General features: G+C 64.8%; 55 protein-coding genes and 1 pseudogene (1 of these 56 cut by a window edge). 38 read left to right on the top strand and 18 right to left on the bottom strand.

Annotation, left to right across the window (positions count from 1 at the left end; all coding sequences use genetic code 11):
* Positions 1–112, top strand: a pseudogene (locus tag QO034_RS23450) (IS1 family transposase); the annotation flags it as partial.
* Between the two features lie 144 nt (positions 113–256).
* Positions 257–1,591 carry an 8-oxoguanine deaminase gene (locus QO034_RS17575; RefSeq protein ID WP_284486838.1) on the top strand — a complete coding sequence of 445 codons (1,335 nt, stop codon included), beginning with the start codon at positions 257–259 and terminating at the stop codon, positions 1,589–1,591.
* Between the two features lie 150 nt (positions 1,592–1,741).
* Here QO034_RS17575 and guaD read toward each other — a convergent pair whose 3' ends face one another.
* On the bottom strand, positions 1,742–3,025 hold the full coding sequence (gene guaD, locus QO034_RS17580) for a guanine deaminase (protein ID WP_284486839.1): 1,284 nt from the start codon (positions 3,023–3,025) through the stop codon (positions 1,742–1,744).
* A 132-nt stretch (positions 3,026–3,157) separates the two neighbouring features.
* Here guaD and mgtE point away from each other — a divergent pair, with 132 nt between their 5' ends.
* The 5 genes from mgtE to QO034_RS17605 all read left to right on the top strand — a co-directional run bounded on the left by mgtE (position 3,158) and on the right by QO034_RS17605 (position 8,741).
* Positions 3,158–4,549, top strand: coding sequence for a magnesium transporter (mgtE, locus tag QO034_RS17585; RefSeq protein ID WP_284486840.1), 1,392 nt, complete (start codon positions 3,158–3,160; stop codon positions 4,547–4,549).
* On the top strand, positions 4,546–5,109 hold the full coding sequence (locus QO034_RS17590; protein WP_284486841.1) for a 5-formyltetrahydrofolate cyclo-ligase: 564 nt from the start codon (positions 4,546–4,548) through the stop codon (positions 5,107–5,109). Before mgtE ends, QO034_RS17590 begins: the two co-directional genes overlap by 4 nt.
* Before the next feature lie 78 nt (positions 5,110–5,187).
* Positions 5,188–6,000: a TIGR00282 family metallophosphoesterase gene (locus QO034_RS17595; protein ID WP_284486842.1), complete on the top strand. Its 813-nt coding sequence runs from the start codon at positions 5,188–5,190 to the stop codon at positions 5,998–6,000.
* Positions 5,997–6,926, top strand: a complete 930-nt coding sequence (locus QO034_RS17600) for a DMT family transporter (protein WP_284486843.1) — start codon at positions 5,997–5,999, stop codon at positions 6,924–6,926. Before QO034_RS17595 ends, QO034_RS17600 begins: the two co-directional genes overlap by 4 nt.
* 36 nt (positions 6,927–6,962) lie before the next feature.
* A complete protein-coding gene (locus QO034_RS17605; RefSeq protein WP_284486844.1) occupies positions 6,963–8,741 on the top strand; it encodes an SLC13 family permease in 1,779 nt (592 codons plus the stop codon).
* A gap of 101 nt (positions 8,742–8,842) precedes the next feature.
* Here the strand turns inward: QO034_RS17605 and QO034_RS17610 are convergent, their stop codons facing one another.
* The 3 genes from QO034_RS17610 to QO034_RS17620 all read right to left on the bottom strand — a co-directional run bounded on the left by QO034_RS17610 (position 8,843) and on the right by QO034_RS17620 (position 13,106).
* A complete protein-coding gene (locus QO034_RS17610) occupies positions 8,843–10,501 on the bottom strand; it encodes an FAD-binding dehydrogenase (protein ID WP_284486845.1) in 1,659 nt (552 codons plus the stop codon).
* Positions 10,502–10,583: 82 nt separating this feature from the next.
* Positions 10,584–11,318 carry a glutamine amidotransferase gene (locus QO034_RS17615; RefSeq protein WP_284486846.1) on the bottom strand — a complete coding sequence of 245 codons (735 nt, stop codon included), beginning with the start codon at positions 11,316–11,318 and terminating at the stop codon, positions 10,584–10,586.
* 15 nt (positions 11,319–11,333) lie between these two features.
* Positions 11,334–13,106 (bottom strand): SLC13 family permease, encoded by a 1,773-nt coding sequence (locus QO034_RS17620; protein ID WP_284486847.1) that lies wholly within the window; start codon positions 13,104–13,106, stop codon positions 11,334–11,336.
* Between the two features lie 130 nt (positions 13,107–13,236).
* Here QO034_RS17620 and QO034_RS17625 point away from each other — a divergent pair, with 130 nt between their 5' ends.
* A complete protein-coding gene (locus tag QO034_RS17625) occupies positions 13,237–13,977 on the top strand; it encodes a YebC/PmpR family DNA-binding transcriptional regulator (RefSeq protein ID WP_284486848.1) in 741 nt (246 codons plus the stop codon).
* Here QO034_RS17625 and QO034_RS17630 read toward each other — a convergent pair whose 3' ends face one another.
* From QO034_RS17630 to QO034_RS17640, 3 genes are all read right to left on the bottom strand, one after another.
* Entirely contained in the window at positions 13,978–14,241 is a 264-nt protein-coding gene (locus QO034_RS17630; protein WP_284486849.1) for a hypothetical protein, read from the bottom strand.
* Between the two features lie 75 nt (positions 14,242–14,316).
* Complete coding sequence (locus QO034_RS17635) at positions 14,317–15,006, bottom strand: nitroreductase family protein (RefSeq protein WP_284486850.1); 690 nt, start codon at positions 15,004–15,006, stop codon at positions 14,317–14,319.
* A gap of 56 nt (positions 15,007–15,062) precedes the next feature.
* Positions 15,063–15,947, bottom strand: coding sequence for a LysR family transcriptional regulator ArgP (locus QO034_RS17640; protein WP_284486851.1), 885 nt, complete (start codon positions 15,945–15,947; stop codon positions 15,063–15,065).
* 88 nt (positions 15,948–16,035) lie between these two features.
* Between QO034_RS17640 and QO034_RS17645 the strand changes: the two genes are divergently transcribed.
* The 9 genes from QO034_RS17645 to QO034_RS17685 all read left to right on the top strand — a co-directional run bounded on the left by QO034_RS17645 (position 16,036) and on the right by QO034_RS17685 (position 24,176).
* The gene (locus QO034_RS17645; protein ID WP_284486852.1) at positions 16,036–16,635 is read left to right on the top strand and encodes a LysE/ArgO family amino acid transporter; all 600 of its coding nucleotides are present in this window, start codon (positions 16,036–16,038) and stop codon (positions 16,633–16,635) included.
* 39 nt (positions 16,636–16,674) lie between these two features.
* The gene (locus QO034_RS17650) at positions 16,675–17,580 is read left to right on the top strand and encodes a DMT family transporter (protein WP_284486896.1); all 906 of its coding nucleotides are present in this window, start codon (positions 16,675–16,677) and stop codon (positions 17,578–17,580) included.
* A gap of 67 nt (positions 17,581–17,647) precedes the next feature.
* On the top strand, positions 17,648–18,631 hold the full coding sequence (locus QO034_RS17655) for a DUF1036 domain-containing protein (protein ID WP_284486853.1): 984 nt from the start codon (positions 17,648–17,650) through the stop codon (positions 18,629–18,631).
* An 89-nt stretch (positions 18,632–18,720) separates the two neighbouring features.
* A complete protein-coding gene (gene betI / locus QO034_RS17660) occupies positions 18,721–19,293 on the top strand; it encodes a choline-binding transcriptional repressor BetI (RefSeq protein WP_284486854.1) in 573 nt (190 codons plus the stop codon).
* A complete protein-coding gene (gene betC, locus QO034_RS17665) occupies positions 19,290–20,798 on the top strand; it encodes a choline-sulfatase (RefSeq protein ID WP_284486855.1) in 1,509 nt (502 codons plus the stop codon). Before betI ends, betC begins: the two co-directional genes overlap by 4 nt.
* A gap of 4 nt (positions 20,799–20,802) precedes the next feature.
* Positions 20,803–21,450 carry a glutathione S-transferase family protein gene (locus QO034_RS17670; protein ID WP_284486856.1) on the top strand — a complete coding sequence of 216 codons (648 nt, stop codon included), beginning with the start codon at positions 20,803–20,805 and terminating at the stop codon, positions 21,448–21,450.
* Positions 21,450–23,108, top strand: a complete 1,659-nt coding sequence (gene betA, locus QO034_RS17675) for a choline dehydrogenase (protein WP_284486897.1) — start codon at positions 21,450–21,452, stop codon at positions 23,106–23,108. Before QO034_RS17670 ends, betA begins: the two co-directional genes overlap by 1 nt.
* Positions 23,109–23,171: 63 nt before the next feature.
* The gene (locus tag QO034_RS17680) at positions 23,172–23,825 is read left to right on the top strand and encodes a thermonuclease family protein (RefSeq protein ID WP_284486857.1); all 654 of its coding nucleotides are present in this window, start codon (positions 23,172–23,174) and stop codon (positions 23,823–23,825) included.
* A gap of 114 nt (positions 23,826–23,939) precedes the next feature.
* Positions 23,940–24,176 (top strand): YdcH family protein, encoded by a 237-nt coding sequence (locus QO034_RS17685; RefSeq protein WP_284486858.1) that lies wholly within the window; start codon positions 23,940–23,942, stop codon positions 24,174–24,176.
* A 38-nt stretch (positions 24,177–24,214) separates the two neighbouring features.
* Here QO034_RS17685 and QO034_RS17690 read toward each other — a convergent pair whose 3' ends face one another.
* Positions 24,215–25,615 (bottom strand): helix-turn-helix domain-containing protein, encoded by a 1,401-nt coding sequence (locus QO034_RS17690; RefSeq protein WP_284486859.1) that lies wholly within the window; start codon positions 25,613–25,615, stop codon positions 24,215–24,217.
* Positions 25,616–25,678: 63 nt separating this feature from the next.
* On the bottom strand, positions 25,679–26,893 hold the full coding sequence (locus tag QO034_RS17695) for a multidrug effflux MFS transporter (RefSeq protein ID WP_284486860.1): 1,215 nt from the start codon (positions 26,891–26,893) through the stop codon (positions 25,679–25,681).
* A gap of 179 nt (positions 26,894–27,072) precedes the next feature.
* On the opposite strand from QO034_RS17695, the gene QO034_RS17700 reads away from it, so the two are divergent.
* From QO034_RS17700 to QO034_RS17710, 3 genes are all read left to right on the top strand, one after another.
* Positions 27,073–28,605, top strand: coding sequence for an acyl-CoA carboxylase subunit beta (locus tag QO034_RS17700; protein ID WP_284486861.1), 1,533 nt, complete (start codon positions 27,073–27,075; stop codon positions 28,603–28,605).
* An 86-nt stretch (positions 28,606–28,691) separates the two neighbouring features.
* Positions 28,692–28,937: a cupin domain-containing protein gene (locus QO034_RS17705; protein ID WP_284486862.1), complete on the top strand. Its 246-nt coding sequence runs from the start codon at positions 28,692–28,694 to the stop codon at positions 28,935–28,937.
* A complete protein-coding gene (locus tag QO034_RS17710) occupies positions 28,934–29,383 on the top strand; it encodes a DUF6497 family protein (protein ID WP_284486863.1) in 450 nt (149 codons plus the stop codon). The genes QO034_RS17705 and QO034_RS17710 overlap by 4 nt, the downstream gene beginning before the upstream one ends.
* A 201-nt stretch (positions 29,384–29,584) precedes the next feature.
* On the opposite strand, the gene QO034_RS17715 is transcribed toward QO034_RS17710, so the two are convergent.
* Positions 29,585–29,800, bottom strand: coding sequence for a hypothetical protein (locus QO034_RS17715; protein WP_284486864.1), 216 nt, complete (start codon positions 29,798–29,800; stop codon positions 29,585–29,587).
* On the opposite strand from QO034_RS17715, the gene QO034_RS17720 reads away from it, so the two are divergent.
* Both QO034_RS17720 and QO034_RS17730 read left to right on the top strand, forming a co-directional pair.
* A complete protein-coding gene (locus tag QO034_RS17720; protein WP_284486898.1) occupies positions 29,799–30,155 on the top strand; it encodes a hypothetical protein in 357 nt (118 codons plus the stop codon). The genes QO034_RS17715 and QO034_RS17720 overlap by 2 nt on opposite strands.
* Before the next feature lie 709 nt (positions 30,156–30,864).
* On the top strand, positions 30,865–32,910 hold the full coding sequence (locus QO034_RS17730) for an acetyl-CoA carboxylase biotin carboxylase subunit (RefSeq protein WP_284486866.1): 2,046 nt from the start codon (positions 30,865–30,867) through the stop codon (positions 32,908–32,910).
* A 105-nt stretch (positions 32,911–33,015) separates the two neighbouring features.
* Here QO034_RS17730 and QO034_RS17735 read toward each other — a convergent pair whose 3' ends face one another.
* Complete coding sequence (locus QO034_RS17735; RefSeq protein WP_284486867.1) at positions 33,016–33,459, bottom strand: DUF4174 domain-containing protein; 444 nt, start codon at positions 33,457–33,459, stop codon at positions 33,016–33,018.
* Between the two features lie 207 nt (positions 33,460–33,666).
* Here QO034_RS17735 and QO034_RS17740 point away from each other — a divergent pair, with 207 nt between their 5' ends.
* From QO034_RS17740 to QO034_RS17770, 7 genes are all read left to right on the top strand, one after another.
* On the top strand, positions 33,667–34,032 hold the full coding sequence (locus QO034_RS17740) for a hypothetical protein (protein ID WP_284486868.1): 366 nt from the start codon (positions 33,667–33,669) through the stop codon (positions 34,030–34,032).
* The gene (gene scpA, locus QO034_RS17745) at positions 33,995–36,124 is read left to right on the top strand and encodes a methylmalonyl-CoA mutase (protein ID WP_284486869.1); all 2,130 of its coding nucleotides are present in this window, start codon (positions 33,995–33,997) and stop codon (positions 36,122–36,124) included. Before QO034_RS17740 ends, scpA begins: the two co-directional genes overlap by 38 nt.
* A 321-nt stretch (positions 36,125–36,445) precedes the next feature.
* On the top strand, positions 36,446–37,057 hold the full coding sequence (locus tag QO034_RS17750) for a VOC family protein (RefSeq protein WP_284486870.1): 612 nt from the start codon (positions 36,446–36,448) through the stop codon (positions 37,055–37,057).
* A complete protein-coding gene (locus tag QO034_RS17755) occupies positions 37,054–37,578 on the top strand; it encodes a GNAT family N-acetyltransferase (protein WP_284486871.1) in 525 nt (174 codons plus the stop codon). The genes QO034_RS17750 and QO034_RS17755 overlap by 4 nt, the downstream gene beginning before the upstream one ends.
* A 9-nt stretch (positions 37,579–37,587) precedes the next feature.
* The gene (locus tag QO034_RS17760; protein ID WP_284486872.1) at positions 37,588–38,268 is read left to right on the top strand and encodes a molecular chaperone DjiA; all 681 of its coding nucleotides are present in this window, start codon (positions 37,588–37,590) and stop codon (positions 38,266–38,268) included.
* Complete coding sequence (locus QO034_RS17765) at positions 38,268–39,281, top strand: endonuclease/exonuclease/phosphatase family protein (protein ID WP_284486873.1); 1,014 nt, start codon at positions 38,268–38,270, stop codon at positions 39,279–39,281. Before QO034_RS17760 ends, QO034_RS17765 begins: the two co-directional genes overlap by 1 nt.
* Positions 39,282–39,319: 38 nt before the next feature.
* Positions 39,320–39,691, top strand: a complete 372-nt coding sequence (locus QO034_RS17770) for a hypothetical protein (RefSeq protein WP_284486874.1) — start codon at positions 39,320–39,322, stop codon at positions 39,689–39,691.
* Between the two features lie 6 nt (positions 39,692–39,697).
* On the opposite strand, the gene QO034_RS17775 is transcribed toward QO034_RS17770, so the two are convergent.
* Genes QO034_RS17775 through QO034_RS17790 form a run of 4 tightly spaced genes read right to left on the bottom strand, consistent with a single transcriptional unit; the run spans position 39,698 to position 45,271 of the window.
* Positions 39,698–41,242 carry a Ppx/GppA family phosphatase gene (locus QO034_RS17775; RefSeq protein WP_284486875.1) on the bottom strand — a complete coding sequence of 515 codons (1,545 nt, stop codon included), beginning with the start codon at positions 41,240–41,242 and terminating at the stop codon, positions 39,698–39,700.
* A gap of 49 nt (positions 41,243–41,291) precedes the next feature.
* A complete protein-coding gene (locus QO034_RS17780) occupies positions 41,292–43,478 on the bottom strand; it encodes an RNA degradosome polyphosphate kinase (protein WP_284486876.1) in 2,187 nt (728 codons plus the stop codon).
* 43 nt (positions 43,479–43,521) lie between these two features.
* Complete coding sequence (locus QO034_RS17785; RefSeq protein ID WP_284486877.1) at positions 43,522–44,202, bottom strand: P-loop NTPase family protein; 681 nt, start codon at positions 44,200–44,202, stop codon at positions 43,522–43,524.
* Between the two features lies 1 nt (position 44,203).
* Complete coding sequence (locus QO034_RS17790) at positions 44,204–45,271, bottom strand: AI-2E family transporter (protein ID WP_284486878.1); 1,068 nt, start codon at positions 45,269–45,271, stop codon at positions 44,204–44,206.
* 186 nt (positions 45,272–45,457) lie between these two features.
* Between QO034_RS17790 and proS the strand changes: the two genes are divergently transcribed.
* From proS to QO034_RS17830, 8 genes are all read left to right on the top strand, one after another.
* Positions 45,458–46,795 (top strand): proline--tRNA ligase, encoded by a 1,338-nt coding sequence (gene proS, locus QO034_RS17795; protein WP_284486879.1) that lies wholly within the window; start codon positions 45,458–45,460, stop codon positions 46,793–46,795.
* Between the two features lie 55 nt (positions 46,796–46,850).
* Positions 46,851–47,654, top strand: coding sequence for a hypothetical protein (locus QO034_RS17800; protein WP_284486880.1), 804 nt, complete (start codon positions 46,851–46,853; stop codon positions 47,652–47,654).
* Positions 47,651–48,754, top strand: coding sequence for a glycosyltransferase family 8 protein (locus tag QO034_RS17805; RefSeq protein WP_284486881.1), 1,104 nt, complete (start codon positions 47,651–47,653; stop codon positions 48,752–48,754). The genes QO034_RS17800 and QO034_RS17805 overlap by 4 nt, the downstream gene beginning before the upstream one ends.
* Before the next feature lie 55 nt (positions 48,755–48,809).
* Complete coding sequence (locus tag QO034_RS17810; protein WP_284486882.1) at positions 48,810–49,661, top strand: glycosyltransferase family 25 protein; 852 nt, start codon at positions 48,810–48,812, stop codon at positions 49,659–49,661.
* Positions 49,662–49,752: 91 nt separating this feature from the next.
* The gene (locus QO034_RS17815; RefSeq protein ID WP_284486883.1) at positions 49,753–51,039 is read left to right on the top strand and encodes a lipoprotein-releasing ABC transporter permease subunit; all 1,287 of its coding nucleotides are present in this window, start codon (positions 49,753–49,755) and stop codon (positions 51,037–51,039) included.
* Positions 51,032–51,715 carry an ABC transporter ATP-binding protein gene (locus tag QO034_RS17820; RefSeq protein WP_284486884.1) on the top strand — a complete coding sequence of 228 codons (684 nt, stop codon included), beginning with the start codon at positions 51,032–51,034 and terminating at the stop codon, positions 51,713–51,715. The genes QO034_RS17815 and QO034_RS17820 overlap by 8 nt, the downstream gene beginning before the upstream one ends.
* 170 nt (positions 51,716–51,885) lie before the next feature.
* Positions 51,886–52,290 (top strand): c-type cytochrome, encoded by a 405-nt coding sequence (locus QO034_RS17825; RefSeq protein WP_284486885.1) that lies wholly within the window; start codon positions 51,886–51,888, stop codon positions 52,288–52,290.
* Between the two features lie 14 nt (positions 52,291–52,304).
* A complete protein-coding gene (locus QO034_RS17830) occupies positions 52,305–52,706 on the top strand; it encodes a c-type cytochrome (protein ID WP_284486886.1) in 402 nt (133 codons plus the stop codon).
* On the opposite strand, the gene QO034_RS17835 is transcribed toward QO034_RS17830, so the two are convergent.
* The 3 genes from QO034_RS17835 to QO034_RS17845 all read right to left on the bottom strand — a co-directional run bounded on the left by QO034_RS17835 (position 52,703) and on the right by QO034_RS17845 (position 54,471).
* On the bottom strand, positions 52,703–53,386 hold the full coding sequence (locus tag QO034_RS17835; protein WP_284486887.1) for a hypothetical protein: 684 nt from the start codon (positions 53,384–53,386) through the stop codon (positions 52,703–52,705). The two genes, QO034_RS17830 and QO034_RS17835, sit on opposite strands and share 4 nt — an antisense overlap.
* Positions 53,383–53,790 carry a PaaI family thioesterase gene (locus QO034_RS17840; RefSeq protein WP_284486888.1) on the bottom strand — a complete coding sequence of 136 codons (408 nt, stop codon included), beginning with the start codon at positions 53,788–53,790 and terminating at the stop codon, positions 53,383–53,385. The genes QO034_RS17835 and QO034_RS17840 overlap by 4 nt, the downstream gene beginning before the upstream one ends.
* 114 nt (positions 53,791–53,904) lie before the next feature.
* Positions 53,905–54,471, bottom strand: coding sequence for a cupin domain-containing protein (locus QO034_RS17845; RefSeq protein WP_284486889.1), 567 nt, complete (start codon positions 54,469–54,471; stop codon positions 53,905–53,907).
* Positions 54,472–54,621: 150 nt separating this feature from the next.
* On the opposite strand from QO034_RS17845, the gene QO034_RS17850 reads away from it, so the two are divergent.
* Positions 54,622–55,669 carry the 5' portion of a 4-aminobutyrate--2-oxoglutarate transaminase gene (locus tag QO034_RS17850; protein ID WP_284486890.1) on the top strand. It continues 230 nt past the right edge of the window, so the window shows 1,048 of its 1,278 coding nt (coding positions 1–1,048); the start codon lies at positions 54,622–54,624; its stop codon lies off the right edge, out of view.

Here is a 55,669-nt window from a genome sequence, read left to right on the forward strand (position 1 = left end):
GTCAGCCAGCCCGTGGGAAGTTGAAGATATCGTTGCCTTGATTGATGCGGCAGAGCCAGCACCGAAAAAGCGCGGCCCCTACAAGCCTCGCAAAAAAGATAATTCAAACTGACCCACTACCGGAAGACTGAGCGGGGTTGAACCGGCGGCCCGATCAGGCTAGCGTCGCGGCGCCGCCGAGTCCTTGGCCCGTATTCTGTCGGCTGCGGTCACACTTCATTTCCGAACCGGGTGCCCCTGAAGTGTGGAGACCGACATGGCCGAATTCCTGATCCGAAATGCCGATACCGTCCTGACCATGGACGATGCCCGCCGCGAACTCGCCGGCGCCGATATCCTGATCCGCGACGGGGTGATCGCGGAGATCGGCGAAAACCTGGCGACGACCGGGCCGATCCAGTTCGCCACCGGCTGCGTGGTGACGCCGGGGCTGGTGAACACCCATCATCATCTCTACCAGACCCTGACCCGCGCGGTGCCCGGCGGGCAGGACGCGCTGCTGTTCGGCTGGCTGCGGACGCTCTATCCGATCTGGTCGCGGTTCGGCCCCGAGGAGATGTTCGTGTCGGCGCAGGTCGGGCTGGCGGAACTGGCGCTGTCGGGCTGCACCCTGTCGTCGGATCATCTTTACCTCTTTCCGAACGGGTCGCGGCTGGATGATACCATCGCCGCCGCCGCGGGGATCGGCTTGCGCTTTCACCCGACGCGGGGCGCGATGAGCATCGGCGAGAGCGACGGCGGGTTGCCGCCCGATTCGCTGGTGGAGCGGGAGGCCGGTATCCTGAAGGATTGCATCCGGGTGATCGACGCCCATCACGATGCCGGCGAAGGGTCCATGTGCCGGGTCGGAATCGCCCCCTGTTCGCCGTTTTCCGTCAGCCGCGATCTGATGCGCGAGGCGGCGCTGCTGGCGCGGGACAAGGGCGTGATGCTGCACACCCACCTGGCGGAGAACGACGAGGACATCGCCTATAGCCTGGAGAATTTCGGCTGCCGTCCGGGGCAATATGCCGAGGATCTCGGCTGGACCGGGCCGGATGTGTGGCATGCCCATTGCGTGAAACTCGACGGCGGCGAGATCGGCCTGTTCGCGCGGTCGAAAACCGGGGTGGCGCATTGTCCCTGTTCCAACTGCCGTCTGGGCAGCGGCATCGCGCCGGTGCGGGCGATGCGCGATGCGGGGGTGCCGGTGGGGCTGGGCGTGGACGGATCGGCCAGCAACGATTCCGGAAATCTGGTCGCGGAGACGCGGATGGCGATGCTGTTGCAGCGGGTGGCGCGCGGGGCCGACGCGATGAGCGCGCGTGAGGCGCTGGAGATCGCGACGCGCGGCGGGGCGGATGTGCTGGGCCGGCCCGATTGCGGCCGGCTGGAGGTCGGGAAACGCGCCGATATCGCGGTCTGGGATGTTTCGGGCGTGGAAAGCGCCGGAAGCTGGGACCCGGCGGCGCTGCTGCTGGCGGGGCCGACGCGGGTGAAGCACCTGTTCGTGGAGGGGCGGCAGGTGGTGGCCGACGGTCAGATCGCGACGCTGGACCTGAACGCGGTGATCGCTCGGCAGAACCGTCTGGCTTCGGCTTTGGCGGGGTGAACCGATCACGCCCTGGCATGCCGGCGGTCCCGTGGACGCCTACGCATGAACCCTCCGCGTTCCTTCCTCTTGCACGAAATACTCCTGGGAGTTTGAGGGGCAGCGCCCCTCATCCTGATGAAGGGAATGCGCCGTAGGCGCACCTTTGGATCAGGTCCGCCTCCCGCCGATCCAGACCTCTTGGATCGCCCGGTCGTCGCCCATCATGATGGTCGCGAAGAGGGAGTCCCAGATGTCGCCGGCTTCCGCGTGGCGCTGGGCGATGGCGGGGGTGGAGGCGAGGTCCAGCACGATCAGGTCGGCCTCGTGGCCCGCGACCGCGTTGCCGATCCGGTCGCCCAGGTGCAGCGCCTCTGCCGAACCGGCGGTCGCCAGCCACAGGAGCTGCGCGGCGTGCAGCGGGGTTCCGCGCAACTGCCCGATCTCGTAGGCGGCGGCCATGGTGCGCAGCATCGAGAAGCTCGATCCTCCGCCGGTGTCCGTGGCCAGCCCGATCCGGTGACCGCCGGCCATCAGCCCGGCCAGGTCGAACAGCCCCGAGCCGATGAAGGTGTTGGAGGTGGGGCAGTGGATCAGCGCGCCGCCCACCTCGCGCAGCCGCGCGCGTTCGCGGTCTTCCAGGTGGATCGCGTGGCCGTAGAGCCCGCGCGCGCCCAGCAGGCCATGCGCTTCGTAGGTGTCGAGATAGTCGCGCGCAGCGGGGAAGAGGTTCTTCACCCAGGCGATCTCGTCCACCTGTTCGCTGAGATGGGTCTGCATCAGGCAGTCCGGGCGCTCGGCCCAGAGCGCGCCCATGGCGTCCAGTTGTTCGGGCGTCGAGGTGGGCGAGAAACGCGGCGTGATCGCATAGGAGATCCGGTCCACGCCATGCCAGCGGTCGAGCAGCGCCTTGCTGTCGTCATAGGCGCTCTGCGGCGTGTCGCGCAGCCCTTCCGGCGCGTTGCGGTCCATGCAGGTCTTGCCCGCCACGACCCGCTGTCCGCGCGCCTGCGCCTCGGCGAAGAAGGCGTTGACGCTTTCGGGATGGATGGTGGCGAAGCTGCACATGGTGGTGGTGCCATGGGCCGTGGTGAGGTCGAGATAGCGCGCGGCGATCCGCGCGGCATAGGCCGGATCGGCAAATCGCATTTCTTCCGGAAAGGTGTAGCTGTTCAGCCAGTCGATCAGCCGCTTGCCCCAGCTTGCAATGATCGCGGTCTGCGGGAAATGCACGTGGGCATCGACGAAACCGGCCATGATGACATGGCCGCCGTAGTCCAGGATGCGCGCGTCCGGATGGGCCGCGCGCAGCGTGTCGAGCCGGCCGACGGCGGCGATTCTGCCGCCGGTCATGGCCAGAGCGTCGTCGAAACGCGCCGCCCCGGTCGGCTCGGGGCAAAAGGGAGAGGCCGTGAAGGACAGGACCTGGCCTTTCAGGATCACCGTGTCGCCCATTCCGTCGCCCTTTCCGCCGCCAGAGTCCGGAGCAGACCTTACCGCGTCGGAAACTTCGGGTAAATCGCGCTATTGTCATTGTTTTCCGATGGCGGCTTCTTTTAGTTTGCGGTCAACCGCGGGGGGCAGACCATGACGACAGGCAACGACCGGACCGAGGCGGAGCCGACCCGCGAGGACTCCGACTACACGCTGGACCGCAGGGCGGTCGCCGCGATCCTCGATGCGGTGGAGGCGGGCGATCAGGCGCTTCTGACCGAGCTGATGGAGCCGCTGCACCAGGCGGATATCGCCGACCTTCTGGAACAGATCGGACCCTATGACCGGGAACGGCTGATCAGGCTCTATGCCCATGAATTCGATGGTGAAATCCTGTCGGAGCTGGACGAAAGCATCCGCGAGGAGGTGATTTCCTACCTGGCCCCGAACGTGCTGGCCGAGGCGGTCCGGGAACTGGAAAGCGACGATGTCGTCGACCTGATCGAAGATCTGGAGGAGCCGCAGCAGGAAGCCATCCTGGGGGTCCTGGAGGACGCCGACCGGGTCGCGGTCGAACAGGCGATGGCCTATCCCGAAGGCTCTGCCGGGCGCCTGATGCAGCGCGAGGTCGTGATGGCGCCCGAGCACTGGAACGTGGGGCAGGCCATCGACCACCTGCGCGCCAGCGAGGATCTTCCCGACCAGTTCTATCATGTCGTGCTGGTCGATCCGCGGCTGCATCCGATCGGCAACGTGACGCTGGGCAAGCTGATGGGCGCGCGGCGCGAGGTGCCGCTGCGCGACCTGACCGAAGAGATGTTCCGGGTGATCCCGGCCACGCAGGACGAAGAGGACGTGGCCTATGCCTTCAACCAGTATCACCTGATTTCCGCCCCGGTGGTGGATGACGAAGGCCGGCTGGCCGGGGTCATCACCATCGACGACGCGATGGCGGTGCTGGACGAGGAACACGAGGAGGACATCCTGCGTCTCGCCGGGGTGGGGGAAAGCTCGCTGTCCGACAGCGTCGCCGAAACCGCCAAGCGGCGGCTGCCCTGGCTGGGGGTGAACCTGCTGACGGCGATCCTGGCGTCGCTGGTCATCGCCCAGTTCGAAGCGACGATCGCGCAGTTCGTCGCCCTGGCGGTGCTGATGCCGATCGTGGCCTCGATGGGGGGCAACGCGGGCACCCAGTCGCTGACCGTGGCGGTGCGCGCCCTCGCGACCCGCGACCTGACCGGGTCGAACGTGTGGCGGGTGATCCGGCGCGAACTGATCGTGGGGCTGCTCAACGGGCTGGTTTTCGCGGTGGTAATGGGAGTCGTCGGGCTGGTCTGGTTCGGCTCGCCGGTGCTGGGCTACGTGATCGCGGCGGCGATGGTCATCAACCTGGCGATGGCCGGGCTGGCGGGCACCGTGATCCCGATCGCGATGGACAAGATGGGCGTGGACCCGGCGCTGGCCTCGGGCACCTTCGTGACCACCGTGACCGATGTGGTCGGATTTTTCGCCTTTCTCGGGCTGGCCGCCGTGGTGCTGCTGTGACGGATCCGGCGGCGGCGAAAGACGCCGCGCGCAAGGCCGCCTTTGCCCGCCGCAAGGCGGCGCATGCGGCGGCGGACGGCACCGGGTCGGCGCTGCTGTCCGGGGTTCTTGCCGGGTATCGCGGGGTTCCGCTGGCGGGATTCCTGCCGATCCGGACCGAGATCGACCCCTTGCCCGCGATGGCCGAGGCCGCCGCCCATGGCCCGGTCGGAGTCCCGGTCATCTCCGGGGCGGGGCAGCCCCTGCTGTTCAGCCGGTGGACGCCGGACGGTCCCCTGCGCGACGGGCCGTTCGGCGCCCGTGTTCCGGTGGTGGACGATTTCTTCGAGCCCGAGATCCTGATCGTTCCGCTGGTGGCCTTCGACCGGCATGGCGGGCGGCTGGGCTATGGCGGCGGGTTCTACGACCGGACTCTGGAACGCCTGCGGGCGAGGCGGGCGACGCTGGCGATCGGCTTCGCCTATGACGCGCAGGAGGCCGATTCGCTGCCGCTGGAGCCGACCGACCAGACGCTGGACCTGATCGTGACCGAACGCCGGGTGCTGACCGCCGGCCGCTGACCGGGCGCGGCTCCGGCGCGGCGGCGGGCCTCTCAGGGGTGCTTGCCCTCCGCCCCGGCAGTCTCTAACACCGCTGGAATGAGAATACTGTTTCTGGGCGATGTGATGGGCCGCGCGGGGCGCGCCGCCGTCACCGAACACCTGCCGCGCCTGAGGGCGGATTGGCGGCTGGATTTCGTTGTGGTCAACGGCGAGAACGCCACCAACGGGATGGGGCTGTCGGGCGAGCATGCCAAGGCGTTGCTGGATGCCGGGGCCGACTGCCTGACCCTGGGCGACCATGCCTTCGATCAGAAGGACATGTTGCAGTTCATCGAAGGCGAATCTCGGATCATCCGGCCGCTGAATTTCGCGAAGAACGCCCCCGGCAAGGGTTTCAGGCTGTTCACCGCGCGGAACGGGCGCAAGGTGCTGGTTATGCAGGTGCTGGGGCAGGTGTTCATGAAACGCCCCTTTGACGATCCGTTCTCGGCGGTGGAACCGATTTTGAAATCGCATCCGCGCGGCGGCCTGGCCGATGCGGTGATCGTCGATATGCATTGCGAGGCGACATCGGAGAAGATGGCGATGGGGCATTATTGCGACGGGCGCGCCAGCCTCGTCGTGGGCACCCACACCCATGTTCCGACCGCCGATGCGCAGGTGCTGCCGGGGGGCACCGGATACCTGTCGGACGCCGGGATGTGCGGCGACTACAATTCGGTGATCGGCATGGACAAGGCCGAACCGATGCGTCGCTTCATCACCGGCATGCCCAAGGCGCGGTTCACCCCGGCAACGGGCGAGGCGACCCTGTCCGGCCTGTTCGTCGAGACCGAGGACCGCACCGGCGCCGCCAGGGCCGTGCGGATGGTGCGCATCGGGGGGCGGCTGGAGCAGGCCGCGCCATGACCGCGCGGGAGATCGCGTTCTACACCTGCGTTCTGATCGTTCTCGGGGCGTGCTGGGGGCTGACGATTCCGCTCAGCAAGATCGCGGTGAGCACCGGTCACAGGCATTTCGGCCTGATCTTCTGGGACGTGGCGATCGGCGTGGCCTTTCTGGGCGCGGTGCTCGGCCTGCGCGGCAAGCGCCTGCCGGTGACCGGCGCGGCCCTGCGCGCATACGGGGTGATCGCGCTGCTGGGCACGCTGCTGCCGAATGCCGCCTCCTACCAGGCCATCGCGCATCTGCCGGCCGGGGTGATGGCGATCGTTCTGTCGCTGGTGCCGATGCTCGCCTTCCCGGTGGCGCTGGCGCTGGGGCTGGACCGGTTCAGCCTGCGCCGCCTGGCGGGGCTGAGCGTCGGTCTGGCCGGGGTGCTGATCCTGGTGCTGCCGGAGACGAGCCTGCCCGATCCGGCGATGCTGGCCTGGGTGCCGCTGGCGCTGGTCGCGCCGCTCTGCTACGCGTTCGAAGGCAATTACGTGGCGCGCTGGGGCACCGCCGGTCTGGACGCGGTGCAGGTTCTCGCCGGCGGGTCGCTGGTGGCCGCCGCCCTGTCGCTGCCGCTGGCGCTCGCGACCGGGCAGTTCATTTCGCCGTTCCGGTCCTACGGCCCGCCGGAATGGGCGCTGATCGCCAGCGCGCTGATCCACGCGGCGACCTATGCCGGCTATGTCTGGCTGGTCGGGCGGGCGGGGTCGGTCTTTTCGGCCCAGGTCAGCTATCTGGTCACGGGGTTCGGCGTCCTGGCGTCGCTGGCGATCCTGCGGGAAAGCTATTCGCCCTATATCTGGATGGCGCTGTGCCTCGTCCTGGCGGGCGTGTTTCTCGTGCAACCGCGCCGGAAGGAGCCCCTTGCTCCCGGACCGTCAATCGGGGAGACTGCCCGCTAGCCGATTTCCGCAGCGCCCGGGCCAAACCAGACAATCATGCATCTATTCCAGCTTTCCGACACCGGCAGCGCGATTCTGTCGCTGGTCATCGTGGGCGCGATGTTCGTGCTGTTTCTTCGCGAGACCTATCCGACCGAGGTGGTCGCCATCGCCGGCGTGTCGCTGATGCTCGTCACCGGCGTGTTGCCCTATGAGGCGGCGCTGCCGGTGCTGGCCAACCCGGCGCCCTGGACCATCGCCGCCATGTTCATCATCATGGGGGCGCTGGTGCGCACCGGGGCCCTGGACGCCTTTACCTCTGTGGCGCAGCGGCAAGCCTCGATCAATCCGCGGTTCGCGGTGGGGATGCTGATCTGTTTCGTGGTCATGGCTTCTGCCTTCGTGTCCAACACACCGGTGGTGGTGGTGATGATCCCGGTCTTCATCCAGCTGGCCCGGACGCTGGATATCGCGGCCAGCAAGCTCTTGATTCCGCTGAGCTATGCGGCGGTGATGGGCGGCACGCTGACGCTGATCGGCACCTCCACGAACCTGCTGGTGGACGGGGTCGCGCGGGCCAACGGGCTGACACCCTTCACTATTTTCGAGATCACGCCGCTGGGGCTGGCGGTGGTGGGCTGGGGGATGATCTACCTGCGCCTGTTCGGCCCGCGCCTGCTGCCCGAGCGCGACAGCATGGCGATGATGCTGAGCGACCGGTCGCGGATGAAGTTCTTCACCGAGGCGGTGATCCCGCCCGACAGCAACCTGATCGGGCGCGAAGTCACCGGGGTGCAGCTGTTCAAGCGCGAAGGTGTGCGGCTGGTCGACGTGGTCCGGGGCGACGTGTCGCTGCGTCGCAACCTGAAGGGGGTGGAGCTTCAGGTCGGCGACCGGGTGGTTCTGCGCACCCAGATGACCGAGCTTCTCAGCCTTCAGGCCAACAAGGAACTCAAGCGGGTGGACCAGGTGTCGGCGGTCGAAACCTCGACCGTGGAGGTTCTGATCACGCCGGGCTGCAAGATGGTGGGCCGTTCTCTGGGGGCCTTGCGGCTTCGGCGGCGCTATGGCGTCTACGTGCTGGCGGTGCACCGGCGCAACCAGAACATCGGCCGGCAGCTGGACGACTTGGTGGTGCGGGTCGGCGACACGCTGCTGCTGGAGGGCGCGCCGGGTGACATCCAGCGCCTGGCGGTGGACATGGAGATGGTGGATGTGAGCCACCCTTCGGCCCGCGCCTTTCGCCGCAACCACGCGCCGATCGCGGTCCTCGCGCTGTTGGGAATCGTGGTTCTGGCCGCCTTCGGGGTGGCGCCGATCCTGTTCCTGTCGATCCTGGCGGTGGCGCTGGTGCTGATCACCGGCTGCATCGACGCCGAGGAGGCGTTTTCCTTCATCGACGGCCGCCTGCTGGCGCTGATCTTCGCGATGCTGGCCATCGGGGCGGCGCTGGAAAGTTCCGGGGCCGTGCAGCTGATCGTCGACAGCATCGCGCCGTCGCTCGGACTGTTGCCGCCCTTCCTCGTGGTCTGGGCGATCTACCTGCTGACCTCGGTGCTGACGGAACTGGTGTCCAACAACGCGGTGGCGGTGGTGGTGACGCCCATTGCCATCGGTCTGGCCGGCGCCATGGGGTTCGATCCGCGTCCGCTGGTGGTCGCGGTGATGATCGCGGCCTCGGCGTCCTTCGCGACGCCCATCGGCTATCAGACCAACATGCTGGTCTACGGTCCCGGCGGCTACCGGTTCACCGATTTCATGAAGGTCGGAATCCCGCTCAACCTGTCCATGGGGATTCTGGCGTCGGCCCTGATCCCGCTGATCTGGCCCTTGTAGCGCGAGGGCACTGTTCCGCTTTTCCTGGCGCCGGCGATGAGGGGCGCTGCCCCTCAAACTCCCCGGAGTATTTCCGGCAAGAGGAAAACAGGCGCGGCGGTTCAGGCGATGGAGGCGGCGCGGCCCGCGGCGCGGCCGGAAAAGATGCAGCCGCCCAGGAAGGTGCCTTCCAGGGCGTTGTAACCGTGATAGCCGCCGCCGCCGAACCCGGCGGCTTCTCCGGCGGCGAAGAGACCGGGGATCGGGCTGCCGTCGGCGCCGATCATCTGGCTGTCGAGATTGGTCTGCAGCCCGCCCAGCGTCTTGCGGGTGAGAATGTTCAGCCGGACCGCGATCAGCGGGCCGTTGGCCGGGTCGAGGAACCGGTGCGGCTTCGCGGTGCGGAGCAGCCGGTCGCCGCGGTAGTTCCGGGCGGCGTGGATCGCCATCAGCTGCGCATCCTTGGTGAAGGGATTGTCGACCTGCCCGTCGCGGGTCCGGATCAGGGTGGCGAGGTCGGTTTCGTCGATCAGGTCGCTGCCGGTGAGCCGGTTCATGCCCCGCACCAGGCCGGACAGGCTGTCGGCGACGACGAAATCCTCGCCATGCCGCTTGAAGGCTTCGACCGGGGCGGGGGCGCCCTTGCCGGACAGCAGGCGACTTCTGATCACCTCCAGCCAGCGGCCGGAGGTGAGATCCGGGTTCTGTTCGGAACCGGACAAGGCGAATTCCTTTTCGATGATCTTCTGGGTGAGCACGAACCAGCTGTAGTCATGGCCGGTCTTCAGGATCTCGCGCAGGGTCGTCAGGGTGTCGAATCCCGGCAGGCAGGGTGGCGGCAGCCGGTGGCCGCGGGCGCTGAGCCACAGCGACGACGGGCCGGGCAGGATGCGGATGCCGTGGTTCGGCCAGATCGGACTCCAGTTCCGCACCCCTTCGGTGTAGTGCCACATGCGGTCGCCGTTGATCACCTGCCCGCCGGCCTGCTGGCTGATGCCGATCATGCGCCCGTCCACATGCGCGGGCACCCCCGCCACCATGCGGGCCGGCGCGCGGCCGAGCCGGTCCACCGGCCAGGCCTGCCGGACCAGGTCGAGATTGCCGCCGATGCCGCCGGAGCTGACCAGGACGGCGGCGGCGCGGCATTCGAAATCCCCGGTCACGTCGCGGCTGGTGCTGCCGCCCCGTTCCGTCGGGTCCGGCGCGAGGATTTCACCGGCGGCGCCTTTCGCGGCGCCGTTTTCCATCAGGATGCGGCTGACCCGATGGCGGAACCGCATCCGGATCAGCCCGGACTCCGCGTGGGCGCGCACCCGGCGTTCGAAGGGCGCCATCGCGCCGGGGCCGGTGCCCCAGGTGATGTGGAAGCGGGGGACCGAATTGCCGTGCCCGGCGGCGAAGGCGCCGCCGCGTTCCGCCCAGCCGACGACGGGAAACCAGCGCATGCCCATGGCGTGCAGCCAGGGGCGCATCTCGCCGGCGGCGAAGTCGAGATAGGCCTCGGCCCATTTGCGGGGCCAGGCGTCTTCGGGGCGGTCGAACTGCGCGCTGCCCATCCAGTCTGCGGCGGCCAGATCGCGGCTGTCCCTTATGCCCATGCGGCGCTGTTCCGGGGTGTCGACCATGAACAGGCCGCCCAGCGACCAGAAGGCCTGGCCGCCGAGGAAATGTTCCGGTTCCTGATCCAGAAGCAGCACCGATTTTCCGCGATCGCCGAGTTCCGCGGCGGCGGCCAGCCCGGCCAGTCCGCCGCCGACAATGATCACATCCGCGGTGTCCATCGGTTGTTCCCTTCTCCCGTCGCGCCAGCCTAGGCGAGGAGCGGGGACGCGGGCAATGGCGAAGGCGGCGCGGGCCGGCGGTTCATCCGTAGCGGGCGGCGAAACGGCGCAGGATCTCGCCGGGCACCGTGACCGAGGACGCATGGCAGACGGCGATCAGGGCGTCCGCCTCGTCGGGCGGGAAATAGCCGTGATCGCGATAGATCCGGATTCGGCGTTCGAAATCGTGGGCATCGGCTTCGGGATGGAACTGGGTCGCATAGACGTTGCGGCCGAACCGGACCATCTGAAACGGGCAAGGTTCGGAGCGCACCAGATGCACGCAGCCCGGCGGCAGCGCCTGCACCGCTTCCTTGTGGCCGACGAAACTCTGGAAGGCAGCAGGCAGGCCGGCGGTCAGCGGGTCGTTTGCCGCCTCCTCGGTCAGCGTGCAGTCCGACGGACCGACCGGTTCGCCGAAACGCGCCTTGCTGACCTCGCCGCCCAGGTGATGGGCGAGAATGCCGAGCCCGTAGCAGCAGCCCATGAAGGGATGATCCCGGTCGGTGATCTGCGGCATCAGCCCCATGATCTGCGTTTCGATCCGGATGTCCATGGCGGTCTTCCGGTCGGGTGGGTCGCTGACGCAGCCGGGGCCGCCGCCGACGATCACGCCGGCATAGTCCGTCACGTCCAGCCCTGCCGGCAGGTCCTCGCAATCGAGACGAATGCGGCGGGCGCGCCCGGCCGGCAGGGCGCATTTGCGCAGGATCGCGGCGAATTCGTCATCCGCCGCATCGGTTTCCGGGCGTAGTTGCAGGATCAGGAAGGGTTTCATTGCGCGCGCCTGCGGTCAGAGGGGCCAGAAGAGGAGAATGGCGGGGATCGACACCGCGATGACGATGATTTCCAGCGGAAGCCCCATGCGCCAGTAGTCGCCGAACTGGTAGCCGCCGGGACCCAGGATCAGGGTGTTGTTCTTGTGCCCGATCGGCGTCAGGAACGCCGAGGAGGCGGCCACGGCGACGGCCATCAGGAACGGGTCGGGCGACACGTTCAGGCTCTGCGCCATCTGGATGCCGACCGGGGCCGCGACGATGGTGGTGGCGGTGTTGTTCAGCACGTCCGACAGGGTCATCGTGACGACCATCAGCACCGTCAGGATGACCCAGGCCGGCATGCCTGCGGTCAGCCCGGTCAGCCCGTTGGCGATCAGTTGCGTGCCGCCAGAGGTTTCCAACGCCGCGCCGAGCGGGATCATCGAACCCAAGAGCACCACGACCGGCCATTCGATATGGTCGTAGATCTCGCTGACCGGCAGGATCCGGGTCAAGACATAGGCGACCACGACCAGTCCCAGCGCGATCGGCAGGTAGAGCAGCCCCAGGCTGGCGGCCAGGACGGCAGCCCCGAACAGTCCTATCGCCAGCCAGACCTTTTCGTTGGCGGTCACGCTCAGGCCGCGTGCCGCCAGCGGCAGGCATCCGAGCCATTCGGTCACATCGGCGCCGTGGTCGCGCGGGCAGAGCAGGAGCAGGATGTCGCCGGGCAGGACTTCGGTCTGGCGCATGTGCCTGGTGATGCGCTGGCCCTGGCGCGAGATGCCCATCAGGACCGTGCTCTTCCGCCAGGCCAGGCCGATGCCCTGCGCGGTCTTCCCGGCGATCCGGGCGGTTTCCGGAACCACGACCTCGACGACTTCCAGCCCTTCGCCGGCGGCGGTGATCATCTCCTGCCGCTTGGCATCGGAAAAGTCGAGCTTCAGCGCCGAGCGGAATTCGTCGAGCGCGTCGGGGCGGGCTTCCAGAACCAGCGTGTCGCCGGGCTTCAGCAGCGCATTCGCCGCCCGGCCGTAACGGCGCTTGCCGTCACGGATCAGGCCGATGATCGCCACATCGGTCTTTTCCGCGGCTTCGTCCAGTTCCGCGAGCCGCTTGCCGATATGGTCGGATTCTTCGGGGACGGTCAGTTCCGCGATGTATTGCGCGAGGTCGGAGGCGCCGGTCGTGTCGCCCGGCCGTTGCGGGATCAGCCGCCAGCCGATCAGCGCGACAAAGGCGAGACCGGCGATTGCGGCAATGCCGCCGACCGGAGCGAAGTCGAACATGTGGAACGGTTCGCCGAGCGATTCCTGCCGGATGGTCGCGATGATGATGTTGGGCGGCGTGCCGATCAGCGTGACCATGCCGCCGAGGATGGTGGCGAAGCCCAGCGGCATGAGCGACAGGCCCGGATTGCGCCCCGCCTTGCGCGCGGTCTGGATATCGACCGGCATCAGCAGCGCCAGCGCCGCGACGTTGTTCATGAAGGCGGACAGCACCGCGCCTATGCCGCCCATCAGCGCGATATGGCTGCCCAGCGACCGGCTGCTGTCCACCAGCGTCCGGGTGATCAGGAACACCGCCCCCGATCGCACCAGACCCGCTGAAACGATCAGGACCAGCGCTACCACGAGCGTCGCCGGGTGGCCGAACCCGGAGAAGGCGTCTTCGACCGGCACGACGCCGAGAACGACGCCCAGCATCAAGGCGGAGAACGCCACGAGATCATAGCGGAACCGGCCCCAGAGGAGCATTCCGAAGACGGCGGCGAAGAGCGCGAAGAGAATGATCTGGTCCTGGGTCATTGCGACACCCTAGGGCGAGGCGGCGGCCTTGGCCAGATGCCGGAACTGCGGACAGACGGCTTGCTCTCGCACCGCTGTCTGCCCTATAGAGCCGCGCAGACCCGCGAACGTTTCACTGACGGAGAACAACATGGCCGGCCATTCAAAATGGGCAAACATCCAGCACCGCAAGGGACGGCAGGACGCCGCGCGGTCGAAGCTGTTTTCGAAGCTCAGCAAGGAAATCACGGTCGCGGCCAAGATGGGCGATCCGGACCCCGACAAGAACCCGCGCCTGCGCCTCGCGGTGAAGGAAGCGAAATCGCAATCCGTTCCCAAGGACGTGATCGACCGGGCGATCAAGAAATCCCAGGCCGGCGAGGGCGACGATTACGAGGAGATCCGCTATGAGGGCTACGGTCCCAACGGGGTTGCGGTGATCGTCGAGGCGATGACGGACAACCGCAACCGCACCGCGTCCAACGTGCGGTCGACCTTTACCAAGAACGGCGGCAATCTCGGGGAAACCGGCAGCGTCGGGTTCATGTTCGACCGCAAGGGCGAGGTTTCCTATCCCGCCAGCGTGGGCGACGCCGACACGGTCATGATGGCGGCGATCGAGGCCGGGGCCGAGGATGTGGAAAGCTCCGAGGACGGGCATGTGATCTGGTGTGCGGACACCGATCTGAACGAGGTCGCGACCGCGCTGGAAGCCGAACTCGGCGAAAGCGAAAGCACCAAGCTGGTCTGGCGTCCGACGACGACCACGGAACTGGATCTCGAAGGAATGCAGAAGCTGATGAAGCTGATCGACGCGCTGGAAGACGACGACGACGTTCAGCGCGTCACCGCCAACTTCGAAGCCTCCGACGCGGTGATGGAACAGCTCTGATCAGCCGCTGACATAGGGCGCGGGGGCCTTCGCGTCGGGCCTGAAGAACACTTTTTGATTGTGCAGCCGGCCCAGGAGACGGTGGATATCCGCAAGCGTTTCGTCCAGCGCGGCCAGCCTCTCGGAGGTTTCGGCCGATGGCGCGGTATCCGCGAGCAGGCCGAGGCGGATCATCGACAGATCCTTCTTGCGGCTCTGCAGCGCGGTTTCGATCAGTTCGATGTCACGGACGTTCAATTCGAACCGGGTGTTGAACTTGGGCATGCTCGGGGCTCCTGGCGATGTGTCGGTAATATTGTTGCACGAAACGCCGGTCTCCGGGACATTTTTTTACGACCGTCAGAAAAAAGATGAAATCCGATCCAGCGGTTTCTTGATCTTCGCGACGCGGGGGATGGTCGCATCGGCGGCCGGATGACCGGCGGCGATGATCATCGTCGGTTTTTCCGACGCGGGGCGACCAAGGGCGGCATTCAGGAATTTCATCGGGTTCGGCGTGTGCGTCAGGGCGCACAGGCCGGCGTGGTGCAGGGCCGCGAGCAGGAAGCCGGTGGCGATTCCGACGCTTTCCGGCACGTAGTAGTTCTTGTAGCGCGTGCCGTCCTCGAATTCGCCCCAGCGCTGGGCGAAGACCACGATCAGCCAGGGCGCGATGGTCAGGTGCGGCTTGTGGGCGTCGGTGCCGATCGGTTCGAGCGCCTTGATCCATTCGTCGCCCGCGCCCCCGGCGTAGAACCGGCGTTCCTCTTCCTCGGCCTCGTCGCGGATGCGCTGTTTCAGCGCCGGGTCGGCGATGGCCGCGAAATGCCATGGCTGGTGGTTCGCCCCGGACGGCGCGGTGCCCGCCGTGCGGATGCAGCTTTCGATGACCTCCCTGCCGACGGGCCGGTCGGAATAGTCCCGCACCGAATGACGCTTGCGCATCCGGTCGAGAAACCCGGCGGCCGCGCGGGCCATTTCGGCATCCGTCATGTCCGCGCGGTCGGGCAGGGGAATGGCGTCGTAGGTCAGGGTTTCCTTGGCGAACATGGTCGGCTCCAACTGGTTTCGGGCCGTTATCGCCGTGGCCGGGGCGTGACGCAACCTCAACCTGTCCGCAGGATGTTCCGCGCGTTCTTGCGCACCATGCGGGTGAGCGGCGCGAGCGACGGGGCCATGATGCGGTTGACCTGCCAGGTCAGCGCCACGTCGAGCGGCGTGTCGGGGATCAGCGTCACCAGCCTGCCCGCCCGCAGATGCCCTTCGACCAGCGACTGCGGGTTCAGCCCCCACCCCAACCCGGACAGAGCGGCGTCCACGAACGCATGGGTCGAGGGCAGGAAATGGGTGGGAGGCGAGATGCGCAGGCCAAGCGTTTCGGCGATCCAGGTCCGTTGCAGCATGTCCTTGGCATTGAAGGTCAGGCAGGGTGCGCGGGCAAGGCTGTCGGCGGTGATCCCCGCGCCGAACCAGCGCGCGACAAAGGCGGGGCTGGCGGTCGCGATGTATCGCAGGCGTCCCAGCCCGACCGCGTCGCATCCGGTGACGGGCGCGGCCTGCGACGTGATCGCGGCGCTGACCTCGCCGCGTTTCAGCCAGTCGACGCTGTGGTCCTGATCGTCGATCACGAGGTCGAACAGGACGTCCGGCACCCGCGACAGCGCGCCGACGAACCAGGTGGCCAGGCTGTCCGCGTTCACGGCGACGCGCAGGGTCACCGGACCCTCGGGCCGGTCCAGCGACAGGTCGCGGCTGACCAGCGCCTCGAGCATCGACACGTCTTCGGCATGCTTGGCCAGCCGGATCCCGGCCGCGGTGCCGGAGCAGGGCGCGCCGCGCAGCACCAGGGCCGCGCCGACGCGATCTTCCAGCGCCTTGATGCGCTGGGAGATCGCCGAGGGCGTGACCGACAGATCCGCCGCCGCCGCCTCGAAGCTGCCACGGCGCAGAACGGCGGCCAGGGCGGCCAGATGGTGCGGGTCGAACTTCATTAGAGTTTCTTAATCAGGGTATTCGGATTTAATTTGAATAATCCCCGCCCGGCTTCTAGTCAAACCCGGACCCGACAACGGACAACAGATGACCAGTTCTTTCCTGCCCGGCTTCTTTCTGGGCCTGAGCCTTATTCTGGCGATCGGCGCGCAGAATGCCTTTGTGCTGCGGCAGGGTCTGCGGCGCGAACACGTGTTCTGGGTCTCTCTGACCTGCGCCCTGTCCGATGCGGTCCTGATCGGCGCGGGAGTTGCGGGGTTTGGCGCGCTGGCGGCACGACAGCCGGGGTTCGAACTGGCGATGCGCTTTGGCGGCGCCGCGTTCCTTTTTGGCTACGGCCTGCTGAGCTTTCGCCGGGCCTGGCGCGGCGGCAGCGCATTGCAGGCGGCCGCGACCGCCGGGTCCAGGCTGTCTACGGCGCTGCTGACGGTGCTCGCCTTCACCTGGCTGAACCCGCATGTCTACCTGGACACGGTGGTCCTGATCGGTTCGGTTTCGGCGCAATACGACGATCGGTTGGGCTTCGCCTTGGGGGCGATGACCGCCAGCTTCGTCTTTTTCTTCGGCCTCGGTTACGGCGCGCGCCTGCTTGCACCGCTTTTCGCGCGCCCGCGCGCCTGGCAGATCCTGGATGCGCTGATCGGAGCCGTCATGTGGATGATCGCCGTCAAACTTGTTATCATGTGAAGGGTTGAACCCGCGCCGGATTGGGTGTTCAACACCCGCATGGAGAGCGCACGCACTGCCCGCCCGATGGTCGGGATATTCTGGATGCTGGTCACGGGCGTGTGTTTCGTCGCGGTGACGGCGATCGTCAAATACCTGGGGCCGCGGATTCCGCCGGCGGAGCAGGCGTTCCTGCGCTATGCCCTTGGACTGGTGTTCCTGATCCCGATGCTGCGTCCGATGCTGCGCACCCGGATTTCCGGGCGGCTCCTGGCGCTGTTCGGCGCACGCGGCGTGCTGCACGCGATCGGGGTGATGCTGTGGTTCTTTGCCATGACGCGCATTCCGCTGGCCGAGGTGACGGCGATCAACTACCTGGCGCCGGTCTACGTGACCCTGGGGGCGGCCATCTTCCTTGGCGAAAGGCTGGCATTGCGGCGGATTCTCGCGGTTGTCGTGGCGCTGATCGGGGCGGCCATCATCCTGCGGCCCGGATTTCGCGAGATTCTGCCCGGACATCTTGCGATGCTGCTCGCGGCGGTGGTTTTCGGCGGTTCCTACCTGCTGGCCAAGGTGACGGCGGACCGGGTGAACGCCGCGGTGGTGGTCGGGATGCTGTCGATCTGGGTGACACTGGCGCTCGCGCCCTTCGCCGCCGCGGTCTGGGTGACGCCGACGCTGGCGGAACTGGGCATCCTGTTCGGCGTCGCCTGTTTCGCCACTGCGGGGCATTACACGATGACGCTCGCCTTTGCGGCGGCGCCGGTTGCCGTGACCCAGCCGGTCACATTCCTGCAACTGGTCTGGGCGACCGCGCTGGGCGCGCTGGTGTTCGCCGAGCCGGTGGATATCTGGGTGGTGCTGGGCGGCGGGCTGATCCTTGCCTCCGTGACCTTCATCACCTGGCGCGAGGCGATGCTGAACCGCGGCCCGATCACGCCGCCGACCCCGGCAACCAAGGTATGAGGGAGCGCTTGCGCCCTTTGCCCGGTCGCGCCTAGTCTGACGGCGCAGCAACAAAAAGGGCGAACGGATGCAGGGAATCCTGGCGCGTGTCCTGGTTCTGGCGGCTTTGGCCGGGCCGGCACTGGCCGCCGCAGAGGTAAAGGTTTGCAACGACACCTCGGGATTGCAGGTTCTGGCGATCGGATACGGTGCCGAAGGGCAGCGCGTGTCCGAAGGCTGGTGGGCCATCGATCCCGGCATCTGCGCGCCGGTCCCTCCGGACGGGACGGCCGGCGAGCACGTTTACCTCTTCGCTAGGTCGCCGGACTGGCGCGCGCCGGACGACGGCCCCGTGCTCTGCGTCTCTGCCGGACCGTTCAGGCTTGAAGAAACCGACGATTGCGCGTCGCGCGGCCAGGACAGCGCCGCATTCCGGCGCGTTCCCCTTGAAAGCGGCGATGTGGACACGGCCATTCGCCTGTCGGAGGTCTTGTCGCAAGGCCCGGACGTGGCGGCGGGTGGCGAGGGGTTCGGCCTTGACGCGGTGTTTCAGGGCTGCGGTCTGGCCGATGCGGACAACGGTTGCGTGTTTTTCGCCGGCGGGCGCCGCTTTGTCGTGCCGGATGACGGCCGCACGGCGGAGCCGGTCATGTCCTTCCTGCGCGGTCTTGACCCCGCCGCGGCGATTCGCGTTCAGGGGACAGTCGTGGCCACCGAAGGCGATACGGACATGGCGGTGCTGCGCGATGGGGCGGCGCGGTCGGCGACGGATGCGGAAGATGCGATCCGGACCCTGCAAGGGACCTGGGTTTCGGTTGACGATCCGCAGGACCGGTTCGACCTGCGCGGGGTGGAGCGGCAGGGCCGATACGGCGACAGACCGACCGGGGCGGACCGGCTGAGCGTCGCGGACACATGCGGCGGTGCGGATGGCCTGGGACCCTATCTTGTCAGCGTGGACCGGGAAACGGGCGACGAAACCTGCTATGCGATCGAAAGCCTGACCGCGGACGGGCTTGTCCTGACGCATCTGCCGCGCGGCAACCTGCTGGAGTACCGGCGGCCGGAATGACCACGGCCCGAGGGCGGGTGTTTTTATTGATTGACGAGTCAATAAACAGTTTTTAGGCTTCGCGGATCATCAGTCGCGGAACCGATCACATGCCCAAGACAGGAATGGAACCGATCCGGCGCGAGGCGCTGGTCAAGGCGACCATCGCGGAAATCGGAGCCGCCGGATCGCTGGACGTCACGGTCAGCCAGATCGCGCGGCGGGCGGGGATGTCCAGCGCGCTCGCCCATCACTATTTCGGCGGCAAGGACCAGATCTTTCTGGCCGCCATGCGCCGGATCCTCGCGGACTTCGGAACGGAGATCCGCGCCGGGCTGCGCGTCGCGGCACCGGGCGACCGGGCTGCCGCGATCGTCAGGGCGAGCTTTGCACCGTCCTGTTTCACGCCCGATGTGATCAGCGCCTGGATGACCTTCTATGTGATGGCGCAGACCAATCCGGATGCACTGCGCCTGTGGCAGATCTACCAGCGCCGGCTGCGGTCCAACCTGACGCACGCCCTGCGCGGCATTGCGGACGATCCGCGTTCCGCCGCCAACACGATGGCGGCGCTGATCGACGGGCTCTACATCCGCGCGGCGCTGAACGATCCGGATACCCCGGAATCCGCGATCGGCCAGGCCCTGTCCGTTCTCCATCTGCTGAAGGCGCCCCGCCTATGACATGCCCCAACATCCTGATCCTGATGGTGGATCAACTCAACGGCACGCTTTTTCCGGATGGTCCGGCGGACTGGCTGCACGCGCCGAACCTGAAACGGCTGGCGGCGCGGTCCACCCGTTTCGCTAACGCCTATACCGCCAGCCCGCTCTGCGCGCCGGGGCGGGCCAGCTTCATGTCGGGCCAACTGCCGCGCCGCACCGGGGTCTATGACAACGCCGCCGAGTTCCGCAGCGACATCCCGACCTACGCCCACCATCTGCGCCGCGCGGGCTATTACACCTGCCTGTCGGGCAAGATGCATTTCGTCGGTCCCGATCAGTTGCACGGGTTCGAGGACCGGCTGACCACCGATATCTACCCGGCGGATTTCGGCTGGACCCCGGATTACCGCCAGCCGGGCGAGCGCATCGACTGGTGGTATCACAACATGGGCAGCGTCACCGGCGCGGGCGTGGCCGAGATCACCAACCAGATGGAATATGACGACGAGGTGGCCTATCACGCGACCGCCAAGCTCTATGACCTGGCGCGGGGGCGGGACGCTCGGCCCTGGAGCCTGACGGTCAGTTTCACCCATCCGCATGACCCGTATGTGGCGCGGCGGAAATACTGGGATCTCTACGCGGATTGTGCGCATCTGGCCCCAACGGTGCCTGCTATCCCCTACGAGGCGCAGGACAAGCATTCCAGACGCCTGTTCGACGCCAATGACTGGCGCAACTTTGACATCACGGACGAGAACATCGCCCGGTCGCGCCGGGCCTATTTCGCCAATATCTCCTATCTTGACGCGAAGATCGGCACGATCCTGCAGGTGCTCGAGGAGACGCGGCAGGAGGCGATCGTGGTCTTTGTCTCCGATCACGGCGACATGCTGGGCGAGCGCGGGCTGTGGTTCAAGATGTCCTTCTTCGAAGGCTCCAGCCGCGTGCCGCTGATGATCGCCGCACCCGACATGCCCGCCGGGCGCATCGACACGCCGGTCTCGACGCTGGACGTGACCCCGACGCTGGGGGCGCTGGCCGGGGTCGACATGGCTGAGATCGCGCCCTGGACCGACGGGCAGGATCTTGTGCCCTTGGCCAATGGCGAAGAGCGCAGCGCGCCGGTGGCCATCGAATACGCCGCCGAGGGCAGCGACGCGCCCATGGTGTCGCTGCGCCATGGCAGGTGGAAATACAACCGCTGCGCGCTGGACCCGGACCAGTTGTTCGACATTGATGCCGACCCGCACGAGCTGACCAATCTGGCGGATCACCCCGACCATCAGGGCACGCTGCAAACCCTGCGCGCGCAATCCGGGGCGCGATGGGATCTGGCCGCCTATGATGCCGAGGTGCGCGCCAGCCAGGCCCGCCGCTGGGTGGTCTACGAGGCGCTGCGCCAGGGCGGTTATTACCCGTGGGACTACCAGCCGCTGCAGAAGGCTTCGGAACGCTACATGCGCAACCACATGGACCTGAACGTGCTGGAAGAGAGCCAGCGCTTTCCGCGGGGGGAGTAGGGCCATGCTGACCATCTATGGCCGTGCCACATCGTCAAATGTGCAGCTTGTCATGTGGGCCGTGGCCGAACTCGGGCTCGCGCATGAGCGGCTGGATTACGGTCATGTGCATGGCGGTCTCGACACGCCGGGCTACGCGGCGATGAACCCGCATCGGCGCGTGCCGACCCTGCGCGACGGCGACCTGGTGGTCTGGGAAAGCTGCGCGATCCTGCGCTATCTCGCGGCGCGCTACGGCGATGGAGCGGCATTCTGGCCGGCCGATCCCGCCGCGCGCGCGCCTGTCGACATGTGGGCCGAGTGGGGCAAGACCGAACTGGCGCAGGCCTTTACCGTGCCGATCTTCTGGGCGCGGGTGCGCACCGCAGCGAAGGACCGCGATGAAGCCGCGCTGGCCGAGGCCGTGACCCGGTTCAACGGGTATCTCGCGCGGCTTGGCGATCAGCTGTCGGATCGGCCCTATGTCTGTGGCGACACGTTCAGTGCCGCCGATATCGCCATCGGGCACCTGTTGTTCCGCTGGTTCACCATCGACGTGCCGCGCGCTGTGAACCCGGCGGTCGAAGCCTATTACCAGCGCCTGACGACACGGCCGGCCTATCGCGATCACGTGATGGTCGATTATGCGGTCCTGCAGGACCCCGAAGCGTGATGGAGGCCGATTTCGTCATCGTCGGGGCCGGAAGCGCCGGATGCGCCATGGCCTACCGGCTGAGCGAGGCCGGCGCGTCGGTTCTCGTGATCGAGCATGGCGGCACCGATGCCGGCCCGTTCATCCAGATGCCGGCGGCGCTGAGTTACCCGATGAACATGGCGCGCTACGACTGGGGCTACCGGTCGGAACCCGAACCGCGCCTGAACAACCGGCGCCTGGCCTGTCCGCGCGGCAAGGTCGTCGGCGGATCGTCGAGCATCAACGGCATGGTCTATGTGCGCGGGCACGCGATGGATTTCGACCACTGGGCCGACACCGGCGCGACCGGCTGGGGCTATGCCGACGTGCTGCCCTATTTCAAGCGGATGGAACACTGGCATGACGGCGGGCATGGCGGCGATCCGGACTGGCGCGGCAGCGACGGCCCGCTTCACGTGATGCGCGGGCCACGCGACAACCCGCTGTTCGAGGCTTTCGTGAAAGCCGGGGAAGAGGCGGGATACCAGCGCACCGGCGACTACAACGGCCGGAAGCAGGAAGGTTTCGGGCCGATGGATCAAACGGTCTGGAAGGGCCGGCGCTGGTCGGCGGCCAATGCCTATCTGCATCCGGCGCTGAAACGCGGCAATTGCGAACTGCTGCGGGCCTTTGCCCGGCGGGTCGTGATCGAAGACGGCCGCGCTGTCGGCGTCGAGGTCGATCACAAGGGCCGGCGTCGCGTCATCCGCGCCCGGCGCGAGGTCGTCCTGGCGGCGTCCTCGCTGAATTCGCCGAAACTGCTGATGCTGTCCGGGATCGGTCCGGGCGCGCATCTCGCGGAGCACGGACTCCCGGTGGTTGCCGACCGGCCCGGTGTCGGAGCGAACCTTCAGGATCACCTGGAGCTTTACATCCAGATGGCCGCCAGCCAGCCGATTACGCTCTACAAGCACTGGAACCTGGTCAGCAAGGCGATGATCGGGGCGCAGTGGCTGTTCGCCAAACGCGGGCTGGGGGCGTCCAACCAGTTCGAAAGCGCGGCCTTCATCCGCAGCCGCGCCGGGGTGCCCTATCCGGACATCCAGTATCATTTTCTCCCCATCGCGGTGCGCTATGACGGGCAGGCCGCCCCGGAGGGCCACGGCTTTCAGGCCCATGTCGGGCCGATGCGGTCGGCCAGCCGCGGGTCGGTGACGCTGAAGTCGTCCGACCCGTCCGTGGCCCCGGTGATCCGGTTCAACTACATGTCCGACCCGCAGGACTGGGAGGACTTCCGGACCTGCATCCGCCTGACCCGCGAGATCTTTGCGCAGCCGGCGTTTGCACCTTTCGTCAGGCACGAAATCCAGCCGGGGGCGGCGGTTCAGACCGACGCGGAACTGGATGCTTTCGTCGCCGAACATGCGGAAAGCGCCTATCACCCCTGCGGCACCTGCCGCATGGGGCGCACCGACGATGCGCGGGCCGTGGTCGATCCGACCGGCCGCGTGATCGGCGTGGACCGGCTGCGCGTCGCCGACAGCAGCATTTTCCCGCGGATAACCAACGGCAACCTGAACGCGCCGTCGATCATGGTCGGTGAAAAGATGTCCGATCACCTTCTCGGGCGCACGCCGCTTCCCCCGTCCAACGACGCGCCCTGGGTGCATCCGGACTGGCGAACGGCCCAGCGGTAAGCGGGTTAACCTTTCTTAACAAATCCTGTTGCGCGGCGCGTATTGCCTGCACATATGAACGGTATGTTAAGATTTCTTGCCGCCTTTGTTCTCGCCTGCCTGCCTCTTGCTGTTCTCGCGGACCTGTCGGGCCGGATACAGGTCATCGACGGCGACACAATCGACATAGGAAGCGAACGTGTGCGGCTGTTCGGGATCGACGCGCCGGAAGCCGACCAGACCTGCGACCGTGCCTCCGGCGAGACCTGGGCCTGCGGCGCCTGGGTCACGGAACAGGTGCGCTCCAGATACCAGACCCGCGTCGCGACCTGCGTTTCCCTGGATACCGACCGCTATGGCCGCACGGTCGCCCGCTGCGAAGTCGATGGCGCGGACATCGGCCGGGCGCTGGTCTCCGACGGTCTGGCCTTTGCCTACCGCCGCTATTCCATGGACTATGACCTCGATGAAAAAGCCGCCGCCGTCAATGGCCGGGGGCTGCATGCCGGCCGGGTGCAGGCGCCGTCCGACTATCGGGCCGCCCGCGCCAGCGCGGCGCAACCTTCCCGATCGGATTGCGCGATCAAGGGCAATATCTCGTCCAGGGGCGTGCGGATCTATCACATGCCGGGCCAGGAACATTACGAACGCACGCGGATCAGCGCCGCCAAGGGGGAACGCTGGTTCTGCTCCGAACCGCAGGCGCAGGCGGCCGGGTGGCGGCGGGCGCGCCGCTGAGCCCTTTGCCGAGGCGAAATGCGCATTGCATTCGAGGGATTTGATCCGCATCAAGGCGCGGAGCGCCGGCAAAGCCCTAGCTTCCGGCCAACAGGCGACATCAAGGAGAAGTCTATGTCACACACCCCGCACGAACTGTCCGAGGAATTCCCCGACAAGGTGGAAAAGATGCACGAGCTGAAGGGTTCGAACGCGCATTTCGCGAAGCTGGCGGACGAATATCACGAGGTGAACCGCGCCGTGCACCGGGCGGAAACGAATGTCGAACCGATGGAGGATCTGGCCGAGGGGGAGCTGCGCAAGAAGCGCGCGATGCTGAAAGACCAGATCTGGGCGATCCTGTCGGCCTGAAACGAGACCGTCTCCGGCGCGGCCGCCCGCGCCGGAGATCAGCTGACCTGATACGGCAGCACGCCCCGTTCATTTTCGTTGATCGTGAGCTTGCGCTCCAGCGGCGGAACGGACCTCTGGTGGCAGGACTTTCGTTCGCAGATGCGGCAGGAAATGCCGATCGGTTCAAAGGTTCCGGTCCTGGACACATCCAGATCGTCGGCATAGACCAGCGATCCGGCGTGACGCACGTCGCATCCCAGGGCGATGGCGTAGCGCCGGACCGGCGCGCCGAAGGATCCGCCCGGCTTGGACACGTCCCGCGCCAGCGAGATGTATTTCACGCCGTCCGGGGTTTCCGCCAGTTGCCGCAGGAAACGCCCCGGCGTCTCGAAGGCCTGGTGGACGTTCCAGAGCGGGCAGGCGCCTCCGAACCGCGCGAATTGCAGCCGCGTGGCGCTGTGCCGCTTGGTGATCGTCCCGGCCTGATCGACCCGCACGAAAAAGAACGGGATGCCCTTGGCGCCGGGACGCTGCATCGTGGACAGGCGGTGCGCGACCTGTTCGATCGACGCCCCGAACTGAAGGCTGAGCCGTTCGAGGTCATGGCGGCAGTCCTGCGCCGCCGCGAGGAACGCGCCATAGGGCATCAGGGCCGCCCCGGCGAAATAGTTCGCCAGCCCGATCTTGGCGATGTCCCGCGCCGCCGGGGAATGGAACCGGGCGAGGTCGAGCGTCGCCTCGATCAGCTTGTCCTGCGTCAGCAGCGCAAGTTGCAGCAGTAACTGGAACACCTGCGTCTGCGGCGTGGCGCGCGATGACAGGCGCAGGATCTTGCGGTCGGTGTCGAACTGGCGCAACGGCTGCATGTCGACCAGCGCCACGACGATCCCGCGCGAGGTGAGGCTGGCCATCGCCAGCGACCGGATGTCCTGCGTCGCAGCGCCCTTGCCCGCGAAATTCTCGGCCGCCCGGTCCACCGCGTCGATGTAGTTGTCGCAGTAGTGAAAGAAGTCGCGGACCTCGTCCCAGGGGCTCGACTGAAGCCGCGCGTCTTCCCGCCCCAGCGCCTCGTCCAGCGAGGCGAGGCGTTCGTGGGTCTGCCTGTAGCTTCGGTGCAGTTCAAGGAAGGCGCGGGCGAAGGCCGGCGCGTTGGACGCGGTCAGGCGCAGGTCGGCAACCGGCGGCATGATGTCCGAAAACACCGGGTCGGCGAGAGCCTCGCGCATGTCGCTGACCAGCCGTTCGCTGTCGCCGGTGCTCAGTTCGGTCACGTCCAGCCCGAATTCCTGCGCAAGCGCCAGCACGACCGTCGTGCTGACCGGGCGGTTGTTGTTTTCCATCTGGTTGAGATAGGGCAGGGACACGCCGAGCTTGGCGGCGAAATCCTTTTGCGTCAGGCTGAGCCGCGTTCGCATCTCGCGCAGCTTGGCGCCGGCATAGAGTTTCTGGGTCGCCATGAAGCCCCTTTGCAAAATGGGTTTTCCGGAAAGCTAACTTTGCAAAACGGCCCGTGCAAGGGGCTAAAGCCCCAGGTTCCGTTGCCGCCGGATCACCGCGACGATGGCGGCCATGCCGAGCACGGACGTGGTCAGCATCATCAGGAGAAGCGGTAGCGATCCGGTTTCAGGGGTCAGGAGCGCCCCGGCCAGCGCGCTCAGCGCCGCGCCGCCGGCCAGCATGATCGAGCCGCCCAGCCCCGAGGCGGTACCCGCCAGGCGCGGGCGGACGGACAGCAGGCCCGCCGTGGCATTGGGCATCGCGAGGCCGTTGCCCAGGCCCACGAACACCATCAGTCCGAAGAAGCTGTAGGGCGAGTCGGCGCCCGCGAACACGAAGGCCAGCGACAGGGCGACTCCGATGCAGTTGAAGGCGCAGCCCCAGACGATCATCTGATTGATGCCGAAACGGACGGAGAAGCGCGCCGTCAGGAAATTTCCGGTGAAATAGCCGACCGCGGGTGCCCCGAACATGAGTCCCAGAATTCCGGGGTCCATCCCGTAGACTTCTGTTCCGACGAAGGGCGCGCCGCCGAGATAGGCGAAGAACGAGCCCGAGGCGAAAGTTGCGGCAAGCGAATAGCCCCAGAACCGCGGGCTGCGCAGCAGTTCCGGATATTCGCCGAACTGCGCGGCGAGAGTCAGGCCGCTTTTCTTTCCGGTTTCGCCGAGGTCGCCCCAGATCAGCGCCAGGGTCAGGAGCCCCAGGGCGAAAAGCAACCAGAAATTCGCTTTCCAGCCAAAGGTTTCATCCAGCACGCCGCCGATGGCGGGGCCGATCATCGGGACCACGGCCATGCCCATGGTGACATAGCCGATCATGCTGGCGGCCTTGTCCTGGGAATACATGTCCCGCACGATCGCGCGGCTGAGCACCATGCAGACGGCGACGACCGCCTGCATCATTCGGAAGGTCAGGAAAATCTCGACCGTGGGCGCAAGGATGCAGCCGAGCGTGGCCAGCAGGAACAGCAGCATTCCGACCAGCGTGACCGGGCGCCGCCCCCATTTGTCCGCCATCGGGCCGATAAAGATCTGCAGGGTCGCGCTGGCCCCGAGATACAGCGCCACGGACAACTGGATCAGCCTGTAGTCGGTGCGGAAATAGTCCGCCATGTTGGGCAGGCTGGGCAGGAACACGTTCATGGCCAGGGCCGACAGCCCCGACATCAGGATGAGCGTTGCGATGTGCGGGGGGGCGGTCCTGTCAAGGAATCGTATGGCTGGATGTTCTGTCATGGCACGGGCCGGAGTATCGCCGCAAAGGGTGGAAAGGGTCCATGGCTTAATGTGTTAATTAGCTAATTTGCGTTTATCTTTTTTGTATGGGTGCATGATTTGCAAATATTCGGATTAATGCTTTGGCCCGGCCGCGTTGTTCTGTAGGGTTCGCCAAAATCGAAGTGGGGACCTCTATCATGAAAGACATTCTGTCCGAGTTGACCGATCGACGCGAGGCCGCCCGTCTCGGGGGCGGGCAGGCGCGTATCGACGCGCAGCATGCGCGGGGCAAGCTGACGGCGCGCGAGCGGATCGAGCTGCTGCTGGACGAGGGCAGTTTCGAGGAGTTCGACATGTTCGTCGCACACCGCTGCACCGACTTCGGAATGCAGAAACAACGCCCCTATGGCGACGGGGTCGTGACCGGGTGGGGCACGATCAACGGCCGCATGGTCTATGTGTTCAGCCAGGACTTCACCGTCTTTGGCGGCTCACTGTCCGAGACCCATGCCCAGAAGATCTGCAAGATCATGGACATGGCGATGCAGAACGGGGCGCCGGTGATCGGCATCAACGATTCGGGCGGCGCCCGCATCCAGGAAGGCGTGGCGAGCCTTGCCGGCTATGCCGAGGTGTTCCAGCGCAACATCATGGCTTCGGGCGTGGTGCCGCAAATCAGCGTGATCATGGGGCCCTGCGCGGGTGGCGCGGTCTACAGTCCGGCGATGACGGACTTCATCTTCATGGTCAAGGACACCTCCTACATGTTCGTGACCGGCCCGGACGTGGTCAAGACCGTGACCAATGAAGTCGTCACCGCCGAGGAACTCGGCGGCGCATCGACCCACACGCGGAAATCCTCGGTGGCGGACGGCGCGTTCGAGAACGACGTCGAGGCCTTGGCGGAGGTGCGCCGTCTGGTCGATTTCCTGCCTCTGAACAACCGCGACAAGGCGCCGGTGCGCCCGTTCTTCGACGAACCCGGACGGGTCGAGAATTCGCTGGATACGCTGATCCCGGAAAACGCCAATACCCCCTATGACATGAAGGAACTGATCACCAAGGTCGCCGACGAGGGCGATTTCTACGAGATCCAGGAGGATTTCGCCAAGAACATCATCACCGGGTTCATCCGGCTGGAGGGGCAGACTGTGGGCGTGGTGGCGAACCAGCCGATGGTTCTGGCCGGCTGTCTGGACATCGACAGTTCGCGCAAGGCGGCGCGCTTCGTGCGGTTCAGCGACGCCTTCGAAATCCCGATCCTGACCTTCGTGGACGTGCCTGGCTTTCTTCCCGGCACCGGCCAGGAATATGGCGGGGTGATCAAGCATGGCGCCAAGCTGCTCTTCGCCTATGGCGAGGCGACGGTGCCGAAGGTGACGGTGATCACCCGCAAGGCCTATGGCGGGGCCTATGACGTGATGGCCTCCAAGCACCTGCGCGGCGATTTCAACTATGCCTGGCCGACCGCCGAGATCGCGGTGATGGGGGCGAAAGGCGCGACCGAGATCATCCATCGCGCCGACTTGGGCGATGCCGACAAGATCGCGGACCACACCAGGGATTACGAGGACCGGTTCGCCAACCCCTTCGTGGCTGCCGAACGCGGGTTCATCGACGAGGTGATCATGCCCCACAGCACCCGGATGCGGGTCAGCCGGGCCTTTGCCAGCCTGCGCAACAAATCCCTGAAGAACCCCTGGAAAAAGCACGACAACATTCCATTGTGACGGGCTGCCGGGCTCTTGCGCGGGACATGCTCCCGCCGAAGGCCCCGGCCCGGCATCCTGCGCCCTGACGACAAGGAGATCATCCTGTGATCCGCTTCTGGAAGAACCAGGCTTTCACGATCGCGCATGCCGATGACGGGAAATTCGTCGGGGCGGGGCTGCGCGCGGTCTTCGAATGTAACGGGCAGAGCGGCCACATCCTGAGAGAAGACTCTTGCGTGTTCCAGCCGCCGGGCATCCGGCACCGGGACTGCCGCCATTCCGGCGACATCGCGTTGAACGAAGTCATCCCGCTGGCCGGGTTCGACACGCGGGAGGAACCGGCGCAGTGACTCAATTCGCGCCCCATGGGCAGATCGGTGTTGCAAGACGGATCCGGACGGTCTGCCGTCTCTGTCTGGCGGCTGTGCCGGGCTTGGCCGCCCTGCCGTCGGCGGCCCAGCAGGAGGTCGCCGTCCCGTCGGGGCAGCCCGTCGTTCTGAGCGAGGTTCTGGTGGATGACTCTCCGGGAGAGACCTGGGTCCGCTTCCGGTTCCTCGCGCCCCGGATCGCGCGCGACGGCGGCGACGTGGATTACGATGTGGCGACACAGGACATGGAGCATATCTGCGGGTCCCTGGTGCTGCCTTATCTCAAGACCTATGACCTTTCGCCGGCCCGCGTGGTGATTTCCCTCTCCGACAGGGATGTGCCTTTCGGATCGTCCGACCCGCAGGCAACGCAGTTCTTCGAAGCCTACCGGCCCGAAAACGCCAACTGCATATGGGAGGAATTCTGATGATTCCACGATATCTTGCGTCTGCCTCCCGCGGCCCTGTCGCAGGTGAGGCGCAGATGCCACAGCTTGCCCGGCCAATCGGGTTCCTGTTTTTTTCGGGCGCGACTCGCACTATCCTGAACGCAGATTGCATGAATGCAGCAAGGGTTCCCAACGCGGGGCCGGCCGGGCCGGAAAATCCGGTTCGTCTATCGAGAGCAGTCAGGAGAAGCAGATGTTCGCACGCATCAGGTCTTTGGCAGCGGTTGGATTGGTCTTCGCCGTTGCTGCATGTGAAATGGCGCCGCAGGAAGAATTCGTGGTTGCCGAACCGGAACCCATCTCGGTATCCAGGGGCTTCAGCGGCAGATTCTGACGCAGGATCGGCAAGTTCGTCCAGAACGTCGCTTGCGCGGCCCGGAAACGGGTGGCGGACATGCTGAAACACCGAGGCTTTCCTGGCCGATTGCCCGGCACGGACTTTCAGTTCACCATCCGCCGCGCCAACCCGAAGGGCGTCACCCCTCTGACGCGCCGGGAACGCTTCTCCGATCGCAAGCCGGCGGACCGGCGCGCTGATTCGGCCTTTCTTCTGGCGCTGCTGGAGCATTTCTGGGATCAGCCCTTTGAGCGGGGGAATCTGGACGCCGGACGCCTGAGCTGGCTGTTCGGGCGTGAGGTGATCGCGGCGGAAGACCCTTTCGACCCGGCCAGCTACGATGCGTTGCTGAGGATCGACCTCGATATGGCTCGATCCAGTTTTCCCGATGTTTTCAAAGGGATGTCGGCATGATTGCGCGCGCATCCGGATACAATCGGCAAAAAATGGCTCAAAAGTTGCCGTTACGTAAATTGTGCTTGGATTCGATGTTCGAATGCGCCACCGTAGAAGTTGTAGGCGGCGTTCTTATTCCCGCGTCGCTTGCGGACTACCTATTCCGTACCCCTTCCCTGAACGGGCGGGCTTTCGTTTCAAACGATAGCCCGTCCGTTTCTTTGCGGTCAAAGCGCTGTGCCGGTTTTCGGCGTGCTTCTGCCCACCGCCGCCGGCCCACCGCTTTCCTGTTGCGGTCCGCCGGATTTCGGGATCATTGTCCTGCCCAAGCCACCAGACCACAAGAAGGAGGGGCGTTATGCGAGCAACATCCATTTGGACGGCATTGGCCATATGCGCAGGGCTTTCCGCCTGCGGTGATTCAACCGGCGAACAGGCCCTTTATGGCGCGGGTGCGGGGTTCCTTGGCGCGGCGGTGCTCGACACCAACGTTTACGCCGGTGCGGCCGCGGGCGCAGCGGCGAACATGCTGTATTGCGACCAGAATCCGGGCAAGTGCAACTGACCTGACCGGAGCCTGTCCGCGGGCGCACCAGACCCGATTGCCGGCGGCGGGTGCCGTTGCCGGACCCATTTCGCGTATCCAGATTTCGCGACACGCCGCATCTTGGCCACGGGCCTCGGGCGGCGTTTTGCGTTCGACATCAACCCAGACGAAGGACATCCCATGTTCAACAAGATCCTGATCGCAAATCGGGGCGAAATTGCCTGCCGAGTCATCAAGTCCGCCCGGAAGATGGGGATATCGACGGTCGCCGTCTATTCGGACGCGGACCGGCAGGCCCTGCACGTGCAGATGGCGGACGAAGCCATTCATATCGGCCCGCCGCCCGCCAACCAGTCCTATATCGTGATCGACAAGGTGATGGACGCGATTCGCCAGTCGGGCGCGCAGGCGGTGCATCCCGGCTATGGCTTCCTGTCCGAGAACAGCAAGTTCGCAGAGGCGCTGGATGCCGCGGGCGTCGCCTTTGTCGGCCCGCCCAAGGGCGCGATCGAGGCGATGGGCGACAAGATCACCAGCAAGAAGATCGCCCAGGAAGCCGGCGTATCGACCGTGCCCGGTTACATGGGCCTGATCGCCGATGCCGACGAAGCCGTGAAGATTTCGGGCGAGATCGGCTATCCGGTCATGATCAAGGCCAGCGCCGGCGGCGGCGGCAAGGGCATGCGCATCGCCTGGAATGACGAGGAGGCGCGTGAAGGGTTTCAGAGTTCCAAGAACGAGGCCGCCAGTAGCTTCGGCGACGACCGTATCTTCATCGAGAAATTCGTGACCCAGCCGCGCCATATCGAAATCCAGGTGCTCTGCGACAGCCACGGCAACGGCGTCTACCTAGGCGAGCGGGAATGCTCGATCCAGCGCCGCAATCAGAAGGTGGTGGAAGAAGCCCCGAGTCCGTTCCTCGACGAAGCCACCCGCAAGGCGATGGGGGAACAGGCCGTGGCCCTGGCGCAGGCGGTCGGCTACACCAGCGCCGGCACGGTCGAGTTCATCGTCGACGGCGACAAGAACTTCTATTTCCTGGAAATGAACACGCGGCTTCAGGTGGAACACCCGGTGACAGAACTGATCACCGGCGTTGACCTGGTGGAGCAGATGATCCGGGTTGCCAACGGCGAGAAGCTGCCCTTCACCCAGGACGATATCAAGCTGAACGGCTGGGCGATCGAGAACCGCCTTTACGCCGAAGACCCGTATCGCGGCTTCCTGCCCTCGATCGGCCGTCTGACCCGCTACCGCCCGCCGGCGGAAATCGCCGCCGGGCCGTTGCTGGAGAACGGCAAGTGGCAGGGCGATGCGCCCAAGGGCGAAACCGCCGTGCGCAACGATACCGGCGTCTATGAGGGCGGCGAGATCAGCATGTATTACGACCCGATGATCGCCAAGCTCTGCACCTGGGCTCCGACTCGGGCCGAGGCCGTCGAAAGGATGCGCGTCGCGCTGGACAGTTTCGAAGTCGAAGGCATCGGCCACAACCTGCCGTTCCTGTCCGCGGTCATGGATCACCCGATCTTTGTCGCGGGCGACATGACCACGGCGTTCATCGAAGAACAGTATCCCGACGGGTTCGAAGGGGTCGAGTTGCCGGAGGCCGGCCTGCGGCGCATCGCGGCCGCCTGCGCGGCGATGCACCGGGTCGCCGAGATTCGCCGGACCCGCGTGTCCGGGCGGATGGACAATCATGAACGCAAGGTCGGGACCGACTGGGCCGTCACCCTCCAGGGGCAGCGGTTCGACACGGTGATCGCGGCGGATCATGGCGGATCGACGGTCAGTTTCGGCGATGGCAGCCGGATGCGCGTAACCAGCGACTGGACGCCGGGCGACCATCTGGCGACGCTGGAGGTGGACGGAAAGCCGCTGGTTCTCAAGGTCGGCAAGGTCAGCGGCGGGTTCCGGATCCGGTCGCGCGGGGCGGATCTCAAGGTGCATGTGCGCACCCCGCGCCAGGCGGACCTGGCCGATCTGATGCCGGAGAAGGTCGCCCCGGATACATCGAAGATGCTGCTCTGCCCGATGCCCGGCCTGATCGTGAAGATCAATGTCGCGGCCGGGGACGAAGTTCAGGAAGGCCAGGCGCTTTGCACGGTCGAAGCCATGAAGATGGAAAACATCCTGCGCGCGGAACGCAAAGGCGTCGTGTCCAGGGTCAACGCGGCTGCGGGCGACAGCCTCGCCGTCGACGAAATCATCATGGAATTCGAGTGAACCGATGCGCCTGATCCGGTCCAGCCGCCAAAGGCAAGGCCGCCGTGTCGGGCGCGGCCCGGATCGTCTGTCCGGCCGTGCCGGCACGGTGGCCGGAGCGGCGCGTCAGAACCCGCGCCGCCGGTTGATTTCCCGTTCCCGTTCCGGCGTCTTGTCGATGGAACGGGTAATCTCACGGACCGTCCAGGGCAGCGGTTTGCGCAGCTTGACTTCGCCGTCCTTGCCGATCAGCACGAGCATGAAGCCGCGCGGGCGCAGTTTCTGGCGCAGGGGGGATTTCGCGGCCGGGTCGGTATCCGTCAGAACCACCACGTCGCGCTCCATCAGCATGTCCACACCCTTTTCGAGATATTCCATCTGTTCGGAAAATCTCGGGTCTGCCGGGGAATCCGAAAACACGACCACCGGCCGGTTGATCCAGAGAAATTGCCCGAGGTCGTTTTCGTCCGCCGGTCGGAAGACCTGTGACGTGCCTTGGTCCATCGTGGCTTGCGCATGGGCCGCACCCATCGTTGTCGCAACGAAAACAAAGGCTAGTATGCGTATCATGGTGTCTCCCGCTGGTTCGAATATAAGCGCGGACGCCACGAATGCGACTGCTGATTGCTCCTTCCGGGGCAAAAACTGCGGCGTCGATCGCGTGGCGAGAGGTTGCGGGGGATGATTGTGCGCTTCTCTCCACTGCGACCGTGCGGGACCGCCTTGTCCCGAAGGATCGGCGCGCATCGGTGCGCCACAACGAGCTTTCAGGCCCATATGCGGCACAACGCGGCAGAACCGGAACAGGACGGTATCGGGTTCCGGGGGCCGCGCCGGACGCGGGGCGGATTGTTCAGCGGATTGCCGACCCATGAGATCTTCGCCGGTCGCCCGGAAACGCAGCGGGCGGCGCAACTGCCGGAAGGCGATGGCAGGCGGCAGCCGTTTCCGGCGGAACAGATCGCCGTTTTCCGCGGATCCTATGCGGATGACCTGATGTGGATGAGTGCCGGAGCCGATGGGCTGGCCCGGCCGATGGATGATCCGGACAAGACGGGGGCAGGCCCGAACCTGCCCAGCACTGACACGACGAGAGGAAGACCAAATGACAACCAAGAAAGACGAATGGAAGGCGCTGGCTGAAGCCGAACTGCGCGGCCGCCCGCTGGACGATCTGACCTGGACCACGCTCGAAGGCATCGAGGTTCAACCGCTATACACGGAAGATGACCTGAAGGGAGTCGATCACCTGGGCTCCATCCCCGGCGCGGCGCCGTTCACGCGTGGCGTCAAGGCAACCATGTATGCGGGCCGTCCCTGGACGATCCGGCAATATGCCGGGTTCTCGACGGCGGAGGAGTCCAACGCCTTCTACCGCCGCGGCCTGGCAGCAGGGCAGCAGGGCGTCAGCGTCGCCTTCGACCTGGCCACCCACCGCGGCTATGACAGCGATCATCCGCGCGTCGTCGGGGATGTCGGCAAGGCCGGGGTCGCGATCGATTCCGTCGAGGACATGAAGATCCTGTTCGACGGCATTCCGCTGGACAAGGTCAGCGTCAGCATGACGATGAACGGCGCCGTCATCCCGATCCTGGCGAATTTCATCGTCACCGGTGAAGAGCAGGGCCATGACAAGTCGGTTCTGGCGGGCACCATTCAGAATGACATCCTGAAGGAGTTCATGGTCCGCAACACCTATATCTATCCGCCCGAACCCAGCATGCGGATCATCGCGGACATCATCGAATACACCAGCAACAAGATGCCCAGGTTCAACAGTATTTCGATCAGCGGCTACCACATGCAGGAAGCCGGGGCCAATCTGGTACAGGAACTGGCCTACACGCTGGCGGACGGGCGCGAATACGTCCGCGCCGCCATCGAACGCGGCATGGACGTGGACAGGTTCGCCGGGCGGCTGTCGTTCTTTTTCGCCATCGGGATGAATTTCTTCATGGAAGCGGCCAAGCTGCGCGCCGCCCGGTTGCTCTGGCACCGGATCATGACGGAATTCGGGGCGAAGAATGAAAAATCCCTGATGCTGCGCACCCATTGCCAGACCTCCGGCGTGTCGTTGCAGGAACAGGATCCCTACAACAACGTGGTGCGCACCGCCTACGAGGCGATGAGCGCGGTCCTGGGCGGCACCCAGTCGCTGCACACCAATGCGCTGGACGAGGCCATTGCGCTGCCCACCGATTTCAGCGCCCGCATCGCGCGGAACACCCAGCTGATCCTTCAGCAAGAAACCGGCGTGACCAATGTGGTCGACCCACTGGCCGGGTCCTATTATGTCGAGAAGCTGACCCATGACCTTGCGACCGAAGCCTGGAAGCTGATCGAGGAGGTCGAGCAGATGGGCGGCATGACCAAGGCGGTGGCGTCCGGCCTGCCCAAGCTGCGCATCGAGGAAAGCGCCGCCACGCGGCAGGCGATGATCGACCGGGGCGACGAGGTGATCGTCGGGGTCAACAAGTATCGTCTGGAAAAGGAAGACCACCTGGACATCCTGGATATCGACAATGCGGCCGTCCGCGTTTCCCAGGTGGCTCGCCTTGAAAAAATCAGGGCGTCCCGCGATCCGGCCGCGTGCGCGGCTGCCCTGGAAGAACTCACCCGTCGCGCGCGCGAAGGCGGCAACCTGCTGGAAGCCGCCGTCGAAGCCGCGCGCGCCCGCGCCTCAGTCGGAGAAATCAGCATGGCAATGGAAAAGGAATTCGGCCGGCACCGCGCCGAGGTCAAGACATTGGCGGGGGTCTACGGCGCCGCCTATGAAGGCGACGAAGGCTTTGCGGCGATCCAGAAATCCGTGGAGGAATTCGCCGAGGCCGAAGGCCGCCGCCCGCGCATGCTGGTGGTGAAGATGGGGCAGGACGGGCACGACCGGGGGGCCAAGGTCATCGCGACGGCCTTTGCCGATATCGGATTCGATGTCGATGTCGGACCGCTGTTCCAGACGCCCGAGGAAGCCGCGCAGGATGCGGTGGACAACGATGTGCACGTGATTGGCATCTCGTCGCAGGCGGCGGGCCACAAGACCCTTGCGCCGCAGCTCGTGCAGGCGCTGAAGGACGCCGGGGCCGAAGACATCCTGGTGATCTGCGGCGGAGTCATCCCGCAGCAGGACTACCAGTTCCTTTACGACAAGGGGGTCAAGGCGATCTTCGGTCCGGGAACCAACATTCCTGAAGCGGCGCAGGACATCCTGCGCCTGATCCGGAGCGCAAGGTCCTGATCGGCCCGGCGGGCGTCGATCGCGCAGCCAGTCGCGGCGGTTTCCCCCAAAGGGCCGCCGCCATGTCAGCACTGCCGGCTTTGTGCCGCGAGGAGATCATCGGGGCGGTTTGACCGGCCAGGTCCGGCAGAATCACGCCGCCGGACCTGGCAACACCGGGAGACGCCGCGTCGTAACGAGAAGCCTTCCCCCGGATATTGTTGTGCATTTGCCGGCAATCGGGGCGGGGCGGATCGAATGCAGTCCTGCGGTGACGGTCCCTGTCGGGTCTTTTCCGACTTTTCGCTTTCGCGGAGTCCGCGTCCAAGGCAAGGTCGTCTGATGATACGTCTGGATCACATTGCCGTTGCCGGGGCGACCCTTGCCGAAGCGGTCGACTGGGTCGAATGCGCGCTCGGCGTGCCGCTTCAGCCGGGCGGCAAGCACGGCCTGTTCGGGACCCATAACCGTCTGTTGGGACTGTCCGACGCGCTATACCTGGAAGCGATCGCGGTCGATCCCGCCGCGCCGCCGCCGGGGCGCGCCCGATGGTTCGGGCTGGACCGGTTTTCGGGGCCGGCGCGATTGACCAACTGGATCTGCGCGACGGATGACATGGACGCGGTGCTGGCGCGGCTTCCCGGCGCCGGCCGTCCGGTGCCGCTGGCGCGCGGCGACCTGCGCTGGACGATGGCGGTTCCCGATGACGGGATGTTGCCCTTTGACAACCTGCACCCGGCGCTGATCTGCTGGAGCACCCCGACGCATCCTTCTGCAACCCTGGCACGGTCCGGGTGCCGCTTGCGGCGTTTGCTGGTGTCGCATCCGCAGGCCGATGCGCTGGCCGATATTTTGCAGCCGGTCCTTGCCGATACCCGCGTGGTCCTTGAGCCGGGCGCGCCCGGTCTGCTGGCGGAAATGGAAACCCCGCACGGAATCAAGGTCCTGCGATGAAGCTGCGTCAGGCCCGGCCGGAAGATGCCCCCGACATCTGCCGGATCGTCAACGGCATCATTCGGCAGACGCTCGTCACATTCACAACACTGGAACGCAGCCCTCCGGACGTGGCGGCAGAGATCGACCGGCTCGGGGCCGCGTTTCAGGTCGCCGAACGGGAAGGGCAGGTGATCGGTTTCGCCTCGTTCGGGCCGTTCCGCGCCGGACCCGGATATGCCCATACCGGCGAAATCAGCATCCACCTGGCACCGCGGGCGCGCAGGCAGGGCATCGGCCGGCTGCTGATTCGGCGGCTGGAGGAGGTCGCGGCCGACAAAGGTCTGCATGTGCTGGTCGCGGGGATCAGCGGCGCCAACCCGCCGGCGGTCGCGTTTCACGCCGCGGCGGGATTCGTTCAGGTCGGGCGCATGCCGCAGGTCGGGTTCAAACGGGACCGATGGCTCGATCTGATCCTGATGCAGAAGATTTTGCCGCCGGGACCGGATGGCGCACCTGACTCTCGGGGCAGGGCGCGGTAGACTGAATCGATGTCACTCTGGACGCGCATATCGGATGCCCTGGCGGCTCTTGCGAACGGCGAAAGCCTGACGGCGGTTTTCGACCGTCTGCGCGCGCCGCCCGAACGGAGCGTCGCCTTTGCCATTGCGGTGATCGCGCTCGGGGCCAAGATGGCCAAGGCCGACGGTCACGTGACGCGGGACGAAGTGGCGGCCTTTCGCGAGGTGTTCCAGATCGCCAGGGACGACGAAGCCGGCGCGGCCAGGGTGTTCAACCTGGCGCGCACGGATGTCGCCGGGTATCAGGAATACGCCCGCCGCATCGAACGTATGTTCTCCGACGATCCCAAGACCCTGTGCGACCTGCTGGAAGGCCTGTTCCACATCGCCATGGCGGACGGTTTCTATCATCCGGGGGAAAACAGGTTCCTGGAGGACGTGGCCGAGATCTTCGGCGTGTCGGAAGCGAAATTCAAGGCGCTGCGGGCGCGGTTCGTCCCGGATGCCGGTCCCGATCCCTATACGGTTCTTGGCGTCACCCCGGACACCCCGATCGCCGATATCCGCAATGCCTGGCGGGAACTGGTGCGCGAAACCCACCCGGACCGGATGTTGGCGCGGGGGGTGCCGCAGGAAGCGATCAAACTGGCGGAACGGCGGATGATCGATATCAACCGCGCCTGGGAAGACATCAACGACAAGGCGGCGTGATGCGAATTGCGACCTACAATGTCGAATGGTTCGCCAATCTCTTTGACGACAACGACCAGCTCGTGCTGGACGACGGATGGTCCGGGCGTCAGGACGTGACCCGATCCGAACAGATCGAGGCGGTGGCCAAGGTCTTCACCGCCCTGGATGCGGACGCGGTGATGATCATCGAAGCCCCAAACACCGGGCGCAAGCAGAACACGGTGGCGGCGCTCGAGAACTTTGCCCGTGCTTTCGATCTGCGCACCACCAAGGCGGTGATGGGATTCGCCAACGAGACCCATCAGGAAATCGCGCTCATCTATGACCCGAAAATGCTGACCGCGCGCCATGATCCGGTGGGCGATCTGTCCGGCAAAAAGGGCAGCCTGGATGCGCCCCGCTTCGATGGAACCTTTCGCATCGATCTCGATATCGATGCGACCGAGGATCTGGTGCAGTTTTCCAAGCCGCCACTGGAACTGGACATCGGGACCGCCCGCGGCACCCGGCTGCGGATGATCGGCGCGCATCTGAAATCCAAGGCACCGCACGGGGCGGGGTCGCGTGACATGGCGATGCGGCTGTCGATCGCCAACCGGCGCAAGCAGCTTGCCCAGGCGATCTGGCTGCGCCAGCGCATAGACGGCCATCTGGCGCAGGGCGTCCCGGTCATTCTGCTGGGCGATCTGAACGATGGCCCCGGTCTGGACGACTATGAAAACCTGTTCGGGCGGTCTTCGGTCGAGATCCTGCTTGGGGACGATCTTTACGACCCGCATGCCCGCAAGGCGCTGGAGCGCAGGCTGGGCGCGGTGCCCACGACCTCGCGGTTCTTGTTGCGGGAGGAAAACCGCTATCTCGGGGCGCTTCTGGACTATGTGATGGTGTCGCCCGAACTGATGGCCAGCGGACCCGCCTGGCGGATCTGGCACCCGTTCGACGATGCGCGATGCTGGGAAATGGAGGAACTGCGCAACGCGCTGCTGACGGCATCGGATCATTTTCCGGTGTCGCTGGATCTGGATATCTGATCTTTGAATCCGCCGGCCCCGGTGGTTATATGGAGTCGATGAAAAAGCGTTTCGCCCTCGCCCTCGCCGCGGCTCTGTCCGCAAGTTCCGCCTCTGCGCAAGCGGCGGACGACGGAAGCGGTCTGATGGAAAAGGGGCTGGAACTGTTCCTCGACGGCTTGCGGCAGGAAATGTCGCCGGCGCTGGAAAACATGCGCAAGCTCGCCGAGGAATACGGCCCGGCGATCGCCAGCTTTCTCGAACAGATGGGGCCCGCCTTCGGCGAGATGCTGGAAGACGTGAAGGACTGGAGCGCCTACGAGCCGCCGGAAATCCTGCCGAACGGCGATATCATCCTGCGCAGGAAACAGATGCCGGACTCCGAAACGCCTCCGGTGGAACCGCCGCCGCCGGGGCAGACCGACATCTGACCGGGTTCATTTCACCACGGAAACCGAAAGCTCGGCGCCCAGGGACGTGGCGAGCGATTGCAGCCGCGCTTCGGCGACTTCGCCGAACAGAGCCTGGGCATCGGATGACAGCCGGAATTGCAGCTGCCGTTTCTGCGGAAACCAGCGCAGGCTGCTTTTGTTGCCATGCTTCTGCATCAGAAGCATGGCCCCGAATCTCATCGCCTTGCCCAGCACTTCGGCCTGTTGCTGCCGTTTCTCGTCGAGAAGGCCGAACATGTCGTCGAACCGGGTGCCTTCGCGCTTGTTGCGATAGCGGTGCATCAGGGCAAGACCGAGGAAAACCCGCTCCGAATGCTTGAGCCCGCCCAGGTTGGCGCGCGTGGCGTTGTCAAAGCAGATTTCCGCGCGATAGTCCGGATGCGCGCGCCAGCTGACGTCGTGCAGCAGGCATGCGGCCTTGACCAGCCGTTTCTGCTGATCGGGAGCGGATTTGAACAGCGGCATGACGAAATCGAACAATGTCTTGCCGAACCCCGGAAACCGCGCGTCCTTGGCTTCGGCAAAACGGCAGGCTTCGATCAGAGGGTCGCGGTCGCGCAGACGCTGCGGCATCTGTTCATAAAGCAGCCCTTCGCGGATGCCGTAGCTCGAGACCGCGATATCCTTGGGTTTGAACGTGCGGACGAGACGGCCAAGCACGTCGCAAGCGATCGGGACCAGCGCCATCCGGGCCATCGACACGCCCGATTCCAGGCGCAGCCATTCCGCATCGCTTTCTTCGATGAACCTGATCGTGGCGCGTAGATCCTTGGGTTTCATCCGGTATTCATGCAACACGCGCAGCGGGTAGTTGCGCCGCAGCATGTCGATGCGCGCAATCGCCCGCCAGCTTCCGCCGACCAGAAAAAGACGGTCGCGCTGAGGCCCCATCTTGTCGCTCAACTGGCGCATGACCCCGTCGATATGCGCCTTCCGGCCGCGCAGCCCGCCGCGGAGTCCCGCCAGTTTCAGCGGGCCGAGGGCCGAGGAAACGCGCTTGCCCACGCGTCCGTCCTTGATTTCCGCCAGTTCCATGCTGGACCCGCCGATATCGCAGACCAGCCCGTAGGAGCCGGGCCAGCCGAGCAGGACGCCCTGCGCGGACAGCCGGGCCTCTTCCTCGCCGTCGATTACCCAGAGTTTCAGTCCGGTCTCCGCCAGAACCTCGTCGCGGAATTCCTGCCCGTCCCTGGCGTCGCGGACGGCGGCGGTGGCGACGGCGGTCAGGGGCGGCAGGTCCATGCCGTCGGCGAGATGCTGAAACCGGCGCAAAGCGGCCAGCGCGCGGCGGCGGCCTTCGGGGTTGAGGCTGCCGGTTTCGGACAGCCCGGCCCCGAGGGCGCACATGATCTTTTCGTTGTAGAAATAGGCGGGACTGCGGGCCGCGCCGTCGAACACGACAAGGCGGACGGAGTTCGACCCGACGTCCACGACGCCGACACGGGACAATGCCCGCGCGCTGGGGCTGTCGAACAGCGCCCGGCCGAATGGCCCCCATTCGGGAACGGATTCTCCTGATTGCAAAGTCATGCTGCCCCCGGATGGCTCTTCGTTAAAATGCGCGATGGTTCCGGTGCGGTCAATTCCCGGTGATGTCGTCGGTATGGGTCAGTTTCGGCACATCCGACGCCCCGGCCGACCCGCGCCCGGACAGGGACGGGTTTTCCATGAAGAACCGGTGGCAGTTGAAGGCGAAAGCGCCTTCCGGCAGGTCGGCGCGGTTGAATGTCCCGTCCGGTCCCATCACCCAGCTTTGGGCGACGTCCGCCAGGTTGGCGGCCATCACCTGGCCGACGATCTGCGCCTTTACCGTGGGGTTGTTGATCTCGATCAGGGTTTCGACCCGCCGGTTGAGGTTGCGCCCCATCCAGTCGGCGGAAGAGATATAGACCCGCGCCTTCTTGCTGGGCAGGCCGTGGCCATTGCCGAAACAGACGATGCGGGAATGTTCCAGAAAGCGCCCGACGATGGATTTGACCCTTATGTTGTCGCTCAGGCCCTTGATGCCCGGTCTCAGACCGCAGATTCCGCGGATCACGAGGCTGATCTTCACCCCGCCCTGGCTGGCCGCATAGAGCGCGTCGATCACTTCGCTGTCGATGAGCGAGTTCATCTTCGCCCAGATTTCGCCCGGCCGCCCTTCCTTCACATGTTCGATTTCCGCGGCGATCATCTCGAGCAGGCGCGGTTTCAGGCTGATGGGTGAAATCGCCAGGTTCTCCAGCGCTTCGGGCTGGGCGTATCCGGACAGGAAATTGAACACCTTGGTCGCATCCCGACCCAGGGCGCGGTCGCAGGTGAAGAACGACAGGTCGGTATAGATGCGGGCGGTGATCGGATGATAATTGCCGGTGCCGTAATGGGTGTAGGTGACGAGATTGTCGCCTTCGCGCCGCACCACGGTGCTGATCTTGGCATGGGTCTTGAGGTCGAGAAACCCGTAGACCACATGCGCGCCGGCGCGTTCGAGCCGGCGGGACTGGCGGATATTGGCGGCCTCGTCGAAGCGCGCCTTGAGTTCGACCAGCGCGGTGACGGATTTGCCGTCCTCGGCGGCCTCGCACAGGGCCTCGACGATCGGGGAATTCTTGGACGTCCGGTAGAGCGTCTGCTTGATCGCCACCACATCGGGATCGCGCGCCGCCTGGGTCAGGAAGCGCACCACCATGTCGAAGGTTTCATAGGGGTGGTGCAGCAGCATGTCCTTTTGCCGGATCGCCGCGAACATGTCGCCGTCGAAATCGCTGACCCGTTCGGGAACGCGCGGCGTGAAGGCCGGCCACAGAAGATCGGGCCGGCTGTCCAGCACCAGTTCGTCCAGGTCCGCGACGCCGATCATGCCGTCGATCTCGACCACCTCGGCGGTTTCCACGCCCAGTTCCGCCATGATCGTGGACATGAGTTTCTCGGGCGCCCCGGCGGAATGGGTCAGGCGCACGACTTCGCCGCGCCGCCGCCGTTTCAGGGCGACTTCGAATTCGCGCACCAGGTCCTCGGCTTCTTCCTCGACTTCCAGATCGCTGTCGCGCAGGACGCGGAATTCGAAATGGGCCTTGAGCTTGTAGCCAGGGAACAGGCTGTCCACATGTTCCAGCAACAATTCTTCCAGCGGCAGAAAGCGATGGGAGCCGGGGTCCGAGGGCAGGGCGGTGAACCGGTCGATCTGGTGCGGAATCGGAAGCAGCGCCTGAAGCGTCCGCTTGTCCCTGGTCCGTTCCAGTTGCAGCGCCAGGCAGAAACCGGTGTTCGGAATGAACGGGAAGGGATGCGCCGGGTCGATGGCGAGCGGCGACAGGACGGGAAATACCCGGTTCAGGAAGAATTCGGCCAGGAAACTCTTGTCGGGGTCGGTCAGTTCATCGCGGCGCAGCACCGATATCCCGGCGTCTTCCATTTCGTCCTGCAGCGCGGTCAGAACCCGCTGCTGGGATTGCATCAGCCGGCGCGCGTTCTCGTTGATCAGGACAAGCTGCTCTGCGGGCGTCAGCCCGTCCGCCGCGGGCGTGGTGTTTCCCGCATGCGCGAGTTCGCGCAGACCGGCCACCCGCACGGTGTAGAATTCGTCGAGGTTGTTGGCCGAGATCGACAGGAAACGCAGCCGTTCCAGCAACGGAACACGCGCGTTTTCGGCTTCTTCCAGCACGCGCCAGTTGAACCCCAGCCAGCTGAGTTCCCGGTTGTAGAAGCGGCCCGGCCCGGAGATATCGAGATCGGGCAGGTCGACGGCGGGCAAGAACGGCGAAGCCAGGAAGTCTGCGTTGGTCATGATCCGTCCAATAGAGTCTCTGTGTGACAGAAACGTATAGATTCTATGTGCTCTTATCCATATGGCCAAGCAGGCCGGCGGCGAGTTTGCGCGACAGGGTGCGTCCCTGCGACAACGCGGCCCGGTCCAGCCGGTCGACGATGTCGGCGGCGGCCAGGAAAGACCTGTCCATGCGTTGCAGAAGAAACGGAATCACGTCGGGCCTGGGCGTGATCTGGCGATCCGCGAACAGCTTGGCGAGCACCGCCGCCAGCAAGGGGTCATCGGGTGGAGACAGGGCGATGTGGGTCGCCCCCTGAACGCGGCTCTGCAGGTCGGGCAGGGACAGTCCCCAGAGATTGGGCGACGGCCGCCCGGTCAGCAGCAGGCGGTTTCCCTGGGCCAGGGCCAGGTTGTGCAGGTGAAACAATGCGTTCTGCGCCGTCTCGTCCGTCGCGATCTCGGGCACGTCCTCGACGGCGACCGGGCCTGCGGCCAGGGCCGGCACATCCCGTTCCGTCGTCGCCGAAGCCTTGACGATCCGGGCGCCCGTGTGTGCGGCCCAGACATGGCAGAGATGGGTCTTGCCGGACCCTGCGGGGCCGGAGAGGACGAGTTTTCCCCCCGGCCAGGTGTCCGGATACTCGATCATCGCCACTGCGAGCGCGTTGGCGGGAGAGACGAAGAAATCATCCCGCCCCAGCGCCGGACGGGCTGGCAAGTCGAAACTCAGCTGTTCCGCCATTTCAGGGATTGTCCTGATCGGAAAGCCCGCGATAGAGACGGCTGTCGAGATACTGATCGATGCCGAACCGCGCGATCACGCCGAGGGCGGCGGCGACCGGCACGGCCACCAGCATGCCGACAAAGCCGAACAGCGCGCCAAAGACCGACAGGGCGAGCAGTAGCCAGACCGGGTGCAGCCCGACGGAACTGCCGACCAGTTTCGGCGTCAGCAGGTTGCCCTCGACCACCTGTCCGATGACGAAGATCAGGCCCACGAGTCCGATGGATGCCCAGTCGCCCCAGTACTGGAACAGCGCCAGCCCTATCGCCAGGGTGCCTCCGATCATGGCGCCAAGATAGGGAATGAAGGTCACAAGCCCGGCAACGAATCCCACGACCAACCCGAACTGCAAGCCGACCGCCATCAGGGCGACGGCATAATAGGTGCCCAGAATCAGGCTGACCGTGCCCATTCCCCGGATGAAGCTCGCCAGCGTCTTGTCGATGTCCGACGCGATGCGGCGGATCACTGGCGCGTGGTCGCGCGGCAGCAGCTCGTCGATGCGGGCGATCATCCGGTCCCAGTCGAGCAGCATGTAGACCGACACCACGGGCACCACCACCAGCAGGATGATAATGTTGAGAAACGAAAGGGCCGAGCCGAGAACGCCTTCGATCAGTTCCGGGCCTCGGTTCTTGATCGCGTCGCCGATGGTGCTCAGGGTTTCACGGGCGGTCGACCCCTCGACCAAGATCGACGGAAACTGCCGCGCGATGAAGGTCTGAAGGTCCCGCATCAGTTGCGGCATGATGTTGATCAGATCCACCATCTGCTTGACCAGGGCGGGAATGACCAGCAATCCCATGATGACCGCGATCAGGATCGCAACCACGGTGATCACCGCCGTCGCCGCCACCCGTGACAGCCCGGCCCGTTCCAGCCGGTCCGCAACCGGATCGATGAAATAGGCGATCGCGCTGCCAAGCACGAAAGGCAGCAGGACATCCCCCAGAAACCAGAGCACGATGGCAAAGGTGACGGCGGCGACGCCCCAGTATCTGAGCTGATCCTTGACGGGAAGCGACATTGCGGCTCCACACTGCGATTTCCGTTCTGACATCGCTCATCGTCCGCCGGGTTTCAAGAGAAAGCGATACAGCGGAGGATCATGCGAGCCATCCGCCGCGACGCCTGCATGACGCCAATGCCCGATTGCCTGAGGCGTCAGATTGGCATAGACCGCGACGGACTGCCGTCCACAAAGAGATCACCCATGCGCCTGTCCCGCTATTTCCTGCCCGTCCTGAAAGAAAACCCCGCCGAGGCGCAGATCGTCAGCCATCGGCTGATGTTGCGTGCCGGCATGATCAAGCAGGCGCAGGCCGGTATCTATTCCTGGCTGCCCCTGGGCTTCAAGGTGCTGAAGAACATCGAAAACATCGTGCACGAGGAACAGGTCAAGGCCGGGCATATCCCGATGCTGATGCCGACGCTGCAATCGGCGGACCTGTGGCGCGAAAGCGGGCGATACGACGACTACGGCGAAGAGATGCTGCGGATCACCGACCGGCATGGGCGCGACATGCTCTATGGGCCGACGAACGAAGAGCTGATCACCGACATCTTCCGCAGTCACGTGAGCAGTTACCGCGACCTGCCGCTGACGCTCTACCACATCCAGTGGAAATTCCGCGACGAGATCCGTCCGCGCTTCGGGGTGATGCGCGGCCGTGAGTTCCTGATGAAGGACGGATACAATTTCGACGTCGACAAGCCGTCGGCGCTGCACGCCTACAACCGGCACATGGTCAGCTACTTGCGCACCTATGAACGCATGGGTCTGCAGGCGATCCCGATGCGCGCGGACAGCGGCCCCATTGGCGGCGACGACACCCACGAATTCCTCGTGCTCGCGGACACCGGTGAATCCGAGGTGTTCTATGACAGCGACATACTGAACCTGAAATTCGGCGACCGGGTGGTGGATTACGACGACTGGGAAGAATGCGCGGGGATCGTGAAGGAATGGACGACTCCCTACGCCCGCACCGACGAAACCCATGATCCGGCGCTGTTTGACGCCATCCCGGAGGCGCGACGCAGGACCAGCCGGGGCATCGAGGTCGGCCAGATCTTCTATTTCGGCACCAAGTATTCCGAACCGCTGGGCGCGACGGTGCAGAACGCCGACGGCAAGGCGGTGCCGGTGCACATGGGCAGCCACGGAATCGGCGTCTCGCGCCTCCTGGGCGCGATCATCGAGGCCAGCCACGACGACAAGGGCATCATCTGGCCCGAGGGCGTGACCCCGTTCCACTGCGGCATCGTCAACCTGAAGCAGGGCGATGCCGAAGCGGACGCCGCCTGCGAAACGCTTTACGCGTCGCTCGTTGCGATGGGGCTGGAGCCGCTCTACGACGACACCAACGAACGCGCCGGGGCCAAGTTCGCGACGATGGACCTGATCGGCCTTCCCTGGCGCATCACCGTCGGCCCGCGCGGGCTGAAGAACGGGGTCGTCGAACTGACCAGCCGCCGCAGCGGTGAAAGCGAGGAACTGCCGCCGGAATTGGCGCTTGCCAAAGTGGCGGAGATCTATGCTGCACGATAGCTCCGTCTGGTGAGGCCAGAAAGGTCTGCTCAAGCCGCTGAGAAAGGACATCTACATGCGAAAAGCTTTAAACAAGTACCTCGCCCGGCATGGCCTGGAAATCATCAAGACACGCGGGTTGTATCGCCGGCAAAGGTTCTTTGATGCGGCGTTGGCACATAAACTGAATCTGGTGCGAGAAGTTGCGGAACCTCTCGACTATGTCGTTCAACGTGGACCGTTTGCAGGGCTGCGTTTGCCGGCAGAAGGGGCATGGAGCGATCATGACGTGGCAGCCAAACTGCTTGGTGCCTATGAGCAACAGTTGCATCCTCGTATCGAAGCGCTCCTGACCTTGCCGCTGGCAGCGGTGGTCAATATCGGCGCCTCTGAAGGATATTATGTTCTCGGTATGGCGCGGCGGAACGCCAATCCTCGCTATTTCGCCTATGATATAGACGAAAAGGCCACTGCGGTGCTCCAGGAGTTCAGTCAGCTGAATGGAGTAGAGGTCACTTCCCTCACCCGTTTTGACAGCGAGGATCCGCTTTGCGATCTGGGGCTGAAACAAGACGATGCGCAGGTGCTCTTTATCTATGATTGCGAAGGTTGCGAGGCAGGCATCGAAAGTTTCCCGCAAGACGTGCTCAGACGGTCGTTGTTCCTAGTCGAATTGCATGACATGTTCTGCCCAGGCGTGACCCAGCAGTTGCTTGACGTGCTTTCGCCAAGTCACGACATTGAACTGATTAATGAGACAGGCCGCGTCTTTGACGATTTCCCCGAACTTGCCGAATTGCGGATGCTCGAACAAGGATTGATCCTCGATGAGTGGCGCGCCGAAAAGATGTCCTGGCTTTATGCGGAACCCAAAGCATGAGCCGCCATGCTTTCTATTTTGTCGTTGACCGGGGGTATTTCCCGCTTTGCGAAACCATCAGCCAAGAACTACTGAGGTTGTTCGACGCGGATATCCACATCTTCGTCGAAGATACGACTCTGACAGAACTGCCAAAGGTGCATCTTACAGATCTGAGGGTACATCACCACCTCAATCGTCTGACGCCTTGTGCCCCGTCGGATTTGCCGACAGATGCCAAATGGCCCGTGGTGGTCTACCTGCGGATTTTCGCACCGCAGTTCTTGCTGGATTATGACCGTGTGGTCTATCTGGATGCGGATATCATGCCGATGCGGGCTGACCCGTTTTTGTGGGAGGCACCCTTGCCAGGTGGAGTGGGGTGCGTTCAGGACTATGCGGCTCTGGACAATGCACCCACTGCGAAACGCGGCGCAGACAGTTTGTCTCCCACCGAAAAAAAGAAAAGATGGTTGCGCTCGATCGGCGTGGAGCAGTTTGAATATTTTAATTCGGGAGTGCTGATCCTGACTCCCAAGCTTTGGGTGCAGACGGATTGGGCGCGAGAGCTCTCGAACTATGTGGCGAAGTACAAGGATACGATCGCTATGTTCGATCAGGACTTCTTGAACTGTTACTTGCAAGGCAAATGGACAGATTTCTCGCCGCGTTACAATTTTCAGTATTCGATCATGAATTTCGGTCTTGAAAAAGACCTGGTTCCGATCTTTGCGCATTTTAGCACGGGCGACAAACCCTGGTTTGGCCGCCATGCGGCCAACATACGGGACCTTGACAAGGTGGCATGTGATTTTTTCACCAAGGGGCTGAGCGATCTGGGATATGAGGCATCGGCGTTTCGCCGCCCGCAACGCCGCGATCTGTTCTCGCGCCTGAAAATACGCTTTCGGCGTCGCCTGTCTGAGATGGGCATGATGCCTCGAAAGGAACGTAAGCTGCGACGCCAATGGGCTGAGAACACCAGGGTTATGGTGGACTATCTGAACCGGGCGCGTCGTGAAGGCCGATTTGCCGACAATATCCCTGAAGTCTCGGTGGAGAGGTCATCGACATGCTTGCGGTTTGACGGCAAGACGTTGCGTTCGGATATCGCGGCTTGATGTCCGCGTCAGACCTCCGTGCTTTGAAGGCGCGGTTTGCAATCAGTCCGGGAACATGGAAGGCGTGAAGGTTGTGTCCGAAGATGATCTGCCCGCGCAAAGCGGCAAGACAACGGTACCTGCAGGAACGCTTTTTCACCCCATCGTGATTTCGCTGGATGATGCGACCGAACGCTGGGAAATTGTGCGTGACCAGTTTGCCGAGTTCGGATTTGAGGCCGAGCGCCTCCCGGCAGTCGATGGACGGGTCGAGGGGTTTCAGGGTGAAGGCTATGCGCCGCACAGCTGGCGGGATCGCTGGGAGTTGAAGCCGTCGGAGCAGGCAGTGTTCGAAAGCCATCGCAATGCGTGGCGGAGGATTGTCGAAAGCGGCGTGGCGCAAGGCATCGTCTGCGAGGATGACATCCTGGTTTCGCCCGAGTTCCGGAAACTGCCAGCGGCGCTCGATACAAGGCGGTTCGGGATTGTCAAACTGGACGGATTCTCGGCGGATCGGCACTATGGTGCGGAGTGCGCCATGAATGGCTGGACAGTTTGGGAGATCGTCGAGACGGTGCCCAGTGCCGCTTGCTACGCGCTATCTCTTTCGGCGGCGGAGCGGTTGCTGGCCGACAGTGTGACCTATTGCGAGACACTGGATGACTTTGTGTTCCGGCCGCGCGCTGGTTTGCAGCCCGTCCAGTTGTCATCTGGTGTCGCTGTGCAACGCATGTGTTGCGAGGTGCCGGAAAAGGCGGATGGACCTGCCAGTTTGCGCGAGCGCCAGGACCGGAGCCGCGCGAAAAATGGGCCCTTACCTTACCGAGCGTGGAAGGAGTGGAAGCGGCTACAACGTAGGTTTTGGAATCGAAATACACCCAAACGGCGCCCGACACTGGCAGCGGGGCTGCCCCCTTACCTGAATTGAGCAGGATGTTTCCTCACACGTGACATTTCATTCTGTCTTGACCATAGGAACGCCGAAGATCAGGTATCCGGATACGTCAAAAGGAGTCCTCATGGCCCGGAACACGCCCCCCTTTGCCCCGTTTGAATGGATGATCGCATGGCGTTATCTGCGCGCGCGGCGGGCCGAGGGCGGGGTCAGCGTGATGACCTGGATCAGCCTGGTCGGCATCACCCTGGCGGTCTTCGCGCTGATTGCGACGCTGGCGGTGCGCTCGGGGTTTCGCGCCGAATTCGTCGACACGATCCTGGGAGCCAACGCGCATGTGACCGTCTACAGCGCCGGCGCGGTGAACGATCAGAACCGCGTGGACCGGACCATGAGCGACTATCGCGAGATCGCGGACCGCGTGGCGCAGGTCGAGGGCGTGACGCGCGTCGCCCCTCTCGTCAAGGGGCAAGTCATGGCCAGCGCACAGGATCGCAACGCCGGTGTCGAGGTGTTCGGGATCTCGGCCGAGGATCTCGCCAGCCTTCCGGGCATCGCGGCTGCCGAGCAGTCCTATGGCGATCTTTCGAAATTCGGCGACGGGATCGCGCTCGGGTCCGGTGTGGCCCGCAGCATCGGCGTCACGGTGGGCGACCGGGTCAAGCTCATTTCGCCCAACGGGGTCAAGACGGCTTTCGGCACAAGCCCGCGGGTCAATGCCTACGAGGTCGTCTATGTGTTTACGGCAGGGCGTTACGATATCGACCGCACCCGCGTCTACATGCCTTTTGCCGAAGCGCAGGCCTATTTCAACCGCGAAGGCGTGGCGGATGAACTCGAAGTCATGGTGGAGAACCCGGACAGGGTCGAAGACCTGTCGCTTGAGATCCTGCGCGCCGCGGGCGAAGGCGCGCTTGTCTGGACCTGGCGGGATGCGTCGGGCGGGTTCCTGCGGGCGCTCGAGGTCGAGGACAACGTGATGTTCATCATCCTTTCGATCCTCGTTCTCATCGCGGCCATGAACATCGTGTCCGGACTGATCATGCTGGTGAAGAACAAGGGCCGCGACATCGGCATTTTGCGCACCATCGGGCTGAGCGAAGGTTCTGTCATGCGCGTCTTCTTCATCTGCGGTGCTTTCACCGGGCTGATCGGAACCGCGATGGGCGTGATCCTGGGCTGCCTGTTCGCGATCTATATCGACCCGATCTTTTCTTTCGTGAATTATGCGATGGGCGGAGGGGTCTGGGACCCGTCGATCCGCGGCATCTACAATCTTCCCGCCGAACTGAAGCTGGCGGATGTGCTGTCCGCCGTGGCCCTGTCGCTCGGTTTGTCCTTCCTGGTCACCCTGTTTCCGGCGCGTCGTGCGGCCCGCATGAACCCGGTCGAGGCGCTGCGCTATGAGTGATCCGGTCCTGAAGCTCGAAACCGTCGCCAAGACCTACAAACGCGGAATGCCCGGCGAGGTCCGGGTGTTGCATGGCTTGGACCTGACCCTCGCGCCGGGCGAGATCGTGGCACTGGTCGCGCCATCGGGCGCGGGCAAGTCGACGCTTCTGCATATCGCGGGGCTGCTCGACCTGCCGGATTCGGGCCGGATTTCGATCTGCGGGCGGGACATGACCGGCAAGGGAGACCGGGACCGCACCGGGGTCCGGCGGCGCGACGTGGGGTTCATCTATCAGTTCCACCACCTGCTGCCGGAGTTTTCGGCGATGGAAAACGTCCTTCTGCCGCAACTTGTCAACGGAACGCCGCCGCAAGCCGCGAAGGATCGCGCCGCCGCCCTGCTGGATCGGGTGGGCATCGCGGCGCGAAGCGATCACCGGCCCGCCGCGCTGTCGGGCGGCGAGCAGCAGCGCGTCGCCTTTTGCCGGGCGCTCGCCAATGAACCGCGCCTGCTGCTGGCAGACGAACCGACCGGGAATCTCGATCCGGGCACGTCGGATCAGGTGTTCAACGTGCTGATGGATCTGGTTTCCGACACCGGCCTGTCCGCCTTGATTGCTACTCACAACATTGAACTGGCCGGGCGCATGGACCGGGTCCTGCGGCTGGAAAACGGCCGGCTGCTGGAAGGTTGAGACGGGATCTTGCGCCGCCGGCCGCGGTTGAAGGCGCCGAAATCCGGCGGTATCGGGAATTCATCGCGAAACCTTGACGGCATCGCGTTGATCTGAATCATTGCGTCTGCGGGATCCTTGGTAAAGCCTGTCGCTAAGCCGCGACCTCCATCTCAACGGGAGAAGACCACATGAGCAAGTTTCGAAACAGCCTGATTGCAGCCCTTGCCTGCGCGGCTTTTCCGGTGGCCGCGCAGGACGCGCAGACCGGTGCCGAGATCTACAGGCTGCATTGCGCCACCTGTCATGGGATCGAGGCGTCCGGTCAGGGGCCGATGGCGGGCGTGCTGCTCGTCCAGCCTGTCGATCTGACGATGCTGACGGCCGGAAACGACGGGGTGTTTCCGATGGAACGGGTGGTCAGACGCATCGACGGGCGCGACCCTCTCGTCAGTCACGGCAGCCCGATGCCCGTCTACGGGTTCTTCTTTGAGGGCGAGGATACGTCGATCAAGGCGCCCAACGGCCAGCCGATTCTGACCAGCAAACCGGTTGTCGACCTGCTGACGTATCTGCAATCGATCCAGACGAACTGAACCCGGAGAACGGCATGAACTGGAAGATCTTGTCGACGATTCCGACCGTTGCGTTCATGGCCGCCTGCACGGTCGACGAAATGCCGGGTCCGAACGAGGGTGCGATGCTCTTCGCGGACAATTGCGCGGCCTGCCACGGATACAGGGCCGAAGGCGGCGAGAGCCTTATCGGCGGGGAAATCGCCCCGGACCTGACGCGCATCGCGGCCCGGAACGACGGTGTGTTTCCGCGGGCGCAGGTCATGTCGCAGATCGATGGCTATGCGCGCGGCAAGCACTCAAAAGAAGTGATGCCGGAATTTGGCGCTTTGCTCCAGGGCGATCTCGTCCCGGTCGAAGTGGATGGCACCCTGACGCCGACACCGCGCCCGCTGGCCGCCCTGCTGGCCTACCTGGAAAGCATCCAGGTGCCTTAGTCGCAGATCCCCTTCAATTCCACCCCCTTCCACGGCAGGTAGACGTCGCTTTCCCGCCGCGCCCCCGGAAGATCGGCGACCGGAAAGGCATCTTTCAGCATCCGGTGCAACCGGTGCGTGCGGGCTGCGTCCGGGGCGAGGGCGCGGCAACAGACGTATTCCTCGACGATCGCCCCTTGCTGTTCGTAGCCGTAGCTCAGGAAATCTGGGGCACTGTCCAGATCGAAGAGATAGGGGTCGTCCACGCTGCCGTGCTCGGCCGCGGCCAGAAGCGGCGTGAAGCCGGTGCGCTCCCGGTTCTGCCACTGCCAGACATGGGTCAGTTCATGCGCCAGCAACATGGATTCAACGAGGTTCAGGCGTTCGGGATAATCTTTCAGGTAGTCGTCGAGATACCAGTCCCGGACGAAATAGACCCGGTTGAACAGGGTGACGGCGGCGGGTTTGCTGGTGACGATCTCGTCCTTCAGGGGCGGCAGGATGCGTTCCCGGCAGGCCAGGCGCGGCCGCGGTTTGCGGCGAAAGGTGACGGCGGCGACGGGGGCTCCTTCGACCAGCCGCACCCGGTTCGTGTCGATGCCGCTGCCGTGCAGCATGTGCGCGAATTCGGTTTCGGTATCGGTCAGCGGACGACCGCACCCGGTCAAGAGACCAAGGATCAGGAAAAGACGCAGGATCATGGGGCGTAAAATGTCGCGCTGGCGGTCGCAATCGGTTTGCCGCTGTCTTCCTCGGTCATCCCGGCTTTCGCAAACACCAGCGCGCGTCCGGCCCGGATGACCTGCGCGTTGCACAGAATGGCCGTGCCGACGACCGGACGCAGGAACTGCGTGTGCAGATCGGTGGTGGCAAAGGGCCTGAAGCTTCCGGCATGGGCGATCGCGGCCAGCACCATCGACGTGTCCGCGAGTGCGGCCAGCGCCTGACCGGACACGATCCCGCCGATCCGCGCCAGATGTCTGGCCAGGGGCATCCGGATCAACGCATGTTCGGAGTCGATTTCCATTACGGTCAGGTCGAGGGCCAGAACCCATTCCGCGAAGTTATCCTGCAGGATTTTCTGGGCGATTTCAGGCGTCATCATATGACCTTTTCAGACAGCATGCGAAATCTTATGGCCAATCCCGGAACAGGTCGAGACGGTTCGTCCGAAATTGAAAGGATCGACCGGGGCGGTCGGTCGACTTCCCGTCGGCGATCAGAACGTCGGCGGCGTGCAGGCGCTGACGATCACGCATTTCCGTGGGCCAACCTGCCGGAACCGGTGCGGATTGCGGCTGTCGAAATAATAGGCGTCCCCCGGCCCAAGTATCTTGCGCCGATCGCCCACGGTGATCTCTATGCGCCCTTCGATGACGATTCCGCCTTCTTCGGCCTCATGTCCATACTTGACCCGGCCCGTGTCCGCGCCGATGTCATAGGTTTCCTTGAGGATCATCATCGCCCGGCCGGCAAGGCTGGTCCCGACCTGCTTCAGCGACACCCCGCCCTTGCCGATCTCCGGCAGATCTTCGGCCGCATAGAAAACGTCCTTCTCCGCCTCGGGCTGGAAAGCGAAGAATTCCGACAGGCTTATCGCCAGCCCGTCGAGTATTCTGCGCAGGGCTCCGACGGAGGGATTCATCTTGCCGGATTCGATCAGCGAGATCGTGGAATTCGGCACGCCTGTCGCCTTTGCCAGGCCGCGCTGGGACAGCCCCGACCTTTCGCGCAACAGCTTCAGGCGCAGGCCCAGTTGCTTGTCTTCCTCCATGCCGGCAAACATGTTTGTTATCCTGAACGATTTGCGATCCCATCGTTGTATTTCAGGCTGTTGCCCGTATCAAGAAACAGCCTTTCCAATAATTTTGAACACCCTATGGTGGCCGGAAATTCCTTGGGATTCGTGCTCCCAACCAGCCAGAAAGGAAGCGAGATGACCAACGCAGAAATCTCCAGACGCCGCGACGCCGCCATCGCTCAGGGGGTCGGCATGCAAACGCAGGTCTATGTCGAGCGGGCGCTGAACTCGGAAGTCTGGGATGTCGAAGGCAAGCGTTACATCGATTTCGCCGCCGGCATCGCCGTGGTCAACACCGGGCATTGCCATCCGAAGGTCATGGAGGCGGTTCAGAAACAGGTGGGGCAGTTCACGCACACCTGTCACCAGGTTCTGCCCTATGAAAACTACATCCGGCTCGCGGAACGTCTGAACGACAAGGTGCCGGGGGACTTCGAAAAGAAGACAGTCTTCGTCACAACCGGGGCGGAAGCCGTTGAAAACGCGATCAAGATCGCGCGGGCCGCCACCGGCCGGCCGGCTGTCATCGCCTTTGGCGGGGCGTTTCACGGCCGCACCTTCATGGGCATGTCGCTGACCGGCAAGGTCATGCCCTACAAGAAGGGGTTCGGGGCGATGATGCCCGACGTCTATCATGTTCCGTTCCCGATCGAACTGCACGGCACCTCGACGCAAGAGGCGCTGGGCGCGCTGACCAAGCTGTTCAAGGCCGATCTGGACCCTGGCCGCGTCGCCGCGATCATCATCGAGCCGGTTCAGGGCGAAGGCGGGTTCTATCCGGCGCCGGCGGAACTGATGCGCGGTCTGCGCAGGCTTTGCGACGAGCATGGGATCGTGATGGTCGCCGATGAGGTCCAGACCGGCTTTGCCCGCACCGGCAAGCTGTTCGCGATGGAAGGCTACGACGTGGCCGCCGACCTGACGACCATGGCGAAAGGCCTGGCCGGGGGGCTGCCTCTTGCCGCCGTGACCGGCCGCAAGGACCTGATGGATGCCGCGCAGCCCGGCGGGCTTGGCGGAACCTACGGCGGCAACCCGCTGGGCATCGCCGCCGCCAATGCGGTGCTGGACGTGATCGAGGAAGAAGACCTCTGCAATCGCGCCAACGAACTGGGTTCACGCCTGAAGCAGCGTCTGGAATCGATCCGCGAACGCACGCCGGAGATGGTGGATGTGCGTGGAC

It is taken from the genome of Sedimentitalea xiamensis (assembly GCF_030164465.1).
In the GTDB taxonomy this organism is placed as follows: Bacteria; Pseudomonadota; Alphaproteobacteria; order Rhodobacterales; family Rhodobacteraceae; genus Sedimentitalea; species Sedimentitalea xiamensis.

Bases quoted from the DNA above. Each gene is read 5' to 3' on its own strand.
- QO034_RS17575 (WP_284486838.1), top strand. From the start codon at position 257: ATGGCCGAATTCCTGATCCGAAATGCCGATACCGTCCTGACCATGGAC.
- guaD (WP_284486839.1), bottom strand. From the start codon at position 3,025: ATGGGCGACACGGTGATCCTGAAAGGCCAGGTCCTGTCCTTCACGGCC.
- mgtE (WP_284486840.1), top strand. From the start codon at position 3,158: ATGACGACAGGCAACGACCGGACCGAGGCGGAGCCGACCCGCGAGGAC.
- QO034_RS17595 (WP_284486842.1), top strand. From the start codon at position 5,188: ATGAGAATACTGTTTCTGGGCGATGTGATGGGCCGCGCGGGGCGCGCC.
- QO034_RS17600 (WP_284486843.1), top strand. From the start codon at position 5,997: ATGACCGCGCGGGAGATCGCGTTCTACACCTGCGTTCTGATCGTTCTC.
- QO034_RS17605 (WP_284486844.1), top strand. From the start codon at position 6,963: ATGCATCTATTCCAGCTTTCCGACACCGGCAGCGCGATTCTGTCGCTG.
- QO034_RS17610 (WP_284486845.1), bottom strand. From the start codon at position 10,501: ATGGACACCGCGGATGTGATCATTGTCGGCGGCGGACTGGCCGGGCTG.
- QO034_RS17615 (WP_284486846.1), bottom strand. From the start codon at position 11,318: ATGAAACCCTTCCTGATCCTGCAACTACGCCCGGAAACCGATGCGGCG.
- QO034_RS17620 (WP_284486847.1), bottom strand. From the start codon at position 13,106: ATGACCCAGGACCAGATCATTCTCTTCGCGCTCTTCGCCGCCGTCTTC.
- QO034_RS17625 (WP_284486848.1), top strand. From the start codon at position 13,237: ATGGCCGGCCATTCAAAATGGGCAAACATCCAGCACCGCAAGGGACGG.
- QO034_RS17630 (WP_284486849.1), bottom strand. From the start codon at position 14,241: ATGCCCAAGTTCAACACCCGGTTCGAATTGAACGTCCGTGACATCGAA.
- QO034_RS17635 (WP_284486850.1), bottom strand. From the start codon at position 15,006: ATGTTCGCCAAGGAAACCCTGACCTACGACGCCATTCCCCTGCCCGAC.
- QO034_RS17640 (WP_284486851.1), bottom strand. From the start codon at position 15,947: ATGAAGTTCGACCCGCACCATCTGGCCGCCCTGGCCGCCGTTCTGCGC.
- QO034_RS17645 (WP_284486852.1), top strand. From the start codon at position 16,036: ATGACCAGTTCTTTCCTGCCCGGCTTCTTTCTGGGCCTGAGCCTTATT.
- QO034_RS17650 (WP_284486896.1), top strand. From the start codon at position 16,675: ATGGAGAGCGCACGCACTGCCCGCCCGATGGTCGGGATATTCTGGATG.
- QO034_RS17655 (WP_284486853.1), top strand. From the start codon at position 17,648: ATGCAGGGAATCCTGGCGCGTGTCCTGGTTCTGGCGGCTTTGGCCGGG.
- betI (WP_284486854.1), top strand. From the start codon at position 18,721: ATGCCCAAGACAGGAATGGAACCGATCCGGCGCGAGGCGCTGGTCAAG.
- betC (WP_284486855.1), top strand. From the start codon at position 19,290: ATGACATGCCCCAACATCCTGATCCTGATGGTGGATCAACTCAACGGC.
- QO034_RS17670 (WP_284486856.1), top strand. From the start codon at position 20,803: ATGCTGACCATCTATGGCCGTGCCACATCGTCAAATGTGCAGCTTGTC.
- betA (WP_284486897.1), top strand. From the start codon at position 21,450: ATGGAGGCCGATTTCGTCATCGTCGGGGCCGGAAGCGCCGGATGCGCC.
- QO034_RS17680 (WP_284486857.1), top strand. From the start codon at position 23,172: ATGTTAAGATTTCTTGCCGCCTTTGTTCTCGCCTGCCTGCCTCTTGCT.
- QO034_RS17685 (WP_284486858.1), top strand. From the start codon at position 23,940: ATGTCACACACCCCGCACGAACTGTCCGAGGAATTCCCCGACAAGGTG.
- QO034_RS17690 (WP_284486859.1), bottom strand. From the start codon at position 25,615: ATGGCGACCCAGAAACTCTATGCCGGCGCCAAGCTGCGCGAGATGCGA.
- QO034_RS17695 (WP_284486860.1), bottom strand. From the start codon at position 26,893: ATGACAGAACATCCAGCCATACGATTCCTTGACAGGACCGCCCCCCCG.
- QO034_RS17700 (WP_284486861.1), top strand. From the start codon at position 27,073: ATGAAAGACATTCTGTCCGAGTTGACCGATCGACGCGAGGCCGCCCGT.
- QO034_RS17720 (WP_284486898.1), top strand. From the start codon at position 29,799: ATGCTGAAACACCGAGGCTTTCCTGGCCGATTGCCCGGCACGGACTTT.
- QO034_RS17715 (WP_284486864.1), bottom strand. From the start codon at position 29,800: ATGTCCGCCACCCGTTTCCGGGCCGCGCAAGCGACGTTCTGGACGAAC.
- QO034_RS17730 (WP_284486866.1), top strand. From the start codon at position 30,865: ATGTTCAACAAGATCCTGATCGCAAATCGGGGCGAAATTGCCTGCCGA.
- QO034_RS17735 (WP_284486867.1), bottom strand. From the start codon at position 33,459: ATGATACGCATACTAGCCTTTGTTTTCGTTGCGACAACGATGGGTGCG.
- QO034_RS17740 (WP_284486868.1), top strand. From the start codon at position 33,667: ATGCGGCACAACGCGGCAGAACCGGAACAGGACGGTATCGGGTTCCGG.
- scpA (WP_284486869.1), top strand. From the start codon at position 33,995: ATGACAACCAAGAAAGACGAATGGAAGGCGCTGGCTGAAGCCGAACTG.
- QO034_RS17750 (WP_284486870.1), top strand. From the start codon at position 36,446: ATGATACGTCTGGATCACATTGCCGTTGCCGGGGCGACCCTTGCCGAA.
- QO034_RS17755 (WP_284486871.1), top strand. From the start codon at position 37,054: ATGAAGCTGCGTCAGGCCCGGCCGGAAGATGCCCCCGACATCTGCCGG.
- QO034_RS17760 (WP_284486872.1), top strand. From the start codon at position 37,588: ATGTCACTCTGGACGCGCATATCGGATGCCCTGGCGGCTCTTGCGAAC.
- QO034_RS17765 (WP_284486873.1), top strand. From the start codon at position 38,268: ATGCGAATTGCGACCTACAATGTCGAATGGTTCGCCAATCTCTTTGAC.
- QO034_RS17770 (WP_284486874.1), top strand. From the start codon at position 39,320: ATGAAAAAGCGTTTCGCCCTCGCCCTCGCCGCGGCTCTGTCCGCAAGT.
- QO034_RS17775 (WP_284486875.1), bottom strand. From the start codon at position 41,242: ATGACTTTGCAATCAGGAGAATCCGTTCCCGAATGGGGGCCATTCGGC.
- QO034_RS17780 (WP_284486876.1), bottom strand. From the start codon at position 43,478: ATGACCAACGCAGACTTCCTGGCTTCGCCGTTCTTGCCCGCCGTCGAC.
- QO034_RS17785 (WP_284486877.1), bottom strand. From the start codon at position 44,202: ATGGCGGAACAGCTGAGTTTCGACTTGCCAGCCCGTCCGGCGCTGGGG.
- QO034_RS17790 (WP_284486878.1), bottom strand. From the start codon at position 45,271: ATGTCGCTTCCCGTCAAGGATCAGCTCAGATACTGGGGCGTCGCCGCC.
- proS (WP_284486879.1), top strand. From the start codon at position 45,458: ATGCGCCTGTCCCGCTATTTCCTGCCCGTCCTGAAAGAAAACCCCGCC.
- QO034_RS17800 (WP_284486880.1), top strand. From the start codon at position 46,851: ATGCGAAAAGCTTTAAACAAGTACCTCGCCCGGCATGGCCTGGAAATC.
- QO034_RS17805 (WP_284486881.1), top strand. From the start codon at position 47,651: ATGAGCCGCCATGCTTTCTATTTTGTCGTTGACCGGGGGTATTTCCCG.
- QO034_RS17810 (WP_284486882.1), top strand. From the start codon at position 48,810: ATGGAAGGCGTGAAGGTTGTGTCCGAAGATGATCTGCCCGCGCAAAGC.
- QO034_RS17815 (WP_284486883.1), top strand. From the start codon at position 49,753: ATGGCCCGGAACACGCCCCCCTTTGCCCCGTTTGAATGGATGATCGCA.
- QO034_RS17820 (WP_284486884.1), top strand. From the start codon at position 51,032: ATGAGTGATCCGGTCCTGAAGCTCGAAACCGTCGCCAAGACCTACAAA.
- QO034_RS17825 (WP_284486885.1), top strand. From the start codon at position 51,886: ATGAGCAAGTTTCGAAACAGCCTGATTGCAGCCCTTGCCTGCGCGGCT.
- QO034_RS17830 (WP_284486886.1), top strand. From the start codon at position 52,305: ATGAACTGGAAGATCTTGTCGACGATTCCGACCGTTGCGTTCATGGCC.
- QO034_RS17835 (WP_284486887.1), bottom strand. From the start codon at position 53,386: ATGATCCTGCGTCTTTTCCTGATCCTTGGTCTCTTGACCGGGTGCGGT.
- QO034_RS17840 (WP_284486888.1), bottom strand. From the start codon at position 53,790: ATGATGACGCCTGAAATCGCCCAGAAAATCCTGCAGGATAACTTCGCG.
- QO034_RS17845 (WP_284486889.1), bottom strand. From the start codon at position 54,471: ATGTTTGCCGGCATGGAGGAAGACAAGCAACTGGGCCTGCGCCTGAAG.